Source organism: Bacteroidales bacterium (genome assembly GCA_012517825.1).
Classification (GTDB): Bacteria; Bacteroidota; Bacteroidia; order Bacteroidales; family JAAYUG01; genus JAAYUG01.
Map to the genome: position 1 here is coordinate 1 of JAAYUG010000089.1, position 57,671 is coordinate 57,671.

General features: G+C 44.5%; 47 protein-coding genes and 1 pseudogene. 20 read left to right on the top strand and 28 right to left on the bottom strand.

Annotated elements, in window-relative coordinates; genetic code table 11:
- The 4 genes and pseudogenes from GX419_05715 to GX419_05730 all read right to left on the bottom strand — a co-directional run.
- A partial coding sequence (locus tag GX419_05715) for a phosphate-starvation-inducible E-like protein (protein ID NLI24183.1) occupies window positions 1-323 on the bottom strand: 323 nt, incomplete at its 3' end.
- 51 nt (window positions 324-374) lie between these two features.
- Window positions 375-1,232 carry a universal stress protein gene (locus GX419_05720; protein ID NLI24184.1) on the bottom strand — a complete coding sequence of 286 codons (858 nt, stop codon included), beginning with the start codon at window positions 1,230-1,232 and terminating at the stop codon, window positions 375-377.
- A gap of 167 nt (window positions 1,233-1,399) precedes the next feature.
- Window positions 1,400-2,446 (bottom strand): NAD-dependent epimerase/dehydratase family protein, encoded by a 1,047-nt coding sequence (locus tag GX419_05725; protein ID NLI24185.1) that lies wholly within the window; start codon window positions 2,444-2,446, stop codon window positions 1,400-1,402.
- 78 nt (window positions 2,447-2,524) lie between these two features.
- Window positions 2,525-2,941: pseudogene (locus GX419_05730) on the bottom strand (hypothetical protein).
- Between the two features lie 68 nt (window positions 2,942-3,009).
- Here GX419_05730 and GX419_05735 point away from each other — a divergent pair.
- From GX419_05735 to GX419_05785, 11 genes are all read left to right on the top strand, one after another.
- The gene (locus GX419_05735; GenBank protein ID NLI24186.1) at window positions 3,010-3,606 is read left to right on the top strand and encodes a riboflavin synthase; all 597 of its coding nucleotides are present in this window, start codon (window positions 3,010-3,012) and stop codon (window positions 3,604-3,606) included.
- A 10-nt stretch (window positions 3,607-3,616) separates the two neighbouring features.
- Window positions 3,617-4,651, top strand: a complete 1,035-nt coding sequence (locus GX419_05740; GenBank protein ID NLI24187.1) for a sensor histidine kinase — start codon at window positions 3,617-3,619, stop codon at window positions 4,649-4,651.
- A 129-nt stretch (window positions 4,652-4,780) separates the two neighbouring features.
- On the top strand, window positions 4,781-8,218 hold the full coding sequence (locus GX419_05745; protein NLI24188.1) for an isoleucine--tRNA ligase: 3,438 nt from the start codon (window positions 4,781-4,783) through the stop codon (window positions 8,216-8,218).
- Window positions 8,219-8,270: 52 nt separating this feature from the next.
- Entirely contained in the window at window positions 8,271-8,654 is a 384-nt protein-coding gene (locus GX419_05750; GenBank protein NLI24189.1) for a TraR/DksA family transcriptional regulator, read from the top strand.
- A 205-nt stretch (window positions 8,655-8,859) separates the two neighbouring features.
- On the top strand, window positions 8,860-9,504 hold the full coding sequence (locus tag GX419_05755) for a lipoprotein signal peptidase (protein NLI24190.1): 645 nt from the start codon (window positions 8,860-8,862) through the stop codon (window positions 9,502-9,504).
- A gap of 316 nt (window positions 9,505-9,820) precedes the next feature.
- Window positions 9,821-11,329 (top strand): 2-isopropylmalate synthase, encoded by a 1,509-nt coding sequence (locus tag GX419_05760; GenBank protein NLI24191.1) that lies wholly within the window; start codon window positions 9,821-9,823, stop codon window positions 11,327-11,329.
- Between the two features lie 187 nt (window positions 11,330-11,516).
- On the top strand, window positions 11,517-12,098 hold the full coding sequence (locus GX419_05765; GenBank protein NLI24192.1) for an LEA type 2 family protein: 582 nt from the start codon (window positions 11,517-11,519) through the stop codon (window positions 12,096-12,098).
- A gap of 7 nt (window positions 12,099-12,105) precedes the next feature.
- The gene (locus GX419_05770; GenBank protein NLI24193.1) at window positions 12,106-14,796 is read left to right on the top strand and encodes a hypothetical protein; all 2,691 of its coding nucleotides are present in this window, start codon (window positions 12,106-12,108) and stop codon (window positions 14,794-14,796) included.
- A gap of 56 nt (window positions 14,797-14,852) precedes the next feature.
- Window positions 14,853-16,520 (top strand): hypothetical protein, encoded by a 1,668-nt coding sequence (locus GX419_05775; GenBank protein ID NLI24194.1) that lies wholly within the window; start codon window positions 14,853-14,855, stop codon window positions 16,518-16,520.
- Between the two features lie 20 nt (window positions 16,521-16,540).
- The gene (locus GX419_05780; protein NLI24195.1) at window positions 16,541-18,016 is read left to right on the top strand and encodes a conjugal transfer protein TraF; all 1,476 of its coding nucleotides are present in this window, start codon (window positions 16,541-16,543) and stop codon (window positions 18,014-18,016) included.
- 65 nt (window positions 18,017-18,081) lie between these two features.
- Window positions 18,082-18,336, top strand: a complete 255-nt coding sequence (locus tag GX419_05785; GenBank protein ID NLI24196.1) for a DUF4834 family protein — start codon at window positions 18,082-18,084, stop codon at window positions 18,334-18,336.
- Between the two features lie 11 nt (window positions 18,337-18,347).
- On the opposite strand, the gene GX419_05790 is transcribed toward GX419_05785, so the two are convergent.
- Window positions 18,348-19,031 carry a Crp/Fnr family transcriptional regulator gene (locus GX419_05790; GenBank protein ID NLI24197.1) on the bottom strand — a complete coding sequence of 228 codons (684 nt, stop codon included), beginning with the start codon at window positions 19,029-19,031 and terminating at the stop codon, window positions 18,348-18,350.
- A gap of 139 nt (window positions 19,032-19,170) precedes the next feature.
- Here GX419_05790 and GX419_05795 point away from each other — a divergent pair, with 139 nt between their 5' ends.
- From GX419_05795 to GX419_05810, 4 genes are read left to right on the top strand one after another with little or no spacing between them, the layout of a single operon-like run.
- Complete coding sequence (locus GX419_05795) at window positions 19,171-20,403, top strand: NAD(P)/FAD-dependent oxidoreductase (GenBank protein NLI24198.1); 1,233 nt, start codon at window positions 19,171-19,173, stop codon at window positions 20,401-20,403.
- 19 nt (window positions 20,404-20,422) lie between these two features.
- Window positions 20,423-21,106, top strand: coding sequence for a DUF1641 domain-containing protein (locus tag GX419_05800; GenBank protein NLI24199.1), 684 nt, complete (start codon window positions 20,423-20,425; stop codon window positions 21,104-21,106).
- Window positions 21,107-21,127: 21 nt separating this feature from the next.
- Window positions 21,128-21,442, top strand: a complete 315-nt coding sequence (locus GX419_05805; GenBank protein NLI24200.1) for a TusE/DsrC/DsvC family sulfur relay protein — start codon at window positions 21,128-21,130, stop codon at window positions 21,440-21,442.
- A gap of 18 nt (window positions 21,443-21,460) precedes the next feature.
- Window positions 21,461-21,961 carry a hypothetical protein gene (locus GX419_05810; GenBank protein NLI24201.1) on the top strand — a complete coding sequence of 167 codons (501 nt, stop codon included), beginning with the start codon at window positions 21,461-21,463 and terminating at the stop codon, window positions 21,959-21,961.
- A 66-nt stretch (window positions 21,962-22,027) separates the two neighbouring features.
- On the opposite strand, the gene GX419_05815 is transcribed toward GX419_05810, so the two are convergent.
- Window positions 22,028-22,786, bottom strand: coding sequence for an ATP-binding cassette domain-containing protein (locus GX419_05815; GenBank protein NLI24202.1), 759 nt, complete (start codon window positions 22,784-22,786; stop codon window positions 22,028-22,030).
- Window positions 22,783-23,526, bottom strand: coding sequence for an ABC transporter permease (locus tag GX419_05820; protein ID NLI24203.1), 744 nt, complete (start codon window positions 23,524-23,526; stop codon window positions 22,783-22,785). Before GX419_05820 ends, GX419_05815 begins: the two co-directional genes overlap by 4 nt.
- 115 nt (window positions 23,527-23,641) lie before the next feature.
- Here GX419_05820 and GX419_05825 point away from each other — a divergent pair, with 115 nt between their 5' ends.
- Complete coding sequence (locus tag GX419_05825) at window positions 23,642-24,739, top strand: mannose-1-phosphate guanylyltransferase (GenBank protein NLI24204.1); 1,098 nt, start codon at window positions 23,642-23,644, stop codon at window positions 24,737-24,739.
- A 118-nt stretch (window positions 24,740-24,857) separates the two neighbouring features.
- On the opposite strand, the gene gldN is transcribed toward GX419_05825, so the two are convergent.
- The 7 genes from gldN to topA all read right to left on the bottom strand — a co-directional run bounded on the left by gldN (window position 24,858) and on the right by topA (window position 34,413).
- A complete protein-coding gene (gene gldN / locus GX419_05830) occupies window positions 24,858-25,730 on the bottom strand; it encodes a gliding motility protein GldN (GenBank protein NLI24205.1) in 873 nt (290 codons plus the stop codon).
- A 3-nt stretch (window positions 25,731-25,733) separates the two neighbouring features.
- On the bottom strand, window positions 25,734-27,362 hold the full coding sequence (gene gldM, locus GX419_05835) for a gliding motility protein GldM (GenBank protein ID NLI24206.1): 1,629 nt from the start codon (window positions 27,360-27,362) through the stop codon (window positions 25,734-25,736).
- A 38-nt stretch (window positions 27,363-27,400) separates the two neighbouring features.
- Window positions 27,401-28,375: a gliding motility protein GldL gene (gldL, locus tag GX419_05840; GenBank protein NLI24207.1), complete on the bottom strand. Its 975-nt coding sequence runs from the start codon at window positions 28,373-28,375 to the stop codon at window positions 27,401-27,403.
- A 30-nt stretch (window positions 28,376-28,405) separates the two neighbouring features.
- Window positions 28,406-29,737: an SUMF1/EgtB/PvdO family nonheme iron enzyme gene (locus tag GX419_05845; protein NLI24208.1), complete on the bottom strand. Its 1,332-nt coding sequence runs from the start codon at window positions 29,735-29,737 to the stop codon at window positions 28,406-28,408.
- An 83-nt stretch (window positions 29,738-29,820) separates the two neighbouring features.
- Window positions 29,821-30,753, bottom strand: coding sequence for a type IX secretion system membrane protein PorP/SprF (locus tag GX419_05850; protein NLI24209.1), 933 nt, complete (start codon window positions 30,751-30,753; stop codon window positions 29,821-29,823).
- Window positions 30,754-30,915: 162 nt separating this feature from the next.
- Window positions 30,916-32,079 carry a formimidoylglutamase gene (locus GX419_05855; GenBank protein NLI24210.1) on the bottom strand — a complete coding sequence of 388 codons (1,164 nt, stop codon included), beginning with the start codon at window positions 32,077-32,079 and terminating at the stop codon, window positions 30,916-30,918.
- A gap of 6 nt (window positions 32,080-32,085) precedes the next feature.
- Window positions 32,086-34,413: a type I DNA topoisomerase gene (topA, locus tag GX419_05860; protein NLI24211.1), complete on the bottom strand. Its 2,328-nt coding sequence runs from the start codon at window positions 34,411-34,413 to the stop codon at window positions 32,086-32,088.
- Window positions 34,414-34,499: 86 nt separating this feature from the next.
- Between topA and GX419_05865 the strand changes: the two genes are divergently transcribed.
- Complete coding sequence (locus GX419_05865; GenBank protein NLI24212.1) at window positions 34,500-36,839, top strand: penicillin-binding protein; 2,340 nt, start codon at window positions 34,500-34,502, stop codon at window positions 36,837-36,839.
- 2 nt (window positions 36,840-36,841) lie between these two features.
- On the opposite strand, the gene GX419_05870 is transcribed toward GX419_05865, so the two are convergent.
- From GX419_05870 to GX419_05895, 6 genes are all read right to left on the bottom strand, one after another.
- Complete coding sequence (locus GX419_05870) at window positions 36,842-38,530, bottom strand: ABC transporter ATP-binding protein (protein ID NLI24213.1); 1,689 nt, start codon at window positions 38,528-38,530, stop codon at window positions 36,842-36,844.
- Window positions 38,523-39,005 (bottom strand): hypothetical protein, encoded by a 483-nt coding sequence (locus tag GX419_05875; GenBank protein NLI24214.1) that lies wholly within the window; start codon window positions 39,003-39,005, stop codon window positions 38,523-38,525. Before GX419_05875 ends, GX419_05870 begins: the two co-directional genes overlap by 8 nt.
- Before the next feature lie 3 nt (window positions 39,006-39,008).
- Window positions 39,009-40,367 carry a DNA repair protein RadA gene (gene radA / locus GX419_05880; protein ID NLI24215.1) on the bottom strand — a complete coding sequence of 453 codons (1,359 nt, stop codon included), beginning with the start codon at window positions 40,365-40,367 and terminating at the stop codon, window positions 39,009-39,011.
- A gap of 2 nt (window positions 40,368-40,369) precedes the next feature.
- Window positions 40,370-40,894, bottom strand: coding sequence for a D-glycero-beta-D-manno-heptose 1-phosphate adenylyltransferase (gene rfaE2, locus GX419_05885; protein NLI24216.1), 525 nt, complete (start codon window positions 40,892-40,894; stop codon window positions 40,370-40,372).
- Between the two features lie 229 nt (window positions 40,895-41,123).
- Window positions 41,124-41,474 carry an aspartate 1-decarboxylase gene (locus GX419_05890; GenBank protein NLI24217.1) on the bottom strand — a complete coding sequence of 117 codons (351 nt, stop codon included), beginning with the start codon at window positions 41,472-41,474 and terminating at the stop codon, window positions 41,124-41,126.
- A gap of 13 nt (window positions 41,475-41,487) precedes the next feature.
- Window positions 41,488-42,333: a pantoate--beta-alanine ligase gene (locus tag GX419_05895; protein ID NLI24218.1), complete on the bottom strand. Its 846-nt coding sequence runs from the start codon at window positions 42,331-42,333 to the stop codon at window positions 41,488-41,490.
- 268 nt (window positions 42,334-42,601) lie between these two features.
- On the opposite strand from GX419_05895, the gene GX419_05900 reads away from it, so the two are divergent.
- From GX419_05900 to glmS, 3 genes are read left to right on the top strand one after another with little or no spacing between them, the layout of a single operon-like run.
- The gene (locus GX419_05900) at window positions 42,602-43,432 is read left to right on the top strand and encodes a glycogen/starch synthase (GenBank protein NLI24219.1); all 831 of its coding nucleotides are present in this window, start codon (window positions 42,602-42,604) and stop codon (window positions 43,430-43,432) included.
- A 14-nt stretch (window positions 43,433-43,446) separates the two neighbouring features.
- Window positions 43,447-44,733: a DUF4270 domain-containing protein gene (locus GX419_05905; protein NLI24220.1), complete on the top strand. Its 1,287-nt coding sequence runs from the start codon at window positions 43,447-43,449 to the stop codon at window positions 44,731-44,733.
- A gap of 1 nt (window position 44,734) precedes the next feature.
- On the top strand, window positions 44,735-46,570 hold the full coding sequence (glmS, locus tag GX419_05910; GenBank protein NLI24221.1) for a glutamine--fructose-6-phosphate transaminase (isomerizing): 1,836 nt from the start codon (window positions 44,735-44,737) through the stop codon (window positions 46,568-46,570).
- A 12-nt stretch (window positions 46,571-46,582) separates the two neighbouring features.
- Here the strand turns inward: glmS and rfbB are convergent, their stop codons facing one another.
- From rfbB to GX419_05950, 8 genes are all read right to left on the bottom strand, one after another.
- Window positions 46,583-47,650, bottom strand: coding sequence for a dTDP-glucose 4,6-dehydratase (rfbB, locus tag GX419_05915; GenBank protein ID NLI24222.1), 1,068 nt, complete (start codon window positions 47,648-47,650; stop codon window positions 46,583-46,585).
- Between the two features lie 107 nt (window positions 47,651-47,757).
- Window positions 47,758-48,804, bottom strand: a complete 1,047-nt coding sequence (galE, locus tag GX419_05920) for a UDP-glucose 4-epimerase GalE (protein ID NLI24223.1) — start codon at window positions 48,802-48,804, stop codon at window positions 47,758-47,760.
- A 1-nt stretch (window position 48,805) separates the two neighbouring features.
- The gene (locus GX419_05925) at window positions 48,806-50,095 is read right to left on the bottom strand and encodes a nucleotide sugar dehydrogenase (protein NLI24224.1); all 1,290 of its coding nucleotides are present in this window, start codon (window positions 50,093-50,095) and stop codon (window positions 48,806-48,808) included.
- Window positions 50,096-50,112: 17 nt separating this feature from the next.
- Complete coding sequence (locus tag GX419_05930) at window positions 50,113-51,063, bottom strand: Gfo/Idh/MocA family oxidoreductase (protein NLI24225.1); 951 nt, start codon at window positions 51,061-51,063, stop codon at window positions 50,113-50,115.
- A gap of 36 nt (window positions 51,064-51,099) precedes the next feature.
- Window positions 51,100-51,684: an N-acetyltransferase gene (locus GX419_05935; protein NLI24226.1), complete on the bottom strand. Its 585-nt coding sequence runs from the start codon at window positions 51,682-51,684 to the stop codon at window positions 51,100-51,102.
- 80 nt (window positions 51,685-51,764) lie between these two features.
- Window positions 51,765-52,877: a DegT/DnrJ/EryC1/StrS family aminotransferase gene (locus tag GX419_05940; GenBank protein ID NLI24227.1), complete on the bottom strand. Its 1,113-nt coding sequence runs from the start codon at window positions 52,875-52,877 to the stop codon at window positions 51,765-51,767.
- Window positions 52,878-53,079: 202 nt separating this feature from the next.
- Window positions 53,080-55,599, bottom strand: coding sequence for a capsule biosynthesis protein (locus GX419_05945; protein ID NLI24228.1), 2,520 nt, complete (start codon window positions 55,597-55,599; stop codon window positions 53,080-53,082).
- 202 nt (window positions 55,600-55,801) lie between these two features.
- Window positions 55,802-57,508: a polysaccharide biosynthesis protein gene (locus GX419_05950; protein ID NLI24229.1), complete on the bottom strand. Its 1,707-nt coding sequence runs from the start codon at window positions 57,506-57,508 to the stop codon at window positions 55,802-55,804.
- Window positions 57,509-57,671: the final 163 nt, after the last annotated feature.

Below are 57,671 nucleotides of genomic sequence, written 5' to 3' on the forward strand. Positions count from 1 at the left end.
CTGTTGACTTTTTCGAAATCGATGATGATGATTTTTCTTGCAAGAGCAATCATGGCAACTTCCAGAACAATTTCAGTATGGACTATTTTTTCATCGAGATACATTTTGATTGTCTGGAGAAGTTCCAGAGAAATAAGAAGCAGCAAAATGAATCCAAAAAGGTTGAACAGCTGATCAATGCCAAGGACCAGAAAATCGGACGACAGGATAAGCTGAACCAGCTGGTAAATAAGGTCAATCAGGGAAAGAGAAATGACAACCATCATAACACCCAGCAGGATAAAGATGATTGCTTTCTCAAAAATTTTCAGGGCTTTATCCACGTCCGGAATATTTACTTATTCGTCTGTGATAATACCAAGTTACCTCATCCGTCAGGTACTTCCCCACATGAATTGCCCCACTCCGGCGCTGGTTGCATGGGGGTTAACACACAATACCGGAATATTGGACGGGTTGCTCAGCATTCTTTGTTCCCGGTTTCCGAAGAGGTAATCGAGGAAGGTAAAATGGCGGGAGGTTATGATGATGATCAGATCTGCTTTGATATCAACGGCAAACTGAATTGTTTCCCTGTCAAAACTTATTTTTCCCGGGGCTTCAACAATTTCATACTCCAGGTTGTTCTGGCGAAGGAAGCGAATGGCAAAATTCAGGTTAGTATTGGTTTTTTTTAGCAGGGAGCTGTCGCGGAAAGGCCTTTTAAAAAGATAGATCTTGGAATTGAAATATTTTCCGAAATAGATTGCCCACTGAAGCTGTTCTTTGTTTTCTCCTTTGAAATCGACGGGATAGACAATTTTATTGAATCCAACTGCCGTTCCGGGTTTTTCCTGTATCACGAGGAAGGGAACTTTCGATCCAATAATCACCTTCAGAGCCCAGCTACCGGTAATTTTCTGTGTACCTGTAACACCGTGTGTACCCATTACAACCAGAGCAGCCTTTACTTCCGATGCGTAATCAGAAATTACATTAAATATACTTCCTTTTCTTACAACCGGCTGAACCTGAATCTGATATTTTTGCAGAATTTCATCGGCCTGCTTCTCAAGCCTTTTTAAAGCTTCCTTTTCCTGTTCCTCTGTTGCATCCTTGTTAACAATATGAAGCAGAAAGATTTCCTTTTCAAGAGCATGGGCTGCGTTAATAGCATATTCCAGAGCATACTCCGATATATGGGTAAAGTCCCAGGGAACGATTATGATTTTGCTTTCATCCTTGTTGATCATATTGTCAGGAAAATATTTACAATCAATTTATTTGCGAATTTAACAAAATTATTGGGTTTTGTTATACTGCAGAAACGAACAATTCCGGTAAATGTTTTGAACAATCTTAAAAATTTCTATTGAATTTTGATTTCTGCGTACAATACAAAAATCTTTTTTCCCTTTTATCACTTTTCCGCGCCGGGTGCATTCATTTGCATGTCAGAAAGAAATTTCCGGGCCACAAAATGCACGGTTTCCTGAACCGGAATGAACTGATAACCAATTTTTTTCTTGATTTTTTGGTTGGAAAACCTGACTATAGACCGGGAGGCTGACAGCATTTCTTTTGTAAGCAAAGGATCCCTGGAGGTGATAAGGGAGAAGGCGGATGAGAAGATCCAGGCAATACAGGTCATGGCGGGGTTGGCATAATACCGGGGTGGTTCTGTTCCCAGTTCCCTGGCCATCATGGTAAATATTTCCCTATAGCTCAGGTTCTGGGATGAAACGATAAAACGTTCCCCTGCAATATCTGACTGCATCAGGAGATCCATTATCTGAACCACGTCGCGAACATCGACGTATCCGGTAACTCCATTGGTATAAAATTTCATTCCTTTGTGAACGGCAGAAAAAATGGACGGACTTCCTTTGTTCCAGAAGCCGGGCCCGAGGATAATCGAAGGGTTGACAATAACTGCCTGAAGGCCTTCTTCTATGCCCCGCCAGACTTCCATCTCGGAGCGAAATTTGCTGAAGGCGTAGGCCGAACGTGCCGAAGACGGTTTCCAGATGCTTTCTTCGGTAACTTCTTCTCCTTCGGTGGCGGAACCAAGAGCAGCAGTAGAGCTTACATAACACATTTTTCTGATGCCCAGTTCAAGGCATGCATTAACTATGTTTTCCGTTACGGTAACGTTATTGGCTATCATTTTTTTATGTTCAGAGGCGCGAAATGATACCATGGCCGCGCAATGAAACACCTCTTCGCATCCGCTGTCCCTGACGGATTCAATTACCGATTCGGGGTCAAGCAGGTCACAGTCGATCCAGGTAATTCTTCTGAAAAAGGATTCAGGATCGGAAGTATAGTAACTAAAGATCTTCCTGACCATTTCTGTTTTGCTGGAAGATCGTTTGAGGGCAGTTATCTGGTTTTCCTGTTGCAGTAAGTGGTACAGAAGATGGCTTCCAACGAGGCCTGTACCTCCGGTTACCAGTATTTTACGCATACTTCAGTTATTTTGTCAGGTAGATGATGCTTTTTCCAGCAGGTCGTCAGAGACATACTGACGGTAATCCTGATTGATCCAGTACAGTTTTTTTCCAAATCCGAGACGGTTGTCAGTCATCTTGATCCCTGTGAGGCGGATAGTCCAGAGTTTTGTATTGGACAGAACAGCAAAAGGGAACCGCTTGAGGTAGGTGATATGTGCTTTCCGGTATATTTCATCATGAGGTTCTTCAAGGAGGCCTTCAAATTGTATTCCTCTGATTTTGCCTATCCATCGTGTTTCCAGAACAATGCCTCCTGCAACAAGATGGTTTTTGAGGGCTTCCCTGATGTGTCGTGTTGTATGGTCGGAAGTAAAAACAAGCATTTGTTCTTTTTCGCAGTATGCATAAAAGCAATGCGCAGACCAGGGTCTTTTTTCCGACATGGTTGAAAGTGTCAGAACGTGATGACGCCGTATAAAGCGTATAATGCGTTTGTCAGGAGGGTTCATAGGCAGGAACGGCACAAATATAGGCCAATTTTTCATTTGTATTTTGTATACCTTTGCGGAAAAAAGGTATGTTTTCAGGAATAGTTGAAGAGGCAGCCCCGGTAGTTGCGCTGGTTCCCGAAGGAGAAAACCTCCATATCAGCATTGCACCGTCGTTTATTAAGGAACTGAAAATTGACCAGAGCATTTCCCACAACGGCGTTTGTCTTACAGTGGTTGATCTAAAAGACACATATTATACCGTTACAGCGATCAAGGAAACTTTGCTGAAATCCAATCTTGGCCGGCTGAAGGTGGGCGACAAGGTGAATCTGGAACGAAGCATGCTGATGAACGGGAGAATTGACGGGCATATCGTACAGGGGCATGTTGACCAGACTGCCGTCTGTACCGCTGTACGGGAAGAAAAAGGAAGCTGGTACTTTTCCTTTTCCTATGATCCTTCTTATGGGAATATCACGGTTGAGAAAGGTTCCGTAGCAGTGAACGGCGTTAGTCTTACGGTGGTGAATTCACGGTCTGACGGATTTGATGTTGCCATAATTCCCTATACCCATGAACATACAAATTTTCACTCCATCAAGCCGGGAACGGTTGTCAACATTGAATTTGATATCATAGGGAAGTATATCGCGAAGATTCTTAAAGAACAACTGCAAAAATAAGCGGAAACAGATGCGTTCATCCGGAGCGGGTTTGGTAGCGATTCTTACGGCTTCAGCGGCCGGAATTCTGGCGGTTATTGCTGTTTTGCTTGGCCATCAGGAGGTGTTTTCTACCTGGTTTGTTTTTCTTGTCTTTGCGGTGGTTTTTGTTCTGATTTTCCTGCTGGTGTTTTTCCTGCTTCAGGGTTTCATCCGGCAGAAGATAACTCCTCTTTACCAGATTATTCATGGAACGGGCCGTAAAGATAACAACAAAGGCAATATTGCGGCAACCAGAGCAACTCTGGGGCAGGTTAGCCAGGATGTGATCAACTGGGTTGTAAGCCGAAACAGAGAAATAGCCAGGCTTAAAGAAATGGAAAAATACCGCAGGGAATTCCTTGGCAATGTTTCACACGAGCTGAAAACTCCTATTTTCAACATCCAGGGATATGTACTCACTTTGCTTGACGGCGGGCTTGAGGATCCTTCCATTAACAGGCTGTATCTTGAAAAAACGGAAAAAAGCATAAACCGTATGATCTCCATTGTGGAAGACCTTGAAGCAATTGCAAGGCTGGAGTCGGGTGAGGCAGAAATGCAATTTGAAGTATTCAATTTTCTGAAGCTGGTGGAGGAAGTTTTTGAAATGCAGGAGGAAAGGGCCAAAAAAAGGAATATTACCCTGAGGCTGGATCGCAAATATGACAGACCGGTCAAGGTGTATGCCGACAGAAAACGCATCTACGAGGTAATGAACAATCTGATCATTAACTCAATCAACTACGGTAACGAAGGCGGTTCCACCACAGTCTCCTGCCTTGACATCGGCGATACCATTCTGGTGGAAGTCATTGATACCGGAATAGGTATTGAAGCGGAGCATTTGCCCAGAATTTTTGAACGTTTTTACCGGATTGACAAAAGCCGTTCCCGGGATTTCGGGGGTACCGGTCTGGGACTGGCCATTGTCAAGCATATACTGGAGGCACATGGGCAGAACATTTCTGTGAGGAGCACCCCCGGCAAAGGTTCTGTTTTCAGTTTTACCCTGCGCAAGGGGTAACCCTGTCATGAATTGATTTCCTGATTTTTGGCACTTTCATAGACGGCAATCCTGAATTTGAAGTGTGGCAAATTTTTATAAATTTGTCGGTTTTATTTTTTTAAGGTTTAATACCAGATACATTGGCATATGAAGAAGTTGTTTCCCGAATACAAGGGACTTGATCTTCCCGGAGTGAACCGGGAAATTATGGATTGGTGGAAACAGAACCAGACTTTTGCTAAAAGTATAGAATCGAGACCTGAAGAAAGAAGGTTTGTTTTTTACGAAGGCCCTCCGTCGGCGAATGGCATTCCGGGAATCCATCATGTAATGGCCCGGACCATAAAGGATATCTTCTGCCGGTATAAGACCATGCAGGGATTCAGGGTTGAACGCAAAGCCGGGTGGGACACCCATGGCCTTCCGGTGGAGCTTGGGGTTGAAAAAGCTTTGGGCATTACCAAAGAAGATATCGGGAAAACCATTTCAATTGCCGAATATAACGAATACTGCCGGAAAGATGTGATGCGCTATACCCGCGAATGGGAAGAGCTTACAGAACTTATGGGATACTGGGTTGACATGAACAACCCTTATATAACCTACGACAACCGGTATATTGAGACCTTGTGGTGGCTTTTGAGACAATTGTACGATAAAGGGTTGTTGTACAAGGGCTATACCATTCAGCCATATTCTCCCGCAGCAGGAACAGGCCTCAGTACCCATGAACTTAACCAGCCCGGATGTTACAGAGACGTGAAAGATACGACAGTTGTGGCCCAGTTTAAGGTAATCCGCGATGCGAAATCGGATTTCCTTTTTAAGGATACCAGACTGGATGTGTTTATTCTCGCATGGACCACTACTCCATGGACGCTTCCTTCCAATACAGCCCTGGCTGTTGGCAAAGACATTCTTTACCGGCAGGTCCGTACCTTCAATCCGTATTCAGGTGCTCCGGTAGAGCTGATATTGGCTGCGGACCTGATGGCGAATTTTTTCCCCGAAAAGAATGCATCACTGAAAATGGAAGAATACCAGCCGGGAAGCAAGCACATCCCCTTTGAGGTGGTTAGGGAATTCAAAGGTTCCCAGCTGGAAGGCATCCGGTACGAGCAACTCATTCCCTGGGTAAACCCAGGAGAAAATGCTTTTGTGGTCGTGTCAGGCGATTTTGTTACTACCGAGGAAGGAACAGGGATTGTGCACATCGCCCCTACTTTCGGAGCGGATGACTTTAAAGTGGCTAAGCAATACAATATCCCCCCGCTTCTGGTAAAAGATAAGTCAGGGAATGACATGCCGATGGTTGACAAAAAAGGCAGGTTTATTCCGGTAGAAGAAATGGATGAAGAGTTCGTGAGGAAATTTGTCAATGTGGAACTCTACAGGGAATATGCGGGCCGTTATGTCAAGAACGAATACGATGATTCCCTGCCATCCGATGCACCGGCTCTTGATGTGGATCTTGCCGTGATGCTGAAAAAGGAAAACAAAGCTTTCCGCATTGAAAAATACGAACACAGCTACCCGCATTGCTGGAGAACAGATAAACCGGTTCTTTATTATCCGCTCGATGCATGGTTCATTCGTACCACGGCACTGCGCGACAAGATGATTGAGCTGAACAATACCATTAACTGGAAGCCTCAGTCAACCGGGAGCGGGCGTTTTGGCAAATGGCTCGAAAATCTCGTGGATTGGAATCTTTCCCGTTCGCGTTTCTGGGGTACACCTCTTCCTGTATGGACAAGTGAAGACAAAAAGGAACAGATCTGCATCAGTTCCGTTGCAGAACTTAAGAAAGAAATCGAAAAGTCAGTCAGGGCCGGATTCATGAAATCCAATCCGCTGGAAAAGTTCCGGGAAGGGGATTATTCTGCTGAAAATTACAGCAGTTTTGATTTGCACCGTCCGTTTGTTGATGAGATCATTCTGGTTTCTCCTTCAGGGAAAAAGATGTACCGCGAGGAAGACCTGATTGATGTTTGGTTTGATTCGGGGGCCATGCCTTATGCACAGATGCATTACCCCTTTGAGCATGCCAATGATTTTGCGAAGTATTTCCCGGCCGATTTTATAGCCGAAGGAGTGGATCAGACGCGCGGATGGTTCTATACCCTGCATGCCATTTCAACCATGATTTCCGGCTCGGTATCGTTCCGGAACATTGTTTCCAACGGGCTGGTTCTTGATAAGAATGGGAACAAGATGTCAAAACGACTCGGCAATGCAGTAGATCCGTTTGAAACCATTGAAAAATACGGGGCCGACCCGTTGCGCTGGTATATGATTACCAACTCTCAGCCCTGGGATAACCTTAAGTTCGACATCGCAGGGGTTGAAGAGGTAATGCGGAAGTTCTTCGGCACCCTTTATAATACCTATGCATTCTTTGCATTGTATGCCAATATCGATGGATTTGACAACAGCGCTCCCCAGGTGCCTCTTACGGAACGGCCGGAAATTGACCGCTGGATCCTCTCACTGTTAAATTCACTGATTGAGGAAGTTAAGAATGATCTGGATGATTATGAACCAACCCGCGCGGCGAGGGCTATTCAGGAATTTGTTATCGAAAACCTCAGTAACTGGTACGTACGTTTGAACAGAAAACGCTACTGGGGAGGAGGTTTTAGCAAAGACAAGCTGGCTGCTTACCAGACGTTGTATACCTGTTTACTCACTGTTGCAAAACTTGCCGCTCCGGTTGCCCCATTTTACATGGAGCGGCTGTATCTTGATCTGACACAGAATTTTGCCGGTACTTCAGCAGGATCGGTCCATCTGGAAAATTTTCCTGAGCCGGATGCTTCCTGCATTGACAAAGACCTGGAAGAAAGGATGCAGATAGCCCAGAAATTTTCCTCCATGATCCTGGGTCTGCGTCGTAAGGTAAATATCAAAGTCCGGCAGCCTCTGCGCAGAATTCTGGTGCCGGTGGTGAGCGAAGAATTTAAAAAGCAGTTTGAAGCAGTCAAGAATTTGATACTTACCGAAGTAAATGTCAAGGAAGCAGAATTCATCTCTGATACCGCCGGTATTATTGTAAAAAGGATTAAACCAAATTTCAAGGAACTTGGACCGCGGTACGGAAAGTTAATGAAACAGATAAGTGCCTCAATTGCCGCGATGACACAGGAAGAGATTGCCCGGTTTGAAAGAGAAGGGAAATGGGAGTTGGCCATTGACGGGCAGAATATACAGCTGACTGTTAATGATGTGGAGATCATTTCAGAAGATATTCCGGGCTGGCTGGTTGCCAATGAAGGCAAGTACACGGTTGCCCTCGACATTACCATTACAGAAGAATTGCGGAATGAAGGAATAGCGAGGGAATTTATTAACCGCATTCAGAATCTCAGAAAGGAAAATGAGTTTGATGTAACTGACAAAATTCGCATAAGGATTCAGAACGATCAATATTTTGCCAAAGCTGTTGAAAAATATCGTGACTATATCAGCTCACAGACGCTGGCTGTTGGTATTGATCTGGTGGATCGCCTGGATAAAGACCGGGCGTTTGAGGTTGAAATTGACGATGATGTAACAACCTTGCTCGAAATTGAACGGGTAAGTTGAATTTATGTTCCAGTTACGCAAATATTGATTATATTTACAAAAATTCGGACCTATGGCAGAGAAAGAAAAAACACGGTATTCGGATGAGGAGCTTGCCGAATTCAAGAAGATTATCCTGGAAAAGCTCGAAAAGGCCAAGGCGGATTATGAGCTGCTGAAAAGCGCTATTACACAGACCGAAAGCAATGACACCGTCGACACATCGCCTACTTTTAAGGTGCTTGAAGAAGGTGCATCAACGCTTTCCAAGGAAGAAGCGGGCAAGCTGGCCCAGCGGCAACTCAAATTCATACAACACCTGCAGGCTGCCCTGGTCAGAATTGAGAATAAAACCTATGGCATTTGCCGGGAAACAGGAAAGCTTATTCCCAAGGAACGTCTTCTGGCAGTTCCTCACGCTACTCTCAGTATTGAAGCAAAACAGAATCAACGCTGAGAAAAAACAGGAAATACTTCCACCTGAATCGTATCATTCTGGAGGGTAAAATGATTACCTTCCGGGAAAGTGTTTTTATATTGGTTTTTTGCAGAATCATCCAAAAGTAACAGAGGATTGATATTTCTTTGTAAACCAATGGTTTATTGAATTTCTGACATATTCTTCAAAGAAAAATATACCTTTGCCGCATTTGTTCCCTGCTATGAAACTCACGAAAACCCATCTGGCTGTTGGAATTATCCTGCTGGTACTGATTACTGACCAGTTATTGAAAATATATGTCAAAACCCACATGATGATTGGGGACGAAATACATCTGGTCCGTAACAAAATCATCATTCATTTTACTGAAAATAACGGAATGGCTTTCGGTATACAGCTGGGAGGGGAGTTTGGAAAACTGGCACTCAGTCTTTTCCGTATAATAGCAGTAGCAGTCATAGGATTTTATCTTTCAAAGCTGGTTAAACAAAATGCTCCTGCGGGAGTTATTATTGGCGTTGCTCTCATATTGGCCGGTGCAGCAGGCAACATTTTTGATTCGTTGTTTTATGGAGTGATTTTCGACGACAGTTACGGAAAAATTGCAACTCTTTTCCCTCCGGGAGGCGGTTACTCTTCATTCCTCCATGGCCGCGTGGTCGATATGTTGTATATGCCAGTTATCCAGACAGTATGGCCCAAATGGATACCCTTTGTAGGAGGAACGGAACTCATTTTCTTTCGCCCTGTTTTTAACCTGGCTGATACAGCAATTACAACAGGTGTTTTGTACATCCTGATTTTTCAGCGCCGTTTTTTTGCCCAGCCCGTTCCGGCTAAAAGTTCCGAAGAAACTGTTCAATAGTTTTGACTTTGGTTACGGGGTTTTGTCAGTTGGTTTGGTAAGTATTCCGGCCAAAAAGTCTGAAATACCATGCCGGATAAGGGATGTTTCTTTTGGTTTCTGCTTCTTTTCTGTCAATTCATCATGTTTGCAGCGTATTAATTCGGTTTGATTAGTTGCTTGGCTTCCTCTGTTACTTCAGTCTGCATTGTTCTGATGATCTTTTCGTAAATGCTGGTCTTCTTATCTGCGAATTATATGTCGGATAACATAATTTTACAACATATTTCCTCAAATTGTACTATCATTGCACATTGGCAAAGAATTTTTCGTTGATATGGAACGGCATATTGAAATAATGGATACCACGCTGAGAGATGGTGAGCAGACCTCCGGTGTGGCTTTTCTCGAATCGGAAAAATCTGCAATCGCCAGGATGCTGCTGGACGAGGTGAAGGTTGACCGGATCGAAATTGCTTCGGCCAAGGTTTCAGAGGGAGAATTCAGGGCAGCGGCCCGTATTCTGGAATGGGCAGGGAAAAAGGGCTATTCAGATCGGGTTGAAATACTTGGGTTTGTTGATGGAACGGCATCAATCGACTGGATTGTTTCCGCCGGAGGGAAAGTTCTTAATCTGCTGACCAAGGGATCATTGAATCATGTTCAGGGACAATTGCGAAAAACACCTGAACAACATCTTGCCGACATAAAGCAGTGCATTCAGTATGCCTTGAAAAAAGGGCTGACAGTGAATATCTACCTTGAAGACTGGTCAAACGGGATGAAAAATTCCCGCGACTATGTCTTTTTTCTGATGGATCATCTTAAAAATGAACCTGTCAGACGGTTTATGCTTCCTGATACCCTGGGAATACTCAATCATGAGAATACCTTTGAATTTTGTGAGATAATGGTAAAGAGGTACCCGGGACTGCATTTTGATTTTCATGCGCACAATGATTATGATCTGGCCACAGGTAATGTTTATGCTGCAGTGAAAGCCGGTGTGAAAGGGGTTCATACTACCGTGAATGGTCTTGGTGAACGGGCCGGAAATGTACCGCTTACAAGCGTGGTTGCCGTTCTTAAGGACCATCTGGGGGTAAAATGTTCGGTGAAGGAAAAAACAATCTATCAGCTGTCAAAGATGGTAGAGACCTTTTCCGGTATCCGTATTCCGCACAACAAACCTGTTATCGGGGAAAACGTCTTTACACAAACCTGCGGGGTCCATGCCGATGGAGACAACAAAAACAATCTGTACTTCAATGATTTATTACCGGAACGTTTCGGCAGGGTGCGTCAATACGCCCTTGGGAAAACGGCAGGGAAAGCAAATATTCTGAAAAATCTTGAAGAACTTGGGTTGCAGTTGAGTGCCGAGGAAATGAAGCGTGTTACCCAAAGGGTGATTGAACTGGGAGATAAAAAAGAAACCGTGACAAGGGAAGATCTTCCATACATTATAGCAGACGTACTGAACAGTGAGATTATCAAGCAACGGATTAAAATTGTCAATTATGCTCTCAGCGTTGCGAAAGGTCTGAAATCAGTTGCCACCGTCAGCCTTGACATTGATGGAAAAATTTACGAGGAAACAGCTTCCGGAGACGGCCAGTATGATGCCTTTATGAACGCGGTGAAAAGAATTTACGATAAACAGAAGCTCAGCCTGCCCAAACTTGTGGATTATACTGTTTCGATTCCTCCCGGAGGCAAAACAGATGCACTTGTTGAAACGGTGATAACATGGAATGACGGCAGAAGGGATTTCAAAACCCGCGGTCTGGATCCTGACCAGACGGTTGCTGCCATTACCGCCACGATGAAGATGCTGAACATGTAATCTTTTCCTTCTGGTGCGGTCCCCTTCGGTAAAAAAGCAAACCTGACCAGTTGTTGGGTTTATTGCATAAAAGTTGTAATATTGGAAGGGGAAAAAATAATATGAAACCCTCATGTTTTGCAAACACAAACGGTAATAAAATGACGAACATATGGGTTCCATCGTACCATTGAAAATGAATTTTATTATGATGAAAAAGATTGCGGTATTTGTACTCATCGTATCTCTGGGTTCATGTTCCACCTTACGCGAACTGGCTTCCCTTAAACAGTGTGAGTTCAGAATGCAGGGAGTAAGAAATGTGGTAGCTGCAGGAGTGAACATCAGTGGACAAACATCCATTTCAGGGCTTAACTTACTGGATGCCGGGAAAATTCTTGCCGCCCTGAAGCAGGGTTCTCTTCCCGTGAATATGATTCTTGACGTGGAAATTCGCAACCCCAATCAGCAGATGGCTGCTCTGAACAGGACCGACTATATTGCTTACCTTGATGGCAATGAAATCTTTAACGGCTCTACTTCGCAGAGGGTTGAAATTCCCGGTAATAACCAGACAGCTACCTTGCCTTTGAATGTTCAGTTCGACCTGATTAAGCTTATGCAGGGGAAAACGCAGAATGCCATCCTCAATCTGTTGTTCAATCTTGCCGGTGCCGGCAGTGTGCCTTCCACCCTTACTCTGAAGGTGAAGCCGTCCATTTCATTGGCCGGAATGATGATACCTTATCCGGGCTTTATTGATGTAACTACACAATTTGGAGGAAAATAACCATCGTGTGAAGTGGCTTACAGAACGGGGGGCTATCCTGGCTGCCTCAATGGTTGCCATAATTATAATCATTGGCGGGGTTATTCTTTTTCAGACGGGACAGCCTGAGAAAGGCAATACTCTTTGGGATGGAATTCCTGAAAATGCCGCCATTCTTCTCAGTGTTCGTGATGTTTCATTGTTCGGCAAAGAAATCACAACCCTTGAATTAGAAGGAAATTTGCCCGAATTCTCATTTGTTCAGAAAGGACTTCTGCCCTTGCTCCGGTATTCCGATTCGTTGCTTTCGCCTGTGTTTCCTGGTGAGCAGGTGCTGATTTCCTTTCACAGGGAAGGAAAAGGAAATACAGGAATACTGTTTCATTTATTACCCAAAAGGGAGCATTGGCAAAAGAAATTCCGTTCCTTTCTCAGCAGGCGATTTCAGGATAACAATATAAGTACCCGTCGGTTGGGCTTCGTTAAAATTTATGACATTACTGTACCAGGGGAAAATATCAGCTTCACTGCCATACCAGTACGGGGCCATCTTTTTATCAGCAACTCACCTGTGCTGGCTGAAAATGCATTGTTCTGCCTGCAGAAAAAGAAGTCACTGTCAGAAAATAAGACCCTGAAGAAGGCTATCAATGCCGCAGGAAAGAGCGTAAACGTTTCGCTGTTTGTTCATCATCTCTTTCTGGGTGAGTTTTTTCAGCTTCTGTGCCCTTCCCTTGACCCGGAAAAGCTTGTTCTGATCCAGCATCTGGCTGAATGGTCGGTAATGGATGTTTTTGTCCGCAATCAAACAATGTTTTTCTCTGGTATACTATTCAGCACTGATTCCCTTGGAGCAACAGGAAATTATTTTGTAAAGCAGAAACCAAGAGAACCATTTCTATTACGGTATTTCCCTTCCGGAACGAAATCCTTTATGACATTCAGTTTCGATACCATTTCCGATTTTTTTCACAAGGATTTTCTGCATTCTGACAATCAGAAAGGAAGGGAAGCCCATAAAAACACTCTTAAGGTACTTGCCAAAACTTACGGGAAAGACCTTGAACAGCTTTTTGGTGAAATAGCAGGTCATCATGCGGCAATGTGTATAGTGGGTGATTCGGCTACAGGTCTGACAGAAAATGTTTTTCATTTTCTCGAAGTGAGAGATCAGTCGGCTGCGGAAAGAAGCCTTGCCCTTCTTAAACGTTCCGGCAAGGAAAGTGCCATTTTGCCTGAAAAAACCATTCGTACCGAAGATGGTTCGTCGTTCAGAATATATCGCTCCGAAATACCATTTCTTACAAGGTATATTTTCGGTCTTCCGGTAGGTAAATCAGAAAACAGCTATTTTACTGTCATCAACAATGCCATTGTATGGGGAAATTCACCTTCGGCTCTGGCTTCCCTGGCAAACGATTATGTTCAGCAGAGAACCCTCTTCTATCAGGCGCGTTTCAACGGATTTTGTGAACAGTTCGATACAGCAGGTGTATTGTTTGCCTGGCTTCGCTATCCAACGTCCTCCGCTGTGGTGCAGACGGACAGACGTAGCGGAAATATAGGAATTCAGCTGACGAGTACCGGAGGTAACCTGTATGCCAATGCGATTGTTCAGATAAAGCCGGTTTCCGTGTATAAACCGATGGATACAATCTGGAAATTGTCAATCGACAATGCGTTGATTGTTAAAGTATTTCAGGTGATCAACCATATCACAAAACTGGAGGAGTTGCTGGTTCTTTGCCAGGATAACACACTTGCCCTGCTAAGTTCTTCAGGGAAAATTTTATGGAAAGTGCGGTTATCTGATACTCCCGTGGGGCAGATCAGGCAAATTGATTTTTACCGGAACGGCAAGCTGCAATATCTCATTTTTTCACGTACTGCAATGTACCTGATCGACAGAAACGGGAAACAGGTGGAAAAATTCCCTGTGCAATTACCATCTGCCGCGAGGAATGACCCTGTTGTTTTTGATTATGAACAGAAAAGAGATTACCGGATAGTATATAACGGAACCGACGGGAAAATCTATTGTCTTGATAAGTACGGAAAGCAGGTGAAAGGCTGGATTTCTCCGGCTCAACCGTTGCATGCCATTGGTCCTATACAGTATTTCACATCCGGAACGCTTGACTATCTGGCTGTTCCGACAGAGAAAGGCTGGATTTTTCTCAACAGAAGGGGCGGTGTGCGGATGCAACCTCAATGTTCTTTCGTTCCCTCTGCCAATCCGTTGTTCCTATGGAAACGTGCCACCGGAGACCAGTTTATCGGAACGGATACCACGGGTATTGTTTACTTCATCAAGCCCAATGGTCAGTGCAATAAGGATACCATTTCCAGCGGGAACAAAAATCATGGTTTTCTTTTTTCAGATATTAACCGGGATGGTATGAATGAGATGGTGTTTGTACTGGGGGATTCCGTTTTTATTCAATCGGTTGGTTCTGGGAAACGATTGTTTTTCAAAGGTGATGGTTCTGTTATTTCCAATGTATTGCCTTATAAAAATCCGGCCGGGGAAGTATTTCTTGGCGTATGGTCGGATGAAAAAGATCTGCTTTGGATTGTTAATTCTGAAGGAACAGTATTGAAAGGATTTCCTCTTGCATGCTCCGCATTGCCGGTATTTCTGCCTCCGGTTGATGTTGGTCAAAAATTCCGCCTGATTGCTGTGCAGAATAACTTTTTGTGTAATTTTATCGTACAATAAATTCAGCCGCAATACTTCCTTGTGAGAAAATTGATTCAAATTAACCCTGGTCTGCCATGAAAAAAATCGTTCAGTTCCTGTTACGAGTCCTTCCGGCAGGTTTTCTGCTGGTTGGCGCGGGAGGGTGCATTAAGGATACAATTGACCTCGAACATTTTTCAGACCGGTTTGAACTGACACCCGGAATTGCTCTTCCCCTTGGATATGGCTCCCTTGGAATGGATGACCTGATTGCCCGTTTTGATTCGACAGGATTTGTCAAAAAAGATGCATCAGGCTTGCTGGAGCTCAGCTACAATTCTCAGCTTCTTTCTCTCAAGGCATCTGATGTTGTCAGTATTCCTGACCAGCATTTTGATCAGTTTTTTGTTCGTTCCGAAATAGCACTGCCTACAATAACTGACAGTGTTGTGCTGAACAAATCAAAGGATTACGCATTCAGTCTTCAGCCCGATGAGCGGATTGACAGTATTATCCTGAAAGCGGGAAATTTTCATTTCAGTATTCAGTCCACTTTTCGGCATACCGGAAGGCTGGTTGTCTCCTCGTCTTATATTTTGAAAAACGGGAAAGCCTGGAAAGAAGAATTTTACATTGGCAATACCTCAGGGACCTACCAGGGAGAATTTGACCGCAGTCTGAGCGGTCTTGCGCTTCATCTGCTTCACCGGAACGACAGTACATTGCTTCCTTTGAATTTTTCGCTGACCCTTTACTCGGATGATGGGCAACCCTTGCAGTCCAGTGACCAGGTGACCATTGATCTGGGTTTGCTGAACATTGGTTTCAGGCTGATTTATGGCAATATTGGCTATAAAGAATTCCTGGCGCAACAAAGCAGTATATTGGTCAATTTGTTTGAGAAATCAGAAATAGGAGGTACAATCGAGTTTGAAGACCCCAGATTTACAGTTCAGATTGATAATGCTTATGGTATGCCTATTCTGATGGAGTTTACGAATGTTTATTCTTCTTCGGAGCGGCAGAATATTACTGTACCGATTTCGTTCCCTCCGGAAGAAAATCCCGTTCAGATTAATTATCCGGCTTTAAATGAAATTGGGCTTTCAAAGCAAACCTTGTTTACGTTTGAAAATTCAAACCCTCCGTTCAGAGATGTAATGCAGACGGAACCCAATAAAATCCATTTTACTACCAGGGCTTATACGGATATTTCAAAAGCAGGCAGCATGAATTTTGTTCTTGATACCAGCCGGTTTACAGCCTCAGTAAATGTGGTACTGCCGGTCTGGTTGCGGGCGGGTGAATTTGTGCTGAGGGATACCATTGATTTTGATTTTCAGAACATGCTGGGCGAAAAGGAAAGAAGCCTGATTGATACACTCGTTTTATATCTGGAGGTCAATAACGGATTGCCGCTGAACGTAGGTGTTCAGCTTGCCTTTGTTGATGCTTCGTACCAGGTGCTTGACAGCTTATTTGATTCTAACAGCCTGCCTCAGGTACCTTCAGGTAAGCTTTCGGCCGATTATACAGTTGATCAGCAAACCGGAAAAACATTAAAGAAAACCTATGCCGGAATTGGAAAGGATAAAATTAAACGGATCGAAAATGCCCGGTATGCTATTGTAAGTGCCGAATTGAATACTACCGATTTTCAGACAAATCCTTCGCTCAAGGTGAAATTTTATGATTATTATAAGCTGGATTTTAAACTTGCCGCAAAGGCCCTGCTGAGAATCAATAATGACAACATTCCCTAACCGGTAATAAAATGGTTTCCATGGACAATATGCGCCGATTACTCATTATGGCTGTTGCGCTGCTGAGTGTTTCCCATGCGGGTGCACAATACAGCAATACCATGTATTTCATGAAGGGTTTGCCCCAGGTTCATATTCTGAATCCTGCCTATCAGCCGGGATGCCGTTTTTATATCGGGTTCCCAGGGCTTTCACCTCTGCAGGTTTCACTTGACAACAATGCCCTTGCACCGCACGATGTTCTTTTTTATAATCCCACGCTGGATTCTACCATTCTTTTTCTGCATCCTGAGGCAGACAAAGAAAAATTTCTGTCGAATTTTCTGGAGAAGAAGAATTACCTGAATACCGACGTAAGCGCCGGAATTTTTTCCTTTGGGTTCAGGACAGGGAAAATGTATTTCACTTTTGACCTGAGTGAAAAGGCGTTTGTGCGGTTCAATTATCCAAAAGATCTGCCTTCCCTGCCGGTCTATTTCTCACTTGACAGGGAAGGAAACCCGCGGGATTTTGACCTGAGCTCCCTGGCTGTTAATGCTTCAGTTTACAGTGAAATTGCCCTTGGCGTTTCCCGTTCCTTTCTGGAAGGGAAGCTTAACGCCGGTATCAAAGGAAAAATATTGCTGGGCCAGGGAAATCTGTATACCCGGAACTCATCAATTACAGTGAAAACCAGTTTCGAGGATAACTGGCTGATTAACTCCGATTTCGGAGCATACGGAAGCATTCCTTTTTCAGATATTCCCTCTGACAGTGCGGGAAAATTTGATTTTGGCAACATGTCGTTTACCAACCCTAAGGCCAGTGACTTTACCGATGTTTTTCTTCGTAAGCCGAATCCTGGCTTTGCCTTTGACCTGGGCCTGGAATATTCTCCCGTTAAACTGATAACCTTATCAGTTAGTCTGCTGGATGTAGGTTTTATCCGGTGGAAAAATTATACCTACAACATGACGCAGAATACTTCTTATGCATTCAAGGGTGTTGACATGAGCGGGTTTGTATCAGGAGAAGACACATCGGATTTCGGCCAGGCATTGCTGGATACTCTTAAGAATTCATTCGCTTTCAGTTATTTAAGAAATCCTTATACTACCCGGTTGCCGATGCACCTTATGGGCGGGGCTACGCTGAATCTAACGAAGGGGATTTCTTTGGGAATAATGGACCATTTGGAAATTTTTCAGAAGCAGGTCATCAATGAGATAACCGTGTCGGCGAACCTGAGGGCGGGAAGATTTTTCGGTACAACAGTCAATTATTCGTTACTGAATAACGAATACCATGATCTGGGTTTTGGTTTGATGTTCAAGCCCGGCCCGTTCCAGTGGTATATGCTTTTTGACCATATTCCGCTAACATTTGATAAGGAGAAAAACTGGGGGATTCCTGTTCCGATGTATGCTAAAGCATTCAGCTTCAGAATCGGATTGAATCTTGTCTTTGGTTGCAACCCCAAAAAAGCCTTGACCAGGGATATCCCTCTTGTTGAATAAGGCGAGGCATTCACAACCGAGGTTAGTGAAATTTGTACTACCTTTGCCTCACAAATTCGTATCGGATGCTGAGGTTACTGCTGAAATTTTTTCTTTATTTCATTCTCTTTTACTATTTGTACCGCATTATTGACCGAGCGTTGTTTGGTGACAGAAAAGAAGCCGAACGGCTGAGAAAACAACAGCAGAAAGAATGGGAGAAATTTTACCGGACATATAAGAAAAAGGAAGGTACAGTTATCATTGATACCTCTGCCCGCCCCGCAAAGAAGATCCGGAAAGACGAAGGAGAATACGTTGACTACGAAGAAGTGAAATAAGCCCTCACTCCCTATCCGAGCTCTGCAATAACCGAAAGGCGTTTTTCGTCAGTAATAGAAATTTCTTTTCCGTTTATTCGTATAATCCCATCTTTTCTGAATTCGGAGAGAATACGGATTACATTTTCCGGGGTCATTTCGATAAATTCGGCGATTTCCTTGCGTGAAACCGGAAGTTCAAATGTGTTGTTTTTATATACCGAGCGGGCAAAGTAAAGGAGGACGAAAGCTATACGACCGCGAAGGTTTTTCCGGCTGATTTCAAGGGTGGTATTAATGATTTCATCCGTCATCCGGCTCATTTTTCTGAGAAGGTCAAAGGCAAAATTCCCGTTTTTTTTCACCATTTCCTTCACCGTTTCAAAATTTACATAACAAACAGTAGTATCTTCCAGAGCCGCTACAGAATACTGAAAATATCTGTCGCTGAAGATGCTGAGAAGATTGATGAAATCGAGTGGTCCGGCTATTTTGATGATCTGATTTTTCCCGTTGTCAAGATGTTTATACAGTTTTACAAGACCGGTTTTCAGGTAACTGAATTCCTTAATTTCTGCCCCTTGTTCAATAATCGTTTCCCCTTTCTTGTAGTTACGCTCTTTACGGGTATCACACAGAAGAGCAAATTCCTTTTCAGAAACATTCTGGAAAAACAGGGCTTTTAATTCGCAATTTTCACAGTTACACCCGGTCATACATTTTGGTTTATGGGTATGATAAATATCATATTATGATAGTTATCATGCTCATTATAAACAATTGTTCCAATGGCAGGGTTTACTTTTGTTACAAAAATAACAGAAACTGTAATCAAAATAATTAATCACTAAAAGTATGAAAAAATTGCTGATTCTTGGTGCCGGTACAGGAGGGACCATCATGGCCAATAAGATGAGGAAAGCTCTTCCGAGGGAGGAATGGGAAATAACCGTTGTTGATCAGGAAAAAACGCATTACTACCAACCCGGTTTTCTTTTTATTCCTTTTGGAATTTACAAAAAAGAGGATGTAATCAAGCCGAAGAATGATTTTATTCCGTATGGGGTGAACCTTATATTTTCGGAAATTGATCGCATTGCACCTGACGAAAACAAAGTATTCCTGAAAGAAGGAACTGTGCTGGGGTATGATTACCTGATCATAGCAACGGGTTCACGGACTGTTCCTGAAGAAACGCCCGGCCTAAAGGGGGAACTCTGGCACAAGCGGATTTTTGATTTTTACAATATTGAAGGCGCGCTGGCTTTGCAGGATTTTTTCAAACGCTGTGAGGGAGGCAATCTGGTTGTCAACATTGCAGAACTTCCTTTTAAGTGTCCGGTTGCTCCTCTTGAATTTGTCATGTACGCCGATTCATTTTTCACAAAGAGAGGAATGCGCAGCAAGGTTAATATTTATTATGTGACACCAATGTCGGGCGCATTTACCAAACCCAGGGCTTCCAAAGTACTGGGGGGCATGCTCGAAGAAAAAAACATCCACATTGTGCCTGACTTTTACATCAGTGAGGTTGATAATGAAAGGAAGACAATAAAAGACTATGGAGGGCAGGAAGTGCCTTTTGACTGCCTGGTTACCATTCCGGTGCATATGGGATCAGAAGCCATCATACGTAGTGGAATGGGCGACGATCTTGGGTTTGTGCCTACTGATCCCTATACACTTCGTTCAAAACAGTTTGAGAATGTTTTTGTTATAGGTGATGCTTCGGATATTCCTACTTCAAAAGCCGGATCTGTTGTACATTTTTCGTCTGATGTAGTTTTTGAAAATCTGATGTGCGCCATTGAGAACCGTGCGTTTACAGCTAAATTCGACGGGCATTCCAATTGCTATATTGAAACCGGTGATGGCAAGGGTGCCTTGATTGATTTCAATTATGAAACGGAACCGCTGCCGGGTTACTATCCGTTTCCCGGTGTTGGTCCTTTTTCCCTTCTTAAGGAAACACGGATGAATCATTACGGGAAACTCATTTTCCGTTGGATTTACTGGCACCTTCTTCTGAAGGGCAAAGAGATGCCAATCAGCAATGAGATGTCGATGGCCGGAAAAATTATCGGATAATACAATGAAAATGGAAACCATGAATACACTTCCGGTTGAACAACAACTTGCCGAGATGAACAGCAAGTTGGATTTTCTGATGGAAGAAATGCTGCATCAGCGGCGCAGAAGGCAGGAAACAGAGGACCTGATGCAGGACATTTCCTTGATCGGAAAGGATTTATCGGCAACAGCGGTTGAAAAACTCGATAAAGCCGGGATCGCAATTGATTATGATCAGTTGACAGGTTTTGGCATCAGGCTGTTACGTAATATTGAGACATTCAGCCGACTGCTGGATCTTGTTGAAAGTGCCGATGACCTGCTTCGGGATGTTGGTCCTATTCTTCATCAGGCAGGGCTTGATGCCATTAATAAACTGCATGAGCTTGAAGCCAAAGGCTATTTTGAATTTATGAGGGAACTTATGGCATTGATCGATAAGATTGTAACCAATTTTTCGGCCAAAGACCTTCATGATCTTTCAGAAAATATTCTTCCCCTTCTTGAAACCATGAAGAATCTTCCTCAACCCGGAGTCACCGGAGCTCTGAATCAAGCCCTGAAGGCTTACGGAAACACTGTCGGGCAAAAGGAGATTCCCCGGTATTCGCTCTGGAAGTTAATAAGGGAGCTGAATTCACCCGAGATGAAAAAGGCAATTGGCTTTACCATCACGTTTATGAAACAGATGGCAGCAGAAACAGATAAACAATCAATGTAATAACGTAAAAACCAAAAAATTATGGCAACAAAAACCTATGCTGGTAAAACAGTAGAAGTAACTGAAGAAGGATACTTTAAAAATCCTTCTGACTGGACCCGTGAAATGGCGGCTGAAATTGCCCGTGAAGAGGGTATCGAGCAGCTTACCGATAAACATTATGCCGTACTTGAGTATATCAGGTCGAAAGTTATGGCCGGCGAACAACTGACCATCCGGGCGATGAACAAATCGGGGGTGGTTGACATCAAGCAGTTTTATGAATTGTTTCCCGGTGCACCTCTTAAAAAGGCAACGAAGATTGCCGGAGTGCCCAAACCAACAAGTTGTGTTTAACCTATAAATCAATATAATATGGCTGAAAAATCAGATAAACTTAAGAAAGTCTGCATAATATGTGCCAAAGGGACAATTGAGGACGTATATGCAGCACTGGTACTGGCCAATGGCGCAGTGATGGAAGGAATTGAGGCAAAAATGTTCTTTACCTTCTTCGGGCTTGATGCTATTACCAAGAACCGCATGGATAAACTGCATACAGCAGTAGTCGGAAATCCTGCACTTCGCATGCCGGGAGGCCTTCCTTTTCCAACCCTGCTTGGAATCATTCCCGGTGTTGAAGCCGGCGTTTCGGCCATGATGAAAAGCCAGATGGAAAAGCTGGATATTCCCCCCGTCAGTGAATTTTTTGACATGATTACCGCAGGTGGAGGGGAAGTTTATGCATGCAAGCTGGCTATGGATATGTTCAAGTTGACAAAGGAAGACCTTTCCGACCATGTAAAGGGGGTTCTGACGGTAGGTGAATTTTATGAGTTAGCCGGTGGAGAGGGTTCCCAGATAATTTTTGTTTAAAAATCGAATGGATCTGATTAAAGGGGATGCCGCGACATCCCCTTTTTCTTTTGAGCAAGGCCGAAGCTATTTTGTCATATAATCTCGGATGCGTTTAGCCATATTGGAAGCGAAAATAAAATCGCTGAGTTCTTTATTGTCAGCGTCGAGAATATCATCTTTTGAGCCTTCCCACATTTTGAATCCATTATGGATAAAAACTACTTTTTCTCCGATCTCCATAACGGAATTCATGTCGTGGGTGTTAATAATGGTAGTGATATTGAATTCCTTGGTGATTTCGCTGATCAGATTGTCAATCAGGATAGCGGTCTGGGGGTCGAGGCCTGAATTGGGTTCGTCGCAGAACAGATATTTGGGATTCAGAGCAATGGCCCTGGCAATGGCTACCCGTTTGCGCATACCTCCGCTTAGTTCAGCGGGATAAAGCTGGTTTTTGTTGATTATGTCCACCCGCTTCAGGCAGAAGTTTGCACGCTCACGTTTTTGCTCGAGAGTCCATTCAGTGAACATATCCATCGGAAACATGACATTTTCTTCAACCGTAGCCGAATCGAACAATGCTGCCCCCTGAAAAAGCATACCAAATTCCTTCCTGATTTCCTTTTTTTCATGGAATGACATTCTGGTGAAGTCGCGTCCATCAAAGAAAATGCTTCCGGAATCGATGGGATGGAGACCGACAATGGATTTCAGCAGGACAGTTTTTCCGGAACCGCTCCTGCCAATAATCAGGTTGGTTTTTCCGGGTTCAAAGACAACCGAGAAGTCCCTGATAACCGGGATTCCGTCGAATGATTTATTTACACTTTTCAGTTCGATCATTTTGCCAGCATTATCTGGGTAATAAGAAGATTGGCGAGCAGAATAAAAATACTGCTGAACACTACACCCTTTGTACTGGCTTTTCCCACTTCCAATGCGCCGCCTTCAACATAATATCCATAAAAGGAAGGAATTGTGGTTATAATAAAGGCAAAAACTACTGTTTTCACGAGAGCATACGTAATATAAAAAGGAATAAACCAGTACTGGATGCCGTATATATAATCCGAAGGGCTTAGGGCCCCTGTAAAAACACAGGCGAGATATCCACCGACAATACCTGTAAACATACTGATCAGGGTGAGAAACGGGTTAATGAACATCGCTCCGATTACCTTTGGTAAAACCAGGTAACAGGCTGAATTAACACCCATGATTTCCAGGGCATCAATTTGTTCTGTAATGCGCATTGTACCTATTTCCGAGCCAATATTGGAACCGACTTTGCCTGCCAGGATCAGCCCTACCATGGTTGATGAAAATTCAAGGAGCATGGTATCGCGCGCAGTAAGCCCGATAAGATACAACGGAATCAGTGGGTTTTCCAGATTATATCGGGTTTGAAGAGTAACAACAGCCCCCATGAACACCGAAATAATGATGACAATACCTACCGAATCAATTCCCAGCTTTTCAATTTCTTTCAGGGTTTGCTGGAAATAAATCTTCGATTTTTCCGGACGGGAAAACACCTTATATATAAACAGGCAGTATTTTCCGAAAAGTTCCAGGGACTTCATTTCTGCATGTTTTGGTCAAAAGTACAAATAATTTGGTATTGAAATCAATCTCCTGCCGGTACTATATTTTTCCTATTTTTGCAGCGTTTTATACTGAAAACAAATTCTCCACTTCATGAACAAGAACCAGTATTGCGTAATTATGGCCGGAGGAATAGGAGTACGATTCTGGCCTTTAAGCAGAGAAGCTCGTCCGAAGCAGTTTCTTGATATTCTTGGAACCGGGCGTACGTTTCTTCAGGAGACCTATGACAGGTTTTCGAAGATCATTCCAGCCGGGAATATATATATAGTAACCAATAAGATTTATAAACAACTGGTCAGAGAGCAGGTTCCGGAGGTAGCAGAAGATCATATTTTGCTGGAACCTTTGCGAAAGAATACTGCTCCCTGTGTGGCGTATGCAAGTTACCGGATTCGGACGGAAAATCCGGATGCCATCATGGTAGTAGCCCCTTCTGACCACCTGATAACAAGGGAAGAGGAATTCCTGCGTACAGTGCAGCAAGGACTCGAATTTGCGGCGGGAAATGATGCACTTCTCACATTGGGAATAAAACCCAGCAGGCCGGAGACAGGCTATGGCTACATTCAGGTTAATGGCAATGATAATGGTACTGCATTGCAGCGTGCAGGAATAAGGAAAGTAAAAACCTTTACCGAGAAGCCCAATGCCGAACTGGCAAGGGTATTTTATGAAAGCGGTGAGTTTTTCTGGAATGCCGGTATTTTTTTGTGGTCGGTAAAGTCAATCATTCAGGCCTTCGAAAAATACCTGCCGGAAGTCAGCGTCCTTTTTGAAGAAGGGAACAATGTGTATGGAACCAATACGGAAGAAAACTTCATAGAGGGTGTTTATCCTCAGTGCAGAAGCATCTCGGTTGATTATGCCATTATGGAAAAGGCTGACAATGTATATGTTCTCTGTTCCGACTTCGGCTGGTCTGATATTGGAACCTGGGGTTCCCTCCATGAGCACCAGGAAAAGGATGAGATGGGGAACTCGGTTAAAGGAGACAGTGTGTTTGGTTACAATATCAGTGACTGCATCATTAATCTTCCGCAGGGGAAGTTGGCTGTTATTGAAGGGTTGCAGGGTTACATCGTGGTGGAATCGGATGGCATTTTACTGATATGCCGCAAAAGCCAGGAACAGGAAATCAGGCAGTTTGTCAATGATGTAAAGCTTCGTAAAGGAGATGAATATATGTAAGAAATAATAATATGGTTGTTGGAAGGAGTCAATTAATAGTATCCTTATCTGGTGTCCAAAAAATGAAAAACGGTTGACTATATGCCAACCGTTTTCTATTATTCACAGAAGCAAATTTTTAGTATTCCCAGAGGTCGTGTTCGAAGTTGAATATAAAGTTCTTTATTCTTTCTGATTCATAAAGAGCATCAACTCCACGTGCATACGAGCTTATCAGACGGTTGTTGTAGACATTGGTTTCCCGGTAGATATAGCTGTCGAAGCGGCGTTGCATGAAAAGGTCATCAAAAGATACATTCTGTGCGTCATTATGCCGGTTAAATACTTCGTGGCTGGCAAGGAGATTGCGGGCGTCGGGATAATAGACCCAGAACAGGGGAATGGTCCTGTAATCGCCTGTCGGATTGCCCTGCTCGTCGAGTCGGGGTGTAATGGATACCGGACAGATGCCAATAATGCGAACCTGAAGGGTGCTGTAGTTCTTGTCAAAGAACCATTTTTCCTTGATGTTGATCTGCTTGACATTCTGGATGAGGTCATTCCTGGTGATTTTGGAAACTTTCTTCACCATCTGACCGGGGTTATCAGGGTCTTCCACAAGGATGGTATCCATGCGTACACCAAGGCGCTTGTCAACCTCTTCCTTGGTGGTTTCCATTTTGAACTCATTGTTTTCATCATAGGGGTCATATACCTTCAAGCCTTCATAATCCATACCCCACAGCAGAAGGTTGACAAGGTTCATTCTGTTCCCTATTGTCTGTAAGGGATAATAGAGATTCAGATTCATTTTCTGGCGGAGGTCAATGGTTCTCCAGACGATTTTTGACCACATAACATCCGCTTCCCTGGTGTAAGGATAGGGAATAGGCTTTTTGTTAGGTATGTGAATCTTATCGTACACTTCCTTTTTGAGATCCTGGGCTTTCGCTGCATTCTGAGCTGCGACCACAAACGTCAAACCAAGGAATATGGCAACAATGCTTCTCATAGGTTAAATTATTTTTAAAGTGATTGATCCTAAATCGCGGGTACTGCCATCGGGCAGTGATGCTTTAATGTCTTCAAAATATACCTTGGAGCCTTTTCCGAGGCGTTCGAGTATATTAAGCTGTTCCTGGGTAAATTTATTGGAGTTGGAAGTAGCTTCCATGTCGAACTGGCCAACCTTTGCCGAAACTTTAAAGCTAACGACTTTTACTATTGCTTCGAATTCAAAATTTTCCATTTCAGCTATAACTCCTGATTGGGCGAGCAAAGTAGAACGGGCAATATTTCCTCCCCGCAATCCACCAACTTTAGGAACGGGTGAAGGCAACATTTTTACGCGGAATTCCTTGTAGCCGAAATCTCTTTTCTGATTCCCGCCCATATCGGCTGTAACCCGTATCTGGGCAGAACCGGCCCTTTCAGGATTTACGATATACTGGTTACCGGAGATTTTTCGTATGCGTCCGTTATTGATGGTAGCAGTTACCTTATCGGCAGCCACGCCGGAAACCGATATTTCAACCGGGTTATCAAGACCCATGTAAAATACGTTCATTTTGGTAGGCGAAACGGTCATGGAAGGTTCCTCAACGATATATTCCGATTCAAACGGGCGTTTGATATCAGGACCACCGGAAGGAGACTTCAGTACAATCAGTCCGCCCCATTTTTTATTTCCTACTGTGGTTCCGGGCACTTTGTAAACTCCAACACCCTTATCAACAGGAAGTTGCTGGCTGGGACCCGTCATTTCATAGTCAATTGTACCATCCTCGCGCACAACTTTTTTGTAGCTACCCACCAGGATGGTTGGATCCTGCGTACTGTCGGATGCTGCAATAAATACTTTGGCTTCGTAATTATTTCCGCGAACAATGTAGTTTGAATTCGGGATGACGATAGCTTCCAGCTTGTTGAACTTAAAGGCTCCGGCATCAATTTCATTGTAAAGGTAGCGGAGAATTTCGGTTTCAGCATTTCGGACATTGTTCTGCAAAGCCGACAGGATTGTAACAACTGCAATCAGCGGGATATGTTCAAAGTGTTCCGATTCCCATGATTCGGTTTTTCCTTCCTTGGGCGGGGGATCTTTTGTATCGAGAGCTTTTTCTATAGCTGCTCTTACATTGGGTGCATCATCCTTGACCATTCCCAGCAGAATATTGCGGAAGTTATCAATTTGTGCCTTGAGGGGTTTCGCTTCACCGTTATTATTGGTGCCCACCATGATCTGGGCCGGCTTGTCAGTATTATCTTTCGCTTGGATTTTATCGGTGTAAATTTCCCCGTCCTTGCCAATAGCGGGAGCATCTTTTCCGTCACCGAGCTGAATGATTTTAATTTTCAGGTCCTGCATTTTGTTATACAGGTCGTTGGCCAGTTGTTTTACCTGGTTGGCTTTTTCAAGCCAGGGACCAGCCTTGACCGGGTTTTCTGCTGCCGCTCTTTCAAACTGGTCATAAATTACGGCATTCTTCTCGTAGAAGTTGACATTGGTTTTCGACAATCCTTCATCTACCAGGGCAAAAGCATTAAGAACGTCTTTGGAGACGTTAAGGGCGAGTAAGGCAGTAAGGACCAGGTACATCATCCCGATCATCTTCTGTCTTGGTGTTTCTTTGCCGTGTGCCATTTTACTTGAGAACTATTAGATTTAGGGCAGATGTTGGTTTATTTTTTACTAACAACATTCATGGCAGAAAGCATATTGCCATAAATATTGTTCAGGGTAGCGATGTTTTCGCTCAATCTTGCCATTTCCTCCCTGTACTTCTTTGTTTCCTCCACGGATTCCTTGAGGTTTTTCATCATGGAACCCAGTTCTCCGAACACTTGTTGATTTTCCTTAATGTGCTGGTCTGTTTCCTTCAGCTGGAGTTCATAGACAGCATTCAGGGCAGCAAGGTTTTTATTGAGGGTTTCGAGCTGGCTTGAATATCCTTTACCCCCGTTATTAATACTTTCCTGATAAGCGGCAATGGACTGTGTGAGTTTTTCATAAGTACCTGCCAGGTTTTCTCCGGAACGTGCGATGTGATTTGAAATTTCCTGGCCTGATCTGGCAACAGCTTCAGCTGTCTGCTGATATGACTGGCTGAGGAGGTTGACCGATTCCTGCAGTGTTTGAGTATTTGTAGTATAATTGACCGCCATATTGCTCAAGGCCTGGGCAGCAGATTTAAAGTTGCTGACATATTCATTGGTTGCTACGGAAGCATCTGTAATTTCAGAGATCTTGGCTGCAGTAGCATTAATTTTATGCAGGCCTTCGCTAAGTTTGTTAAAATCCTCGGCTGAGATACTGCTCTGGCTGACGATCTGGTCAAATCGTTCGAGCACGGAACCTGCCCTGCCGGCAGTAAGGGCTTCCCGATAGTTTTCCATTTCATCAGGATCGGTCATTCCGGCCAGTTCAGGGTATACGAGCGTCCAGTCGAGTTCTTCGTGAAGTGGTTCGAAAGCAGAGAAGAAGAAGATGATTGCTTCCGTACTCAATCCAAGGGTTATCATAACACCTGCTCCAGGCCAGTGCTGAATTTTGAACATGGCGCCGATAATTACCACCGAAGCTCCGATACCATAGAGCTTGGCCATAAAGTTTTTCCAGCCGGTTGACTGGACGAGGTCGGTTAAGCTGAAGGCCATAGTATTAAGTTTACAGGTTTTTCAACAGGTTTATTTATTGCTGCCAAGATACGTTCTCACACAACGGAAACCGATGTATGATTTGGCGGTATCCTGGTATTCATATGAACGTGTGCCGCACTGGAGATAGTATGCAATGTCTTTCCAGGATCCTCCGCGAATCACTTTACGTTTCATGGAAGGAGGATCATCGGGTTTGGCATTGTATTTATAATCCGGGTTCAGGTCGTGGGTAAAGATATAGGCAGATTCATCGTACGCATTGGCAGTCCATTCAGCTACGTTACCAGCCATATCGTAGAGGCCCCATTCGTTGGGTTCAAAGGAACCGACTTTCATTGTGGTAACACCGCCGTCGTCGGAATAATTTCCACGGAGGGGTTTGAAGTTGGCGAGGAAGCATCCCTTATAGTTGCGGGTATACATACCTCCCCAGGGATACATGGAAAGGTCAAGTCCTCCGCGGGCGGCATATTCCCATTCTGATTCGGTGGGCAGGCGGTAATCATGGACAAAATAACGGCCATCTTTCTGAAGGGCATCATTCAGGTATTTTGTTCTCCAGATGCAGAAAGCGGTGGCCTGCTTCCAGGTTACTCCAACAACGGGGTAGTTATCGTAGGCCGGATGCCAGAAGTACATAGTAGTCATAGGTTCATTGTACGAATAGGTAAAATCGGCAACCCAGCAGAGGGTATCAGGGTACACATTGATAACATCCCTGAAGACGAAGGCAGAACGGTTTGTGATATCCACTTTCTGTCCTTCAGGATTGGTAACCTGGCCCTGGTATTGTTTTGTCTGGAAATTGTAGCGGTTATTCTTATTGGCCGCCTGCTGAAGGTCAATCCAGTAATATTCGTACATCAGTTTGCGGGTATCAAGCTCTTTGCGGCCGAAGAAACGTTCGTTCGGCTGAAGGTAAAGCTCCTGAAGAATGTTATTGACTTCTTCGTCTTTGTAATCGATTTTGGTTTCCCAGTTCAGGTATGGAGGATCAATCGGGTTTCCGAAGGCATCTTCGGAAATGGCGAAATCCTCAATCTGGGCGGCCAGCATGCGGCGGATGATGGAATCGCGGACCCAGTAAACGAATTGGCGGTATTCGTTATTGGTAATTTCGGTTTCATCCATCCAGAAAGCTTCAACGGTAACCGTTTTGGAAGTAACGTTTTCGGCCCAGGGTACATCCTGGTCACTGGGGCCCATATTGAAGCTTCCCTGAGGAATAAATACCATTCCGTAAGGATCGGGTTCAAAGTATTTTTCCCTGCCGGGAACTCCTGTAAGTTCACCATTGTCAGATCCTCCGCAACTGGTGATAAGCACTAAGATAACTGTCAGGCCAATGATCTTTTTCATAACACGTCAGGTATTATTCTTTGGTTGTTATTTTCTTTATTACAATATAGTTTCTGCAAAATTGATATAAAAGTAAAAAAAAATTATAAAAATCGAACGCTTTTAAATTTCTGAGGAGATTTTTCCACTTTCATGCGGAAACAATAGGCTACACTGAATTCATGGGAACCGCTGTTGTATTTCCGCAGATCGGTCATGGAGAAATCATAGGAATACGTAACCCGTATACCGTTAAAAATCTCCAGTCCCAGCATGCCGATGAGGGCATCGCCCATACGGTATGCAACTCCACCCCAGAATTTCTGATTATACACAATATTTGTGTTTAATGTTACCTGTGAGTTTTTTGCATCTGAAGCTACCAGGGCTGAGGGTTGAATCTCAAAGGCAGGATTCGGCAATTGCATTTTGTACCCTGCCATGAGATAATAGTGCATGCGGGATTGGGTAGTGGCCTGGTCAAAATTCATTTTTGAACTCACAAGGTGTTTTACGGAAAAACCGGCAAAAAGGTTATCAGTTTCGTAAAAAGTACCCAGGCCCATATCAAAACCAAAGGCACTCTCTCCATCCTTGGGGATAGCATTATCTCCTTCGGTTTGCACAGGAGGTTTCCATTGTGCCCCGTTAAGAGCTTTGTTCAGCAAACCCGCATTGATTCCGATACCGAGTTTTCCTTCGCCGAGAGTTATATGGTAGGCATAGGCCAGGGCGATAGCAAGGTCTTTATCGAAGCCGATGTTATCGCTCATAAGGTTAACGCCAATGCCGCCGGGAATTCCGAATGGCCGGAAAGGAGTATTGGCATGGAAAACGGTTGTCTGTGGCGCTCCGTCAATACCAACCCATTGTTGCCTTGTATCAAGCCCAAGGCAGATCATATTGCTGATACCGGCAAATCCCGGGTTAAATGTCATTTTATTGAACATATATTGGCTGAAAATAGGATCCTGCTGTGCATGCAGTATTCCATTCACAGCCAGCAGAAAAATCAGTGTACCGGAGAGCCTTTTCATAATATAATCCGGGGGTAAACTGTTCCGGTTTAATTTGAAAACAGTAAAATAAGTAAAATTATTGTATACCTCCAAATATTATTAACAATTAGATGTTGATAACCTGAGGCCTGAAAAGGGAAAAGGTGTTTATAAAGAAATGAATATCAATAAAAAACGCAACTAAGATTTTCTGAAAATTCTCCATAATCTGTCTGTAATCTGGTGGTTGCAGGCTGCTTCATAATCCTCCTTGCCACAGGAATATACCAGGGGTTTCTTATCGGCAGATTCCGGGGGAACTTCAATCCACCAGCGTTCCGTGGTAAGGCTTTGGTAGAATGTGAGGTCGGTGGGTATTTCTTCGTTGGCGACAATATATTTTCTGAATTTTTCGGGTTGTTCAAGAGGATTTTCATAGAGGTTCTGGGAGAGCCCTTCCAGAAAATACCATATGGTCTGGGCTGCCAGTTGAGCCGTAACATTGAACGGGTCGTGGTCAGGAAGTATATCAAAAACGCCAAATACGGAAGTTTTTCCTCCCAGTCCTGCGTATCGTGCCAGCTGGCATAATTCTTCCCCATATAATCCGTTGGCGCAGGGTATTAAGGTGCCCGGCGCGTCGGCGTAGCGTACAGCGTTCATATCAATGCTTACCAGATCAGCATCGCGCAGCAGCGGTTCGGAACGGCTAATGTCTTCGCGGAGTTGACCAAGGCGAAGCGGGTCCATATAAAGCTTCTCGAGGATATCGATGGCTGATTTGTCGGTGAGGTATTGCTGAAAGCCTAATAAAGTAGACTGGTGAAGAATTTTGGCTTTTTCCTGAACGATGGTTCGCAGGAAGCTAAAGGAATGGGCTGATTTATCAGGTGAGGGAAGCAGATCAGGACGGTTGTCAATAACCAGCAGGGAGCAGGGCCGGCGTAGTTTTTTGTAGGCTCTGAACAGAGGAACGGTCAGATCCTGGCTTCCGCCCAGTACAACAATGGTAAGGTTTTTCTGAAGAAGATCAACAGCCACGTCTGTGAGTCCGGCATAGGTGTCATTTACAGTCTGTCCTCTTTTGATGTTTCCCAGGTCAATAATTTTAATGTTTCTGGGGATCCGTGCCGTTTGGTAGAGAGCTTCCCTGATTTTGTCGGGAGCCATGGCAAAACCGGAAGCAGGACTGTTTCTTGCCTCGGGAACTCCCAGCAATGCAACCCGGTAATCTGCAAGGTCGCCGGCTTTTGCTCCGGCTGTGTGGACCTTAATATTGGCAGAGAAGGTATAATCCCTTGGCAGAAATTCCAGCAGAGGCTTATCAAGGCTGACCGGATCAAAATAGTCGGGGAACAGCTTCATGGTTTGTTATGATTTTTTTCTACGAACGGTTTTGCGGGGAGTTTTTTCCTTATTCCCGATGATGGCAATGCATTCATCGAGAGTGAGTTCAGCGGGATTTTTCGTTTTGGGAATCCGGTAGTTTTCGTTGTTAAATGCAATGTACGGGCCATAGCGTCCGTTAAGAATGCGCAATCCGGGTTTTTCAGGAAATTCCTTGATCAGTTTATTCTGATCCTTTTGTTTTTTTTCTTCGATAATTTCGATGGCTCTTTCAAGGGTAACCGTTAACGGATTATCGGTATTTCTGTTGAGCGAGTAAAATTTCTTGTCGTGAAGGATGTAGGGGCCGAATCGTCCGATTCCGACTGTGACTTCCGATTTCATGTATGTGCCAAGTTTTCTCGGGAACCGGAACATAGCGAGAGCATCTTCAAGGGTGACAGAATCCATGCTTTGTCCTTTGACCAGGCTAGCAAACCGAGGTTTTCCGTCGTTGGCATCTCCGATCTGGACCATGGGGCCGAAACGGCCGATTTTAACAAAGACAGGTTTGCCGGTTTCGGGGTCGGTTCCGAGCAGCCGTTCTCCTTTTGATTTTTCCTTGCTGGTAAGGGTTTCTTCTACCTTTTTGTGGAACGAACTGTAGAATTTGCGGATCATTTTTGTCCATTCGAGCTGGCCTTCGGCAATGAGGTCAAATTCTTTTTCGACGGTAGCTGTGAAGTTATAGTCGAGGATATCCTGGAAGTTTTGCACCAGGAAGTCGTTAACGATCATTCCGATATCGGTGGGGAAGAGTTTGGCTTTTTCGGCGCCGGTGATCTCTGTTTTAATCTGTTCAGTGATTTTGTTTTTTGACAGGGAAATCACCATATAATCGCGGGGTTTTCCGGGGCGGTCTTCCTTGACTACATACCCACGTTGCTGGATGGTAGAGATAGTGGGTGCATAGGTTGAAGGCCGGCCAATTCCAAGTTCCTCCAGTTTTTTTACCAGGCTTGCTTCGGTATAGCGGGGAGGATGGTAGGTAAATTTCTGCACGGCATTGACTGACTGAAGCAGGGCGTCCTGGTTTTGCCGGAGCGGAGGAAGAAAGTTCCCTTTCTTTTCTTCTCCTTCCTCGTCTTCCGATTCCCTGTACACTTTCAGGAAACCGTCAAATTTAATGACTTCCCCGGTAGCAATAAAGTGTTCATCAATTCCCGGAGCTTCAATTACGGCGGTGGTTTTTTCGATGAGGGCATCGCTCATCTGGGAGGCGAGGGTTCTCTTGCGGATGAGGTCATAGAGTTTTTTTTCAGCGGCCGATCCGGTAATTGTTTCCTTTTCAATGTAGGTAGGCCGGATTGCCTCGTGTGCTTCCTGTGCCCCTTTGGTTTTTGTTTTGTACTGTCTTGGTTGGGAGTATTCGGCACCGAATTCGCTGGCAATAACCTTTTTGCTGACGTTCAGGGCAAGGTCAGAAAGGTTCACTGAATCGGTACGCATGTAAGTAATTTTTCCTGCCTCATAGAGTTTCTGGGCGAGGGTCATAGTTTGGGAAACTGAGAATCCGAGTTTTCTGGAGGCTTCCTGTTGCAGGGTGGAGGTAGTAAAAGGCGGTGGAGGAGATTTTCGTGAGGGTTTTGTTGTAACTTCGGTTATCCGGAATGCTGCGTTTTTGCATTTTTCCAGAAACTTTCGTGTTTCCTCAGCTGATTGAAATCTGACTGACAATTCAGCAGGGAATGTTTCCGCTGATCCTTTGGGATCTTTGACTTCAAAAAGGGCTGTAACCTTGAAGTAGGAGACAGACTGGAACGCATTGATTTCCCTTTCTCTTTCAACGAGAAGCCTCACAGCAACTGACTGGACGCGGCCGGCTGAAAGAGCAGGCTTAATTTTCTTCCAGAGGATAGGGGAAAGTTCAAAACCTACCAGGCGGTCGAGAATACGGCGGGCCTGCTGGGCATTAACCAGATTGAGATCAATGTTCCGCGGTTTTTTAATGGCATTGAGGATAGCATCTTTGGTTATTTCATTGAAGACAATCCGGCGGGTTTGAGCGTCGTTCAGCTGAAGAACTTCGGCAAGGTGCCAGGCAATAGCTTCTCCTTCCCGGTCTTCGTCTGAAGCAAGCCATACCAGTTTTGCTTCCTTTACAAGTTTTTTCAGTTCAGCTACAACCTTTTTCTTGTCATCGGAAATAACATATTCGGGTTTGAAATTATGTTCAATGTCGATGCCGAGATTTTTTTTGGAAAGGTCACGAATGTGTCCGAAGCTTGATTTTACAAGGAAATCTTTTCCGAGAAATTTTTCAATGGTTTTGGCTTTGGCGGGTGACTCTACAATAACGAGGTTTTCCTGCATACCGATATATTAATATATGTTAACGACCCGCAAAGTTGAAAATTTTAAATCAAATAATTGCTATTTTTGGCCCAACCTTCAAATTTATGCAAGCTGACGGGCAAAAGCAGAGACTTTATCTTCGTATTTTCTGGATTGCGTTTGCTACTCCTTTTGTTTTCCTGGCATTGATCTTTTATCTGATCATCCAGGGCCGGCTGGGCTTTATGCCTTCATTTGCCGATCTTGAGAATCCGCGCAGCAATCTGGCTTCGGAAGTTATCAGCGAGGATGGTCAGTTGCTGGGCAAGTTTTACGTTGAGAACAGGAGTTTTATCAATTTTGATGAGCTGACGCCCGTTCTCGAAAAAGCGTTGCTTGCTACGGAGGACATACGTTTTTACCGCCATGCCGGAATTGATATCAGAGGTTTGGCGCGGGTGATGGTGAGGACGATTCTTCTGGGAGAGAAGACTTCTGGCGGGGGCAGCACGATTACCCAGCAGCTGGCCAAAAACCTGTTTCCGCGCGATACGGCTGATTATCATTGGGCTGTAGCCCGTAAATGGGCTCTGGTGAAATCCAAATTCAAGGAATGGGTCATAGCTGTAAGGCTGGAGAGGAACTATACCAAGAAGGAAATACTGGTCATGTACTTAAACACTGTTCCTTTCGGGCACCAGTCGTACGGAATCAAATCAGCGGCCAAAACCTATTTTAATACAAGTCCTGATTCGTTGAAGGTGGAACAGGCGGCTCTTCTGATAGGCCTTCTGAAGGGACAGACCAAATTCAGTCCGATTCTCAATCCGGAAAAGGCGTTATTCAGAAGGAATATTGTTCTTTCCCAGATGAACAAATACGGTTTTCTTACTGATCATGAACTGGATTCTCTTATTGCCCTCCCGATAGAGTTGCATTATAATGTTCAGGATCATACAGAGGGATATGGAACGTATTTCAGGGAGTATCTGCGGCAGATCATGAGTGCGACGGAACCCAAAAGGGAGGCATTCCGGAATCCTCTCAGCTATTCTGAAGACTCTGCCAGATGGGCTTCCGATCCGTTGTATGGATGGTGCAATAAACATTTTAAGCCGAACGGAGAACCGTACGATTTGTACCGGGATGGGCTGAAGATTTATACGACCATTAACTTTACCATGCAAAAGTATGCTGAAGAAGCTGTCAGGGAGCATATCGGAAGCTATCTTCAGCCGGCATTCTGGAAAGAAAAAAAGGGACGGAAGAATGCTCCTTTTGCGAAGGAACTGCAGTCAAAGGAAATTGAAAGTATTCTTACCAGTTCGATGGTTCGTTCTGACCGCTACCGTACAATGTGGAGAAGCGGGGTTTCACCTGATTCGATCCGGAAGGCTTTTCATACTCCTGTTCCTATGAGGGTTTTTTCGTGGGATGGAGAACGGGACACTGTGATGACCCCCTGGGACTCCATACGCTACTATAAGTTTTTTCTTCATGCGGGCCTTTTGTCGGTTGATCCTTTGACCGGATATGTAAAGGCATATGTAGGAGGGGTAAACTTCAAGCATTTTAAGTATGATCATGTGATGGTAGGGAGGAGGCAGGTGGGATCGACCATCAAGCCTTTTATATATACCCTGGCCATGATGGAAGGGCTTTCACCCTGCCAGCAGGTTCCCAACCGGCCGGTTTCCTTTGTGATTGGAGATACCGTTTGGACACCAAAAAACTCAGGACCTTCGAAGTATGACGGTAAGATGGTTACCCTGAAATGGGGCCTGGCCAATTCGGTCAATTATATTTCGGCCTGGCTGATGAAGCAGTATAATCCGCAGGCGGTGGTGGATATTATGCGAAAAATGGGTGTCAAAAGTCCTATAGACCCGGTTCCCTCTCTGGTGCTGGGAACCTCCGATATCACCCTGTATGAAATGGTTGGAGCTTACGGAACTTATCCCAACAAAGGAGTATATATCAAACCCCTTTTTGTAACCAGGATTGAAGATAAAAACGGCAATGTTCTGTCAACCTTTCAGCCCGAATCCGTAGAGGCGATTCCGGAAAACATAGCCTATCTTATGGTGCAGATGCTCAGGGGAGTTGTTGATCACGGCACGGCTGTCAGGTTACGATTCCGTTATAATTTTACCAATCAGATTGCAGGAAAAACGGGAACCACCCAGAACCATTCCGATGGCTGGTTCTGCGGGTTCACTCCTAATCTTGTAACGGGAGTATGGGTAGGGGGCGAGGAACGTTCCATTCACTTTGATGAAATCAGTATGGGCCAGGGGGCCAACATGGCGCTTCCCATCTGGGCAATTTATATGAAAAAGATTCTTGAAAACAAGAGTCTTGGTGTTTATGACGCTGATTTTGAGGCTCCTGCAGGCTTTCATGTCTCGATAGACTGTGGAGAGAAGTATGTGCCTCCGGCGGAAGGGGAAGATAGTTTTGAGTAATTTCAAACGATTGACAGCGAATCAATCAGGTTTTTCAGGTAGTCACTTTCGGGTTTTTTCCAGAGGGCATCGGTGTAGCCGGCATCGGTTATTATTCCGTTACGAAGAACGATGATGCGCGGGGCCATATATTTTACCACGGCCAGATCATGCGAAATAAAGAGGTAGGATAGGCCCAGTTCATCTTTCAGATCGCTGAGCAGGTTGAGGATTTGTGCCTGAATGGATACATCAAGGGACGCCACGCATTCGTCACATATAACCAGGTCGGGATTCAGGATAAGAGCACGGGCAATAGCTATCCGTTGCCGCTGACCGCCGGAAAATTCATGCGGATATTTTGGGAGGGCTGTTTCAGGCAGTCTGACCTGATCAAGCATTTGTTTCACTTTTTTCGTGCGCTCCTCCCTTGGCAAGGTTTCATGGACCAACAGAGGTTCCTCCAGAATCATCTGTACAGTATGTCTTGGATTCAGCGAGGAGTAAGGGTCCTGAAAGATAATCTGCATTTTCTTCCTCACATTGGCGGGCATTTTTCTGTTTTTCGCATGAAGGGGCAGGCCGTTAAAATGTATTTCTCCGGAAACATTGGGTATCAGGCCGAGAATGCTTCGGGCGAGGGTTGTTTTTCCGGAACCTGATTCTCCGATGATGCCGAGGGTTTCGTTTTTCAACAGGCGGAAGGAAACATCCTGCAGGGCGGGATAAATATGTTTGCCCCAGGGAAACTTGTCCCTTTCATACCAGGCTTGGAGATTTTTTACTTCGAGAAGGATATGGTTTCCGGCATTTTGCTCAGTTATGTTTTCTGCCAGATTACCATGTGCCGTATTGAAGGAGGGAGAATGTCTGGTTTTTTCCGGCAGGCCAAGCCGGTGAGGACGATAATCAAGCGGAGGAATTGATCTGATAAGAATTTGTGAAGGTTCAGTTTCTGGATTCTGCAAAATATGCGCAGTATTGCCTGCTTCGATAATTTCGCCGTTATGCATGATAACGATTTTGGGAGCTATGTCTTTGAGGATACGCAGATCGTGCGATATGAAGATCAGGCTCATGTTCCGGCTGGTGCAGAGATTTCTCAGAAGTTCTATTACGGCTTTCTGCAGGGAAACGTCGAGAGCGGTGGTTGGTTCATCGGCAATGAGCAGTTGAGGGTTTCCTGCCACAGCCATGGCAATCATAACCCGTTGCCGCTGTCCGCCTGAAAGCTGGAAGGGATAACTTATGCTGATTCTTTCAGGTTCCGGTATGCCGGTTTCATAAAGAAGGCGAAGACATTGCCCGTGCAGATCCTCTGATGGAATATTTCCGCAGGCACGCAATGCCTCTCTGATCTGAAATCCGCAGGTCAGGGAAGGATTCAGGGATGTCATGGGGTCCTGAAAGACAATACCGATCTGTTTTCCTCTGATTTTTCTCCAGTCTTTTTCAGGAAGCCGGCATAGATCCAAACGATGATTTCCGGTTGCCTGGAACCAGATGTTGCCTGAGAGGACCCGGAAAGGAGGAGGCAGTAATCCAAGAACAGAGAGGGCCGTTAACGATTTTCCGCTTCCTGATTCACCTGCAATTCCCAGGGTTTCCCCTTTAAGAAGCCGGAAAGAAATATCCTTTACTACCCTGGTTTCACCCGGAGACAAAGTTCCAATGGTCAGATGGTTCACATCCAGAAGGACATTGTTATCCATGAGGTGTTTGTTTGCGGATGACTATTACCCTGTTTCCCTGAATTTCGACTTTCCAGTAGGCAGGGTGAACCACCCGTGATGCCGTTCGGTAAAAAAGGCGGGTACGAACACTGGATGGTTTGTTTTTCTCCGTTTCCCTGAATTCTCCGTTGAATTCAAAATATTCGGTAAGCGGGTGCTGAAGAAAAAAGCGCCGGACGATTTCAATTACGGTGGCGATTATGCGGAAAGCCTCGTTTTCGTGGGTCATGGCGTATTCATTTTCGAACGATTCGTTCAGAACGCCGAAGTTGATCACAAATCCGAAATAATTGTCTCTTTTTCGTCCAAACTGCACTTCGTAAAGCAGTCCGCTTTGTGTGCTGAAATGATAGATTTCTCCTGAAGGAATAGCGGGATCCTCAATCCGGAAGACGGGCACTCCGGGTTTATAATCGGGGTGAAGGAGGGGAATACCGGCATGTGAGGAAGGCATGGTTCAGTGATTAAACAATCGTCCGATGAGCTGGTCAATTCGTTCCAGCCGCACGACTTCCAGGTCTTTGACAAGAGAGGAGGGTATTTTTGCGTGGCGTGAAATGTAAATTCCTGAGAATCCGAGTTTTCTGGCTTCGGCAATTCGCTGTTCGAGGCGGGTTACTGGTCGGATTTCTCCTGAAAGGCCTACTTCACCGGCGAAGCACAGATTGGTGGGGATGGGGATATCGGCTCCGGAAGAAAGGATGGATGCTATCACAGCGAGGTCGATAGCAGGATCATCAACGCGGATACCTCCGGCAATGTTCAGAAACACATCTTTGGCCAGCAGTTTGAAACCGGCCCGTTTTTCAAGAACAGCCAGAAGCATGTGCAGGCGGCGAATGTCAAAACCAGTGGTACTGCGTTGCGGTGTGCCGTAGGTAGCTGTACTGACCAGGGCCTGGGTTTCGATCAGAAAAGGTCGGAGGCCTTCGATGGTGGCAGCTACCGCCACACCGGAAAGGTTTTCCTGATGAAGTCCAAGAAGAATCTCTGACGGATTAAGAACCTCCTTAAGGCCTTTCTGATCCATTTCGAAGATGCCGATTTCGGAAGTTGAACCGAAACGGTTTTTGGCGGCCCTCAGAATCCGGTACAGGTGCTGTGTATCACCTTCGAACTGAAGCACAACATCTACAATATGTTCCAGAACCTTGGGCCCTGCAATGGTACCGTCTTTGGTGATGTGGCCTATCAGCAGGATGGGAACGGAATTTTCTTTTGCATAGCGGAGCAGCGACTGGGCACATTCTCTGATTTGCGCCACACTCCCTGCGCTGCTTTCAATGCGTTCGGTAAAAAGGGTCTGGATGGAATCGATAATGACCAGTGCAGGATTGATCTGGCTGAACTGTTCGAGAATATTTTCGAGACAGGTTTCACTCAGAACAAACAGATGTTCGTTTTTATTTTCCAGACGTTCTGCTCTCAGCCGGATCTGCTGCAAGCTTTCCTCTCCGGTAACATAGAGTACGGTGCGATCTTTCTGCTGGAGGGCAAGTTGAAGGGCAAGGGTTGATTTCCCAATACCCGGTTCACCGCCGAGCAGGATGACCGAACCGGGGACAATTCCTCCTCCGAGCACCCTGTTGAGTTCCTGGCTGTGGGTATCATTTCGGGGAGATTCATCCAGACGTATTTCGGAAATCCGGCGGGCAGGCTGATGGCTTAATGAAGAGCCGGTGCCGGTTTGTTTCCCTGATGAAACGGTTTCCTCAACATAGGTATTCCATTCATGGCAGACCGGGCAGCGGCCAATCCATTTAGGAGCTTCGGCGCCACAATTCTGACAAACATATACTGTCCGCTGTTTGGACATAATCAGAAAAGCTTCAGTTTTTTCTTGCTGCTTTTTCGGATTTTCTTTATGAGCCGGGTAGTACTAAAGTTTTCAACCAGTTCAATAGTCACCACCTTCCCTCCTTTTGCCGTAACAATATCGTAGCCAACGATTTCGGATGGCTTGTAGTCGCCGCCTTTGACCAATACATCGGGCTGGATTTTACGGATAAGATTTTCCGGGGTATCTTCATCAAAAAGGACAACATAATCAACAAACCGCATTGCTGCCAGTATCAATGCACGGGAATATTCATCCTGCAAAGGTCTTGAGCGTCCCTTAATAGATCGCACAGAAGCATCAGTATTAAGGCCAACAACAAGCACATCACCCAGAGCTGAAGCTTTGGCAAGGTACTCAACATGCCCGCGATGAATCAGATCAAAGCATCCGTTGGTGAAGACAATCTTGTTTTCCTTGAATTTCCATACCGCAATAAGTCGGTCCAGCACGACAGGATCGGTAATGATTTTAGCCTGCAGTACTTCAAGATCTGTTTTCGACATAATCAAACGTTTTTCAAAGGTACTACAAAAGTAAAATTATTCCCTGAAGCTGAATGGGAGAAATGAGACAATAAGGGGAAGTTTCAAAACTTCGTTTTTTGTTATCCCGGGAGAGAATTTAACCCAGGTACCATGAAGTAACAAATTCATGATACTTCGGTTTAACAAATCAGCCGGTTTACGCTATAGGTAAACGACTGAACTATAATCATTTAGAAATTTTGTGCTTTCAGGGGATGGTATTGGTAGCCGTATCGGGGAAGACAAGAGCCGGCTTGAAATTTCGTGCTTCATCCGGTTCCATCAGGGCGTAGGCCATAATGGTAACAACATCTCCCGGGATAGCTTTCCTGGCAGCCGGACCGTTGAGGGCAATGGTTCCGGAACCTCTTTTTCCACGGATGACGTAAGTTTCCAGCCTTTCTCCGTTATGGAGGTTTACTACCTGCACTTTTTCTCCTTCAAAAAGGTTGGCCGCCTCCATGAGAAGTTCATCGATGGTGATGCTTCCAATGTAGTTGAGGTTGGCTTCAGTTACCGTTACCCTGTGAATTTTTGATTTGAGAATTTCGATGAGCATAACGGGTACAAAGTTAAGGCAAAAATCTGATATTATCGATCAATCTGATTTCGCCTGCCCATACAGCTATACATCCAACTGCGGCTTTTGAAGGAATCCAGTTATCAATTTGTTCAAGCGTGTCGGGGTCGACAATTTCAAAATATTCTGTTTTGAGATAGGGATCCTTGTTGATGGTTTCAATGACCCATTTTTCGAGATCGCGGGGAGAAAAGGAGCGGCCCTTTTCTGCCGCCAGAAAAAGCGTTTGTGCAATAAGCGGGGCATGCTGCCGGTGTGCAGGACTAAGGCGGAGATTTCTGGAGCTCATGGCGAGTCCGTCGGGTTCCCTGACAATGGGGCAGGGTATGATTTCAACCGGAAGATGCAAGTCAGAGACCATTTTCCTGATGATGGCGAGTTGCTGAAAATCTTTTTCTCCAAAATAGGCGCGGTGGGGGGTAACAATTTCAAATAGCCGGTAAACAACGGTAACAACACCACGAAAATGACCCGGCCTGAATTTTCCTTCCATTTTTTCTTCCAGGGGACCAATCGTATAGGAGAAGTGGTATGAGGGAGGGTATATTTCTTCGACAGGGGGCATGAACACAAAATCGCAACCTGCACCGGAGAGCAGGGCGAGGTCTTTCTCAGGAGTACGGGGATAGTTTCGCAGATCATCGGGGTCGTTAAACTGGGTTGGGTTGACAAAAATGCTGACCACGGTAATATCGTTAGCTTTCCTTGCATTTTCAAGGAGGGAAAGATGGCCGGCGTGCAATGCTCCCATTGTGGGCACAAATCCGACCGTATTTCCTGCTTTTTTCTTTTCTTCTATAACCTGATGAAGCTCGGATGCCGTGTTTATTAATTTCATCATAATAAAATTAATTTTCAATGGTATGATGGAACCCACATGTTCGGAATTTTATTACCGCTGTGTTTGTGTTTGTAAAACATGTGGGTTTCATAAGAGTTGGTAATGCAAGAATAAGGAGCGGTAAAGATAGGTTAATGCCGGGAAAAATAGGTAAAGGGTTTTTATTTATTGTAATTGGTAACACTGTCAGCATATTGAATATATGTTTCTTAACAGAATGTTGATAATTTTTTGTACCTTTGCCTGATTAAAAACTCCCAATTACATGGAAAGCATCAGGGTCTTATTTGTATCACAGGAAATCACACCCTATCTGCCTGAAACCGAAATGTCACTGATTGCCCGTACCTTACCTCAGAAAGTTCAGGAACGGGGAATGGAAATCCGGACCTTCATGCCGAGGTATGGTTTGATTAACGAAAGGCGCAATCAGTTGCATGAAGTAATCCGGTTGTCGGGCATGAATCTGATTATCAACGATACAGATCATCCGCTGATCATTAAGGTTGCCTCGATTCAGTCGGCAAGGATGCAGGTGTATTTTATTGATAACGAGGATTATTTTCAGCGCAAATTTGTTTTCACGGATGAAAAAGGGGAAGAATTTGCAGATAATGATGAACGGGCGATATTTTTCGCGCGGGGTGTGATTGAAACTGTCCGAAAACTGCGCTGGGCCCCTGATATTGTTCACTGTCATGGCTGGTTTACAAGCTTCATTCCTTTGTACTTAAAGAAAGTTTACTTTGATGATCCGCTTTTTGTACAATCCCGGGTTGTATATTCATTTTATAATGATGCCTTTGAAAAGCCATTAAGCAGGAACCTGAAGCAGAAACTTGTGATGGAAGGGGTACATGCACGGGACATTGAGATGCTCGATAATCCCAGCTATCAGAATGTGATGCAGATGGTAGCGAAAATGTCTGACGGCCTTGTACTTGGAAGCAGGGAAGTTGATTCCGGAGTGCTGGAAATGGTATCCCGGTTAAAGAAACCATTGCTTCGCCATTTTGAAGATGGAGAAGAATATGTAGATTTGTACACTGCTTTTTATGATAAAATTTTAGCGGCGAATAAAGTTGTACATACATAAAGATTGCGAGGATTGTGCAGAAAAGAGTACCGTTTTTTCTCAGTTTGATTGCCGGAGCGTGCATCATAGCGATATCATCCTGTAATGAAGAACCAACCCTGTTTGGGCTGGATCTGCTCCCTACCCGTGACAAGGAATCGGTTTTTTACAACGAAGCCGGAACGCTTGCCGGTAATATGTTCAGCATAGATTCAATTGCCGGCTACAGGGCGGTAAAGCCTTTTCTGGGTTGCATGAATGATCGTGTATTTGGGGTTACCGAAGGTTCGGTTGCCGTGCAATTTCTTTATACGGTATCCAACAAGCAATTTGGTCCTTCTCCGGTTGCTGACTCACTCTTACTGTTTATAAAAGTAGATACGGTGTACGGGGATACCGTAACACCCCAGATATTCAGGATTTACCCTCTTACTGAAAGGCTTTATGCCGATTCGGTGTATTTTTCCAATAAAACCATGGAAGGGCTTTATGACCCGAATGAAATTGGTTCGGTTAGCTTTGTTCCCACTGATACGCTGATTAAAATCAGGATTGATAATGCCCTTGGTCAGTTGCTTCTTTCTGCCGATTCAGCTACCAAATCCAATCCGAATACTTTTCTTGACTATTTCAAGGGATTCTACATCAAACCTGACAGAGTAACCACACCCGGTAAAGGATCTCTGGCAAGTGCCAACCTGTTTGCAACGCAGACCTATTTAAAGCTGTATTATCATAATGATACGACCGATTCCCTTATTGCCGATTATGATGTCAATTCAACTTTTTCGGCGCGGTTGGGTTTGCTGAAGCATGATTATACCGCTACAGGGATTGCCGGGATCAATGATACCTTGCGGAACGATTCGGTATTGTATATTCAGTCTTTGTCGGGCCTGGGTGTTCATCTTTCCTTTCCGGGTCTGGAAAGCTGGAAGGATTCGCTGCCAATAGCCATTCATAAGGCGGAGCTTTTACTGTATCCGGATCCTGTTCAGAATGAAAGTTTTTTCACACGGCCTTCACGGTTGGATGCTTACATCAAAACTTCCAGCGGGAATTTTGGTACGATTGCTGATGCATCCCTCTCTACCAGTACCGGAGGGACCACATATGATTTTCTCGGAGGTAGTTATAATGAGACTTTGAAGGCTTACCGTTTCACACTTACCTATCATTTCCAGAGGTATTTGCAGGGGAAATCGGAGCGATCCGATATTTATGTTTTCCCATCCAACCAGGGTTCAGAAGTTACCGGCCTTGTTTTGAGGAACGGGACAAATATCCGTTTCAGGCTGAAAATAACCTATTCAAAATACTGAAATGTGCGGCATAGTTGCCTACATTGGCAAGCGTGAAGCTTTTCCGGTGGTTGTCAATGGGCTGAAGCGTCTTGAATACCGTGGGTACGATTCGGCGGGCATTACCGTAGTAGGGGATGTGCCGGTTACGGTAAAATGCAGGGGCAAAGTTGCTGAGCTCGAGCAGAAGGCTTTGCCGATGCATCTTTCGGGTACAGCGGCGATCGGGCATACCCGCTGGGCAACCCATGGAGAACCAAACGACATAAATGCCCATCCTCATACTTCTCATCATGGCCGTTTTACCATCGTTCATAACGGAATTATTGAAAACTATTCGGTGCTGCGCAAGCGGTTGGCAGAAGAGGGGTATTCCTTTGCCAGCGAGACGGATACGGAAGTGCTGGCCAATCTGATTGAATATGTTTATCTGCAGGACAAGATGCCTGCTGAGATGGCTGTTAGAATTGCCCTGAGCAAGGTAGAAGGGGCATATGGCATTGTTGTCATTTGCCGGGATGAACCTGACAAGCTGATTGCCGCACGCAAAAGCAGTCCGCTTGTGGTTGGCATCGGAGAGGGTGAATATTTTATCGCTTCGGATGCAACTCCGATTGTTGAGTACACAAAAAGCGTTATCTATCTGAATGATGAGGATGTAGCCATCGTAAGCCGCACAGAGCTTCTTTTGAAGAAAATCAACAACCTTCGTGTTGTTCCGCAGGTTCAGACAGTGGATCTCAACATTGGGGAAATTGATAAAGGAGGCTATGAACATTTCATGCTCAAGGAAATCTTTGAACAGTCGCGCAGTATCAAAGATACCTTTCGGGGCCGCATCGCTTCAGACGGGTCGGGAATTCATCTGGGCGGTCTTTTTCAGGTTCTTGACCGTATTATTGAATCGCGAAGAATTATTCTTGTCGGATGCGGCACCTCATGGCATGCTGCCCTGGTAGGAGAATATCTCCTTGAGGAATTTGCGCGGATACCGGTTGAGGTGGAATATGCTTCTGAATTCAGATACCGAAATCCATTGCTGTTCAGGGATGATGTGGTTATAGCCATCAGCCAGAGTGGTGAGACGGCCGATACCCTGGCTGCGATACGTCTGGCCCGACGGTCGGAAGCGCTTGTTCTGGGTATCTGCAATGTGGTTGGTTCAAGCATTGCCCGGGAAACGCAGGCAGGTGTATACACCCATGCCGGGCCGGAAATTGGTGTGGCTTCAACAAAAGCTTTCACGGCTCAGGTTACCGTGCTTGCCATGATGGCTTTTCTGATAGGTTACCGGAGGGGAATCCTTGATAATGAAACGTACAGAACGCTGATCCGTGAGCTTTCGGAGGTACCTGAGAAAATTGAAAAAATTCTCCGGAATAATGCCTTAATTAAATCACTGGCTGAACGTTTTGCCGCATCGCCCAATTGTCTTTACCTGGGCAGAGGATACCTGTTCCCGGTAGCGCTGGAAGGGGCTCTCAAGCTGAAGGAAATTTCCTACATTCATGCCGAAGGGTATCCTGCGGCTGAGATGAAACATGGCCCCATTGCCCTGATTGACAAAAACATGCCTGTGGTGTTTCTGGCTACCAGAGATAAATCGTACGATAAGATTGTTTCAAATATTCAGGAAGTTAAGGCCCGCAAGGGTATAGTAATTGCTGTTGTAACCGAAGGGGATTCGGTGATCAGGGGGCTTGCCGACCATGTGATTGAAATTCCTGAAGCTCATGAGGCGGTATCAGCCCTTCTGGCAGTAATTCCCCTGCAGTTGTTTGCTTACCATATTGCTGTCATCAGGGGCTGTAATGTTGATCAGCCGCGCAACCTGGCAAAATCTGTTACTGTAGAGTAATCAGGGTGCGGATTATCGTTTCAGGTATTGTTTTTCGTAATACGTTTCGTATTCTCCGGTAATAACATGGCGTATCCATTCCTGATTGGAAAGGTACCAGTCGACGGTCTTTTCGAGGCCTTCCTTAAAACCGGTCAGTGGTTTCCATCCAAGTTCGCTGCGGACTTTGGATGCATCAATGGCATACCGCAAATCGTGCCCGGCCCGGTCTTTAACAAAAGTGATAAGTTTTTCTGAGGTTCCCGGCGTACGGTTTAGCTTCCGGTCAAGAATACGGCATAATTCACGTACGAGGTCAATATTTTTCCATTCGTTGTTACCCCCAATAGCATATGTTTCACCTGGTTTCCCCTTATGAAAAATCAGGTCAATGGCCTCGGCGTGGTCTTCAACGTAAAGCCAATCGCGGATATTTTCTCCTTTTCCGTATACAGGAATCGGCTTACTGTTGATGATATTGATAATGACAAGTGGGATGAGTTTTTCAGGGAACTGATAAGGGCCATAATTGTTGGAGCAGTTGGAAATGATAACCGGAAGGCCATAGGTATGATGATAGGCCCTGACAAGATGGTCGGCACTTGCCTTGGAAGCAGAATAGGGACTTCTGGGGTCGTAAGCGGTTTTTTCATTGAAATAGCCTGAAGCACCGAGGGAACCAAAAACTTCATCCGTAGAAATCTGATAAAACAACTTGCCGGCAAAATCGTTTTTCCATTGCCCAAGTGCAGCATTGAGAAGATTGACGGTTCCGACGATGTTGGTCATTACAAACCGGAGTGGTTCTGCAATTGAACGGTCAACATGTGATTCGGCCGCAAGATGGATTATACCGTCGAACACAAATTCACTGAATAGACTGCTGATAAAACCGGCATCAGCAATATCCCCCTGCCGGAAAACGTAGTTGGAAGTATTTTCGATGTCTTTGAGGTTTTCGAGGTTTCCTGCGTAGGTAAGTTTATCGAGGTTTACAATCTGATAATCAGGATACTGGTTTACCAACCGGCGCACCACATGTGAACCGATGAATCCGGCTCCTCCGGTGATAAGAATGGTTTTTGAATAGGCGCTTTTCATAGCGGATTTATTGTTTTGCGTTTCGGGTTCCGTAAATCGGGCTTGCCTTGCATATTCAGTTCGTTTGTTGGTTTGAACTTTTTTCAGCTTGTTTTGAGCAGTGTGGCTTAGGGATTCGGATTCTCACACAGATTTTTCCGGTAATACTGTTCCCATTTCCAGGCTGAGGCGAGGGTTTCTTCCAGGGTTTTTTCAGCTTTCCAGCCGAGTTCATGGTTAGCAAGGGAGGTATCGGCCCAGACCTTTTCGATATCTCCGGGGCGACGACCAGTTATCCGGTAGTTGATTTTAACGCCGGTAACTTTTTCGAAGGTTTTTATAATTTCCAGTACGGAATATCCTCTTCCTGTGCCAAGGTTAAATACTTCATAAGGCGCCTTCTGCCGGAGGTTGAGAAGGCGTTGTATAGCTACCACATGTGCCTTTGACAGGTCGACCACATTAATATAGTCGCGAATGGCTGTACCGTCGGGTGTGGAATAGTCATTGCCGAATACCAGCAGTTCTTTACGGATGCCGGCAGCAGTTTGTGTGATAAAAGGTACCAGGTTGTTGGGTACACCCAGGGGAAGTTCTCCGATGAGGCCGGAGGGATGTGCTCCAATCGGGTTGAAGTAGCGCAGGGAAATGGCCCGGAGGGGAGCATTTGAGCTGATGGTGTCCCTGATGATTTCTTCGGAAATCTGCTTGGTATTCCCATAAGGGGACAAAGCCGGTTTAACCGGGCTGTTTTCCGTAACCGGCAGCTGGTCGGGCTGGCCGTAAACTGTACAGGAGGAAGAGAATACCAGATGCCTGATTCCGGAAGCAATCATACCTTCGAGAAGGTTGATCAGGGAGAGGAGGTTGTTCCGATAGTAAAGCAAAGGTTTTTCAACCGATTCGCCGACGGCTTTGGAGGCGGCAAAATGAATGACGGCTTCAATGGAAATATAGCGCGCAAAAAACTGATCAAGAGAAATTTTGTCGCATAAATCCAGTTTCTCAAACAGGGGTCTTTTGCCGGTTATTTTCTCTATTCGGTCAAGAACTTCGATGGACGAATTGGAGAGGTTGTCGATGATGACAACATCAAACCCGCTCTCCATCAGTTCCACTACGGTGTGGGATCCGATATATCCTGTTCCGCCGGTTACAAGTATCAGTGAGTTCATATCACAGGCTCCAGTAGGTTAACTGATGGATTTTTCCTCTGTAAACGCCTTTGACATCGGCAAAGATACCGCGGGGGGATGAAAGATCCACAAAGAACTGTTCGGGAAAGGAAAGATATTCTTTATGGGCTACGGCCAGGACGACTGCATCATAAGGTCCTGATGGGTTTTCAACCAGGTGGTAGCCGTATTCTTCAAAAACTTCTTCGGAGGAAGCGTGGGGGTCGATAACATCGACGTTTACGGCATAGGATTCCAGTTCGCGGACCAGGTCAGCCACTTTCGAGTTTCGGATATCGCTCACATTTTCCTTAAAGGTGGTTCCCATGACAAGCGCCCTGGCTCCTTTGAGGTTTTTATCGGCTGCAATGATTTTTTTTACCACCTGCTTGGCTATATATCCCCCCATGGAGTCGTTGATGTACCGGCCGGCAGTGATAATCTGAGCGTGGTATCCGAGTTTCCGTGCTTTATAAACGAGGTAATAGGGATCGACGCCTATACAATGGCCTCCCACCAGCCCGGGGTAGAACCTGAGAAAGTTCCATTTGGTGGCGGCCGCTTCAATTACTTCGTAGGTATTTATACCCATACGGTTGAAGATGATGGACAATTCATTCATAAAGGCGATATTGATATCGCGCTGGGAGTTTTCAATGATTTTGGCGGCTTCGGCTACCTTAATGGAGCTTGCCCTGTATATGCCGGCAGTGATGATGGATTCATACACGCGTGCAACAACTTCTGCTGATTCCTCATCGCAACCTGAGGTAATTTTTTTGATGCGTGTGAGGGTATGTTCTTTATCGCCCGGATTGATCCGTTCGGGTGAATAGCCTACTTTGAAGTCGGTTTTGTATTTCAGTCCGGATATTTTTTCAAGAACCGGTACACAGTCTTCTTCAGTACATCCGGGGTAAACCGTTGATTCGTAAACCACGTAATCGCCTTTTTTCAGTACTTTGGCTACAGTTTCCGAAGCGCTGATAACGGGTTTCAGATCGGGCAGGTTATAGTCATCAATCGGGGTTGGGACGGCAATTATGTAAAATCTGGCTTTTCTGAGATCGTCGAGCGAAGAAGTAAAAGTAATGTCGCATCCATCAAATGCTTCCGGGGGGAGCTCATTGCTGGGGTCGATTCCGCGTTTCATAAGTTCCACGCGGTCTTCCTTAATATCAAACCCGATAACTTTCATTTTCCGGGCGAATTCAAGGGCGATGGGAAGGCCGACATATCCGAGCCCGACAACAGCCAGTTGCTCTTTTTTTTCGATGAGTTCGTTCAGCATAGTAATAGTATTCAGACTTATAGTTTCAAAAACGGATGGTATTCTCCCGCAGGTGCCTGTGGTTTCTGATGCCGGATGGTGTAGGCAATTTCAACCGAGGGTCTAACATCTTCCAGGCCGAAGCCATTTCCTTTCAGAATTTCCTCATAACTCCGGGTATGAAGATCAGTAAATCCTTCGCTGAATTCAATTTCTTCCCCATTGATTTTAATGGAGCGGAATGTACGTTGGCCCCGGTTCGCGACTTCCGTTGGAAGATCCCCGGCGTCGATGCTCAGGTACCATCGCACATAGGCATTTTGCAGCTCAAGAATCCCTGCTGCCTTATCGGGTTGTGAAAGGTGCACTGTATTTCCCGTAACTTTACCGAAAATCCAGCTGAGCATGTCAAAGAAATGGATGCCGATGTTGGTGGCCACGCCGCCTGATTTCTGGACATCTCCTTTCCAGGAAAAGGCATACCAGCGTCCGCGGCTTGTTATATAGGTAAGATCAACGTCGTACAGTTTTTTGGAAGGATTGGACCGGATTTTTTCCTTCAAGGCTATGATAGCAGGGTGAAGCCGGAGCTGAAGGATATTGAAAACGCGGTGGCCGCTTTCTTCTTCCATTGCTTTAAGCCCGTCGACGTTCCAGGGGTTGAGCACAAGAGGTTTTTCGCAAATAGCATCGGCTTTGTTCCGGAGAGCAAAGCGGACGTGGGAGTCGTGCAGATAATTGGGTGAGCAGATGCTGACATAATGAATGGGTGATCCATGCCTCCGCAGCTTATCGATATGCCGGTCAAAACGTTCGAATTCCACAAAGAAATCCGTTTCCGGAAAAAAGCTGTCGAGGATTCCGACATTATCACTTTTGTCAAGAGCTGCCAGAAGGATATTCCCGGTTTCCTTGATTGCTTTCAGGTGCCGGGGAGCCACATATCCGGCTACTCCTATCAGGGCGAAGTTGTAGGGTTTGGTTTCCAAGTCAGTTTTTTTTAAGAAACGGTGAAATTACAAAATTTATTCGGAAGAGATTTTTCGCACCCTATCCTGCTCGAGCTTGTACTTCTGTCCGCTTTCAGGGCACACTGCGACACCGTTTTCATCGAAATGAAGCCGGTGGCCGTATTCACTTACCCAGCCGACTTGCCGGGCAGGATTGCCAACAACAAGGGCATAAGGCTTTACATCTTTTGTTACTACGGCACCTGCTCCTACCATGGAATACTCTCCGATGGTATGGCCGCAGATGATGGTTGCATTGGCTCCGATGGAAGCTCCTTTTTTCACCAGGGTGGCAACATATTGGTTGCGCCGAACGATAGCACTCCGCGGGTTCAGAATGTTGGTAAAAACCATGGATGGCCCCAGAAACACATCATCTTCGCAAATAACTCCGGTGTAAATGGACACATTGTTCTGTACCTTAACATTCCGGCCCAGCCTCACGCCAGGGGAAACAACAACGTTTTGTCCCAGGTTGCAGTTTTCACCGATTTCACACCCTGTCATAATGTGGGTAAAATGCCATATTTTCGTGCCTTTTCCGATGGTACAGCCTTCGTCAATCACGGCCGTCGGGTGGGCAAAATATTCTTTTTCCATAATGAACAGCTCAAAATTGGTTGCAAGAAACGAAGGTAATGAGAATCAACAGAAAATCAAACGCGCAACAGTGGGTCCGGCTACTGAAAAAACTCCCGGATGGCTGAAGAGATGTACTGTAATTGTTCCTCATCGAGTTCGGTGTGCATGGGAAGGGAGAGAACAACGGAGCAGAGCTTTTCTGTTACCGGAAACCCGCCCTGCCGGTATCCAAGCCAGGAATAAGCTTTCTGAAGATGGAGGGGTACCGGGTAATAAATCATGGATGGAATTCCTTTTTTTTCGAGGTATTCTTTCAGTTTATCGCGTTTATTGTCTGAAACCTTCAGTGTATACTGATGAAAAATGTGATCTGACCAGGGGGCTCTTGCTGGTACCGATAGGGCTGGCAGATCGTTCAGGGAAGCATCGTAGAATGCTGCTGCATTTTGCCTGGCTGTGTTGTAGGCCTTAAGGTATCTGAGTTTTACCTTCAGAATGGCAGCCTGCAGGGTATCGAGACGTGAGTTTACCCCTATACGGTCGTGATAATACCTGACCTTCATTCCATGGTTGGCGATGGATCGGAGCTTTTCGGCCAGGGCATCATCGTTTGTCATGATGGCCCCTCCGTCGCCATAACAGCCCAGGTTTTTGCTGGGAAAGAAGGAGGTACATCCGATGTCGCCCATGGTACCTGCTTTGGCTTTCCGTCCGTCGGGAAAAGTATATTCAGCACCGGTAGCCTGAGCAACGTCTTCAATTACAAACAGATTGTGCTTACGCGCAACAGACAAAACAGAATGCATATCACAGCATTGCCCGAACAGATGCACAGGAATTACGGCCCTGGTGCGGGGGGTAATGGCAGCTTCGAAGGCTTCGGGTCTCATGAGAAAAGTATCCGGGTCAACGTCCACGAAAACGGGTTTGAGCCCCAGCAGGGCAACTACTTCTACGGTGGCAACAAAGGTAAAGTCGGGAGTAATCACCTCATCTCCCGGCTTCAGGTCAAGGGACATCAGTGCAATCTGAAGCGCATCGGTTCCGTTTCCGCAGGGAATGACGTGGCGCACTCCCAGAAAGGACTGAAGCGCCTCCTGAAATTCCCGCACGGCAGGGCCGTTAATAAATGCCGTACTCTCGATAACCCGTTGCATTTCTCCGTCAATCTCGGGCTTTATCTTTACATATTGCCCGTAGAGATCAACCATATGGATCTTTTTCATTGTTGTTGTGTTGGGAGTGAAACCAAAAAACTTTTGAATTTTAACGGATATTTTGGTAATTATTTGTGTTAATATTTAAAATCAAATTATTAATAAAATGGTTATCAGTTAAATAGTGATTTTGAATTACCTTTTTAGTGCCCAATTTACTATTATTATGCACCTAATAAATGAATTAATTAAGATATTACCACTTTATATTATTAATTAGGGATACAATGATTAAGCTCATGGATGCAAGGGCTGAAGCAATACTGATAGTTTGAGCCGGTGAGGTCTTTTCTTTCTGGACTTTCTTTGGTATCACAATCTCAGAACCAGGTATTATGGGTGGGTAATCATTGAAGATAAGAAAGTTTTTGGTTTTTTCGACCTTGCCATTGGGATAAATGACAAAAGCTTTGCTTTTACGGGCATCATCAGTTATACCTCCTGCATTAGAAATGTAATCGTTGAAGGAATAGGTGGTTCTGTACTTGACTGTTGTTGGATAAAGCAAAGCCCCTGTAAGTTTAACAGTCTCAAGTTTCTTGGGTACCTCCAGTATGTCTCCTTCCTGCATTAGCAAGTCAAAGTCAGAACCTGGATTATTGATAATTTTATCCAGTTCAATACCAATGGTTGTTTCTTTTTGAGTAAAGCTGAAGATATCTACTGTATCCTTTGTTGATTGTAGCAAATTCTTAATGAGCTGCATTTTCTGTTTGTTGTCTTCTTGGATTTTTCGTATTAGTCTGGCTCCTTCGGGATAGGCAAAAGGTGTGAGGCCACCTGCACGTTTAACAACTTCTGATACCCTCTCTCCTTTTGATGAAAGCGCATAGCTCCCGGGAAATGTAAATTCCCCCAATAAGGTGACAATTTTCTGCTTTTCATATGCAGGAGAGCGTCTAATAAAAACATGATCGAAAGGTTGTAATACAAATGATGAGGCTTCAGAGGACAATTGCAGTCCGGCTGATATCGGAAAACGGTAAATATTGGCAATTTTCTCAGAACTTTCCAGGGCATTTGGATCATTTATACGGCGGGCCAACTCGAGAATTGACTGGGAAGCAGATTCAAGAATGCCTCCTGCTTGAAGAATAAGGTCTTCAACAGTCATATTCTGTGCAAAGGGATAAATGCCCGGCCTTTTTATATCTCCTTCAATTTGCACAGTATATTCTTCAGTAATATCAAAATGGGAGGGGACGAGAACAAAATCATCTTTTTGTAAAGGAATATCTCTCGAATTTTGCAAAAACAGTTCTTTCAGATCAACGGGGATTACTTCAATAGTAAAGTCTTCACGTGTACGGTAAATAGCCGCCCGGTTCAAAAAGGCATCTCCCCGAAGTCCTTCAGCTTTGGCTATAAGTTGTCTGAGAGTGAGGCTGTCGTCTATTGCATAAAAACCTTCCCGAAAAACAGCGCCTCGAATTTCAACTTTATTGGCAAAACGGTCAAGTACCGAATCTATCATTACCTGGTCACCGTTAGCAAGGGAAAAGCTATCTGCGGCTGTTATTGTAACATCGTGAATTTCCTTTTCGCGACCGTTCATCCTTACCACTTTTACCTTTTCTCTGTATGATTTTCCTGTAAAACCACCAGTGTATGAAATCAGGTTTTTTAAGACTTCTTTCTCTTTAAGGTCATAAATACCAGGTCGCTTAACTTCCCCTGTAACTTCAACACGTCTGGAATAGGGTTCAACAAAAATAACATCTTGGTCTTCCAGACGAAGGTTTTCCGGCAGTTTTCCTTCCAGAAGGAACCTGTAAAAATCAATTTCTGCGACGATATTGTTGTCGCGAATAAGCTTAACATTTCGCAAGGTTCCGTTCAGCGAAGGCCCACCTGCAGCATATAAAGCATTGAGAACAGTGGCAACCGAAGGGAGTGTATAGGTGCCGGGTACTTTTACTTCGCCCACCAGATTGACCTTAATACTTCGTATTTGTCCCAGAGACAAACTCATAAAGGTATTGGGCGAAGGTTTCTTTAATCCACTGTAAATAATTGCTAAACGGCGTTTAAGCTGGTTAGTAGCTTCTTCTACAGTAAGACCGGCAATAGAAACGGGTCCAATATTATTAATCAGTATCAATCCTTCCGGAGAAATTATCTGGCGGTATGTATGTTCTGATGCTCCCCACACATCAATAATCACTTCGTCTCCCGGCCCAAGAATATAATTTTTAGGTGTGGGAAGGTTAAGGGAAGGTTCAAATGTAATTTTCTCATTGTTGAAAAGAGAAAATCCAAACAATTTTTCTTCTGAGGAAAGTTCTTTCTTTTTTTCAGCAAGAAAAGAACTGCGGAAAATTTGTTCAGCTATTAATTCTTCATAGGTTTTTTCTTGAGTTTTCTGAGCTTGTTTCCCCTGAATTAATGCTTGTTTACTGTCAGCCTCCGTTTTTTTGCCAAAATTGAGAGATCTTGTACGGCTGATAAAACGGTTGTCTTCATTTCCCAATACCTGGGTATATTGAAGTGAATCAATTTTGTTTCGTAGTTTGATTACTTCCGATTGAGACATTCCCCTTGCCGTGGCTGCAGCTTCGAGCTGTTCAATTGTTAATCCTGCGGCCTGGGCTTGCTGAATATAGTTTTTGATCTGTTGATCTGAAAGATCTTCGACTCTGATATTGCTCAGATCAACCTCCGTCATTGTTCTTGTCTGGCTCAATGCCGCAGGTATAGTTAGTACTATCAGAAGCATAACAATCAAGCACTTATGCCGATTAAACATCATAGAAAGCAATTTGAACATAATTCTTCCTTTGGTAATAGTATTGACAAAAATAAACTTTTTAATTGATAGTGTTTAACACAAAAGACTAATTAAAAAAAGTTGTCATCTTTACTGTTTCGTGTCGAACTTATGCAGCAAACATCTCAAAGCAGATGCCAATATAGGTAGATTAATTACCTGAAATATTACTTTTCTTTATCATTGTTTTCTCTTTCATCTGATTATCTATAAGACAATATTTGGAATTATTGCTAACATATTCAGGAATTAGTTCTTTCATCTTTCTTACAATTTCTTCGGCATTGCGTTGATTCAAAAAAAACTGGAATTCCTGTATCTGTTCATGAAGAGTATGGAAATTGATTTCTCTGGTCCTGGCAATCATTATTTTTGGATGATACGTCGGGATGTTGTTTTCTTTATCATGTATTAATTCTTCGTATAATTTTTCACCGGGTCTGAGGCCTGTAAAAACAATTTTAATGTCCTCGTTGGGAATAAACCCGGAAAGTTTAATCATTTTTGTAGCAAGATCAAGGATCTTAATACGTTCACCCATGTCGAACACGAATATTTCACCTCCTTTACCAGCCATACTGGCTTCGAGTACCAGCTGGCAGGCTTCGGGGATTGTCATAAAAAATCGGGTAACTTCGGGGTGGGTAATAGTGACCGGACCGCCATTTTCAATTTGACGTTTGAAAAGTAGTACTGCCGAACCATTTGATCCAATGACATTACCAAAACGGGTAGTAATGAATTTTGTAGAGGTAAATTTCTGGGAAGCCTGTACGTACATTTCAGCAAGACGTTTTGTGGCTCCCATGACGTTGGTTGGGTTGACAGCTTTATCAGTTGAAATCATGATAAACTTTGTGACCTGGTATTTCAAAGAACATTGTACTAGGTTAACCGTACCCAAAACATTCGTTTTAAATGCTTCACATGGATTTTCTTCCATTAGGGGTACATGCTTGTAAGCTGCGGCATGATAAACTATTTCAGGTTTATATTGGGCAAAAATTTTTTCCATGTGGTTTTTATCGCAAATGTCTCCAATAATTAATGAATACCTGACTTGCGGAAAGAGTTTTTTCAAATCCATTTCCAACTCGTACATTGGAGATTCTGCCTGATCGACAAGGATTAATATTTTAGGGTTGAAGCTGGCAATTTGTTTAACTATTTCACTTCCAATAGAACCGGCAGCTCCTGTAATCAGGATGCTTCTGTCAATAAGAAAGCGCGAAATTTCCTGTAGATTTAATTTGATGGGTTCCCGCTCCAAAAGATCTTCCATCCGGAGTTCTTTCAGTTGAAAAATACTGAGAGATAATCCTTTGGTTGATCTCAAATTGGGAACTGTCATGACGCGAATATGTTCCTGCAAACAGTAATCGATTAATTGCAATTTTTGATCCGGATTAAGATAACCTTTTTGCAAAACAACCGCTTCAACAGACTCTTTTTCTATTATTTCGGAAAACTTTTCAATGGTATAGGTCGGTATTCCTTTCAGATAAAAGCCGTTTTTATTTCTATCTTTATCAAAGATAGCAATGATTTTATGTTTTCTGTTTCTGTCGAGTTCCAAAAGCTGCATCATGAGCAAAGCATTTTCCCAGGATCCAATTAGAACAGTTTGCATTACTCCTCTTTCCCATTGACTGAGTTGCTCATACGAATATTTAACGGCAATCCTCAGCAACATCATACCGAGTGTGGAAAGAATAAAGTCAATGAGAAGAACTGAAAGAGGAATAATTGCTTCCTTATGCATTGAAATAAATAGAGTGTTGATAACCAACAAAATAATAAGAGCTATTATGCCGAAGGTCAATATCCGTATCAAATCAGTTAATCCCGAATAACGCACAGAGCCGGCAAAAAGTTTTAAGCCGAAGAATAAGGAACACTTCAGTATTATTATCAGAGGGAAGACCACTTTCCAGGTTTTAATATAATGTTGGGGAATCTGAAAGTTGAATCGGAGGAGGTAAGCAATCAAGATAGCTACAAACACAATTATCGTATCAACA

Excerpts from the sequence above, each read along its gene's own strand:
- GX419_05925 (NLI24224.1), bottom strand. The coding sequence starts at position 50,095 with ATGCTGAACGAACTCATCGAAAAAAAAGAGCAACTGGCTGTTGTCGGG.
- GX419_05805 (NLI24200.1), top strand. The coding sequence starts at position 21,128 with ATGGCAACAAAAACCTATGCTGGTAAAACAGTAGAAGTAACTGAAGAA.
- radA (NLI24215.1), bottom strand. The coding sequence starts at position 40,367 with ATGTCCAAACAGCGGACAGTATATGTTTGTCAGAATTGTGGCGCCGAA.
- gldN (NLI24205.1), bottom strand. The coding sequence starts at position 25,730 with ATGAGAAGCATTGTTGCCATATTCCTTGGTTTGACGTTTGTGGTCGCA.
- GX419_05850 (NLI24209.1), bottom strand. The coding sequence starts at position 30,753 with ATGAAAAGGCTCTCCGGTACACTGATTTTTCTGCTGGCTGTGAATGGA.
- gldL (NLI24207.1), bottom strand. The coding sequence starts at position 28,375 with ATGGCCTTCAGCTTAACCGACCTCGTCCAGTCAACCGGCTGGAAAAAC.
- GX419_05735 (NLI24186.1), top strand. The coding sequence starts at position 3,010 with ATGTTTTCAGGAATAGTTGAAGAGGCAGCCCCGGTAGTTGCGCTGGTT.
- topA (NLI24211.1), bottom strand. The coding sequence starts at position 34,413 with ATGCAGGAAAACCTCGTTATTGTAGAGTCACCCGCCAAAGCCAAAACC.
- GX419_05815 (NLI24202.1), bottom strand. The coding sequence starts at position 22,786 with ATGATCGAACTGAAAAGTGTAAATAAATCATTCGACGGAATCCCGGTT.
- GX419_05845 (NLI24208.1), bottom strand. The coding sequence starts at position 29,737 with ATGAAAAAGATCATTGGCCTGACAGTTATCTTAGTGCTTATCACCAGT.
- GX419_05895 (NLI24218.1), bottom strand. The coding sequence starts at position 42,333 with ATGAAATTAATAAACACGGCATCCGAGCTTCATCAGGTTATAGAAGAA.
- GX419_05720 (NLI24184.1), bottom strand. The coding sequence starts at position 1,232 with ATGATCAACAAGGATGAAAGCAAAATCATAATCGTTCCCTGGGACTTT.
- GX419_05935 (NLI24226.1), bottom strand. The coding sequence starts at position 51,684 with ATGGAAAAAGAATATTTTGCCCACCCGACGGCCGTGATTGACGAAGGC.
- GX419_05790 (NLI24197.1), bottom strand. The coding sequence starts at position 19,031 with ATGACCGGGTGTAACTGTGAAAATTGCGAATTAAAAGCCCTGTTTTTC.
- GX419_05900 (NLI24219.1), top strand. The coding sequence starts at position 42,602 with ATGGAAAGCATCAGGGTCTTATTTGTATCACAGGAAATCACACCCTAT.
- GX419_05865 (NLI24212.1), top strand. The coding sequence starts at position 34,500 with ATGCAAGCTGACGGGCAAAAGCAGAGACTTTATCTTCGTATTTTCTGG.
- GX419_05800 (NLI24199.1), top strand. The coding sequence starts at position 20,423 with ATGAATACACTTCCGGTTGAACAACAACTTGCCGAGATGAACAGCAAG.
- GX419_05750 (NLI24189.1), top strand. The coding sequence starts at position 8,271 with ATGGCAGAGAAAGAAAAAACACGGTATTCGGATGAGGAGCTTGCCGAA.
- GX419_05725 (NLI24185.1), bottom strand. The coding sequence starts at position 2,446 with ATGCGTAAAATACTGGTAACCGGAGGTACAGGCCTCGTTGGAAGCCAT.
- GX419_05945 (NLI24228.1), bottom strand. The coding sequence starts at position 55,599 with ATGCTTCTGATAGTACTAACTATACCTGCGGCATTGAGCCAGACAAGA.
- GX419_05745 (NLI24188.1), top strand. The coding sequence starts at position 4,781 with ATGAAGAAGTTGTTTCCCGAATACAAGGGACTTGATCTTCCCGGAGTG.
- glmS (NLI24221.1), top strand. The coding sequence starts at position 44,735 with ATGTGCGGCATAGTTGCCTACATTGGCAAGCGTGAAGCTTTTCCGGTG.
- GX419_05765 (NLI24192.1), top strand. The coding sequence starts at position 11,517 with ATGATGAAAAAGATTGCGGTATTTGTACTCATCGTATCTCTGGGTTCA.
- GX419_05890 (NLI24217.1), bottom strand. The coding sequence starts at position 41,474 with ATGCTCATCGAAATTCTCAAATCAAAAATTCACAGGGTAACGGTAACT.
- GX419_05755 (NLI24190.1), top strand. The coding sequence starts at position 8,860 with ATGAAACTCACGAAAACCCATCTGGCTGTTGGAATTATCCTGCTGGTA.
- GX419_05775 (NLI24194.1), top strand. The coding sequence starts at position 14,853 with ATGAAAAAAATCGTTCAGTTCCTGTTACGAGTCCTTCCGGCAGGTTTT.
- GX419_05870 (NLI24213.1), bottom strand. The coding sequence starts at position 38,530 with ATGGATAACAATGTCCTTCTGGATGTGAACCATCTGACCATTGGAACT.
- GX419_05780 (NLI24195.1), top strand. The coding sequence starts at position 16,541 with ATGGACAATATGCGCCGATTACTCATTATGGCTGTTGCGCTGCTGAGT.
- GX419_05740 (NLI24187.1), top strand. The coding sequence starts at position 3,617 with ATGCGTTCATCCGGAGCGGGTTTGGTAGCGATTCTTACGGCTTCAGCG.
- galE (NLI24223.1), bottom strand. The coding sequence starts at position 48,804 with ATGAACTCACTGATACTTGTAACCGGCGGAACAGGATATATCGGATCC.
- GX419_05855 (NLI24210.1), bottom strand. The coding sequence starts at position 32,079 with ATGAAGCTGTTCCCCGACTATTTTGATCCGGTCAGCCTTGATAAGCCT.
- GX419_05795 (NLI24198.1), top strand. The coding sequence starts at position 19,171 with ATGAAAAAATTGCTGATTCTTGGTGCCGGTACAGGAGGGACCATCATG.
- rfaE2 (NLI24216.1), bottom strand. The coding sequence starts at position 40,894 with ATGTCGAAAACAGATCTTGAAGTACTGCAGGCTAAAATCATTACCGAT.
- GX419_05825 (NLI24204.1), top strand. The coding sequence starts at position 23,642 with ATGAACAAGAACCAGTATTGCGTAATTATGGCCGGAGGAATAGGAGTA.
- GX419_05940 (NLI24227.1), bottom strand. The coding sequence starts at position 52,877 with ATGGTTGATCTCTACGGGCAATATGTAAAGATAAAGCCCGAGATTGAC.
- GX419_05875 (NLI24214.1), bottom strand. The coding sequence starts at position 39,005 with ATGCCTTCCTCACATGCCGGTATTCCCCTCCTTCACCCCGATTATAAA.
- GX419_05820 (NLI24203.1), bottom strand. The coding sequence starts at position 23,526 with ATGAAGTCCCTGGAACTTTTCGGAAAATACTGCCTGTTTATATATAAG.
- GX419_05810 (NLI24201.1), top strand. The coding sequence starts at position 21,461 with ATGGCTGAAAAATCAGATAAACTTAAGAAAGTCTGCATAATATGTGCC.
- gldM (NLI24206.1), bottom strand. The coding sequence starts at position 27,362 with ATGGCACACGGCAAAGAAACACCAAGACAGAAGATGATCGGGATGATG.
- rfbB (NLI24222.1), bottom strand. The coding sequence starts at position 47,650 with ATGAAAAGCGCCTATTCAAAAACCATTCTTATCACCGGAGGAGCCGGA.
- GX419_05785 (NLI24196.1), top strand. The coding sequence starts at position 18,082 with ATGCTGAGGTTACTGCTGAAATTTTTTCTTTATTTCATTCTCTTTTAC.
- GX419_05760 (NLI24191.1), top strand. The coding sequence starts at position 9,821 with ATGGAACGGCATATTGAAATAATGGATACCACGCTGAGAGATGGTGAG.